This window comes from Paenibacillus larvae subsp. larvae, assembly GCF_002003265.1.
GTDB classification, from domain to species: domain Bacteria; phylum Bacillota; class Bacilli; order Paenibacillales; family NBRC-103111; genus Paenibacillus_H; species Paenibacillus_H larvae.
Genome location: NZ_CP019687.1, coordinates 4,224,778 through 4,282,067, shown reverse-complemented (window position 1 = coordinate 4,282,067; position 57,290 = coordinate 4,224,778). Strand labels below are relative to the sequence as shown.

General features: G+C 43.2%; 55 protein-coding genes, 1 tRNA gene, 7 pseudogenes and 1 riboswitch (2 of these 64 only partly in view). Of the genes and pseudogenes, 15 read left to right on the top strand and 48 right to left on the bottom strand.

Translation table 11 applies throughout. The features are described from left to right. Both BXP28_RS22275 and BXP28_RS22270 read left to right on the top strand, forming a co-directional pair. Positions 1-696, top strand: the 3' portion of a protein-coding gene (locus tag BXP28_RS22275) for a YqhG family protein (RefSeq protein ID WP_023483210.1). It extends 324 nt beyond the left edge of the window; only the last 696 of its 1,020 coding nucleotides appear in the window; its start codon lies beyond the left edge, outside the window; it ends in the stop codon at positions 694-696. A gap of 121 nt (positions 697-817) precedes the next feature. Further along, complete coding sequence (locus BXP28_RS22270) at positions 818-1,831, top strand: hypothetical protein (protein ID WP_042119250.1); 1,014 nt, start codon at positions 818-820, stop codon at positions 1,829-1,831. Between the two features lie 50 nt (positions 1,832-1,881). Here the strand turns inward: BXP28_RS22270 and BXP28_RS22265 are convergent, their stop codons facing one another. The 5 genes from BXP28_RS22265 to BXP28_RS22245 form a co-directional block, all read right to left on the bottom strand. Next, the gene (locus tag BXP28_RS22265) at positions 1,882-2,133 is read right to left on the bottom strand and encodes a YqzE family protein (protein ID WP_036657973.1); all 252 of its coding nucleotides are present in this window, start codon (positions 2,131-2,133) and stop codon (positions 1,882-1,884) included. A 160-nt stretch (positions 2,134-2,293) separates the two neighbouring features. Then, positions 2,294-2,944, bottom strand: a complete 651-nt coding sequence (locus BXP28_RS22260; RefSeq protein ID WP_023483212.1) for a Bax inhibitor-1/YccA family protein — start codon at positions 2,942-2,944, stop codon at positions 2,294-2,296. 187 nt (positions 2,945-3,131) lie between these two features. Continuing rightward, positions 3,132-3,656, bottom strand: a complete 525-nt coding sequence (locus BXP28_RS22255) for a DUF1572 family protein (protein WP_023483213.1) — start codon at positions 3,654-3,656, stop codon at positions 3,132-3,134. A gap of 290 nt (positions 3,657-3,946) precedes the next feature. After that, a tRNA-Leu gene (locus BXP28_RS22250) sits at positions 3,947-4,030 on the bottom strand. A 68-nt stretch (positions 4,031-4,098) separates the two neighbouring features. Further along, positions 4,099-4,788 carry a helix-turn-helix transcriptional regulator gene (locus tag BXP28_RS22245; protein ID WP_023483214.1) on the bottom strand — a complete coding sequence of 230 codons (690 nt, stop codon included), beginning with the start codon at positions 4,786-4,788 and terminating at the stop codon, positions 4,099-4,101. A gap of 513 nt (positions 4,789-5,301) precedes the next feature. On the opposite strand from BXP28_RS22245, the gene BXP28_RS23115 reads away from it, so the two are divergent. Together BXP28_RS23115 and BXP28_RS22240 are read left to right on the top strand one after the other, a co-directional pair. Then, positions 5,302-5,463 carry a hypothetical protein gene (locus tag BXP28_RS23115; protein ID WP_261340860.1) on the top strand — a complete coding sequence of 54 codons (162 nt, stop codon included), beginning with the start codon at positions 5,302-5,304 and terminating at the stop codon, positions 5,461-5,463. Next, positions 5,460-6,779, top strand: a complete 1,320-nt coding sequence (locus tag BXP28_RS22240; RefSeq protein WP_023483215.1) for an aromatic amino acid transport family protein — start codon at positions 5,460-5,462, stop codon at positions 6,777-6,779. The genes BXP28_RS23115 and BXP28_RS22240 overlap by 4 nt, the downstream gene beginning before the upstream one ends. Positions 6,780-6,864: 85 nt before the next feature. On the opposite strand, the gene BXP28_RS24765 is transcribed toward BXP28_RS22240, so the two are convergent. Then, the gene (locus BXP28_RS24765; RefSeq protein ID WP_226989761.1) at positions 6,865-7,182 is read right to left on the bottom strand and encodes a PTS sugar transporter subunit IIC; all 318 of its coding nucleotides are present in this window, start codon (positions 7,180-7,182) and stop codon (positions 6,865-6,867) included. 24 nt (positions 7,183-7,206) lie between these two features. Between BXP28_RS24765 and sdaAB the strand changes: the two genes are divergently transcribed. Both sdaAB and sdaAA read left to right on the top strand, forming a co-directional pair. After that, positions 7,207-7,911, top strand: coding sequence for an L-serine ammonia-lyase, iron-sulfur-dependent subunit beta (gene sdaAB / locus BXP28_RS22235; RefSeq protein WP_023483216.1), 705 nt, complete (start codon positions 7,207-7,209; stop codon positions 7,909-7,911). Continuing rightward, positions 7,896-8,771, top strand: coding sequence for an L-serine ammonia-lyase, iron-sulfur-dependent, subunit alpha (gene sdaAA / locus BXP28_RS22230; protein WP_023483217.1), 876 nt, complete (start codon positions 7,896-7,898; stop codon positions 8,769-8,771). The genes sdaAB and sdaAA overlap by 16 nt, the downstream gene beginning before the upstream one ends. Positions 8,772-8,840: 69 nt before the next feature. Here sdaAA and BXP28_RS22225 read toward each other — a convergent pair whose 3' ends face one another. From BXP28_RS22225 to BXP28_RS22130, 22 genes and pseudogenes are all read right to left on the bottom strand, one after another. Next, positions 8,841-9,653 carry an ATP-binding cassette domain-containing protein gene (locus BXP28_RS22225; RefSeq protein WP_023483218.1) on the bottom strand — a complete coding sequence of 271 codons (813 nt, stop codon included), beginning with the start codon at positions 9,651-9,653 and terminating at the stop codon, positions 8,841-8,843. A gap of 17 nt (positions 9,654-9,670) precedes the next feature. Then, positions 9,671-10,348: an energy-coupling factor ABC transporter transmembrane protein gene (locus tag BXP28_RS22220; protein WP_023483219.1), complete on the bottom strand. Its 678-nt coding sequence runs from the start codon at positions 10,346-10,348 to the stop codon at positions 9,671-9,673. Then, positions 10,335-10,628 (bottom strand): energy-coupling factor ABC transporter substrate-binding protein, encoded by a 294-nt coding sequence (locus BXP28_RS22215; protein WP_024095000.1) that lies wholly within the window; start codon positions 10,626-10,628, stop codon positions 10,335-10,337. The genes BXP28_RS22220 and BXP28_RS22215 overlap by 14 nt, the downstream gene beginning before the upstream one ends. Then, a complete protein-coding gene (locus BXP28_RS22210) occupies positions 10,625-11,275 on the bottom strand; it encodes an energy-coupling factor ABC transporter permease (protein ID WP_096761338.1) in 651 nt (216 codons plus the stop codon). Before BXP28_RS22210 ends, BXP28_RS22215 begins: the two co-directional genes overlap by 4 nt. 108 nt (positions 11,276-11,383) lie before the next feature. Then, positions 11,384-12,082 carry a cobalt-factor II C(20)-methyltransferase gene (locus tag BXP28_RS22205; RefSeq protein WP_077585215.1) on the bottom strand — a complete coding sequence of 233 codons (699 nt, stop codon included), beginning with the start codon at positions 12,080-12,082 and terminating at the stop codon, positions 11,384-11,386. After that, the gene (locus BXP28_RS22200; protein ID WP_023483222.1) at positions 12,075-12,863 is read right to left on the bottom strand and encodes a sirohydrochlorin cobaltochelatase; all 789 of its coding nucleotides are present in this window, start codon (positions 12,861-12,863) and stop codon (positions 12,075-12,077) included. Before BXP28_RS22200 ends, BXP28_RS22205 begins: the two co-directional genes overlap by 8 nt. Then, complete coding sequence (locus BXP28_RS25705; RefSeq protein WP_040932069.1) at positions 12,860-13,177, bottom strand: uroporphyrinogen-III synthase; 318 nt, start codon at positions 13,175-13,177, stop codon at positions 12,860-12,862. The genes BXP28_RS22200 and BXP28_RS25705 overlap by 4 nt, the downstream gene beginning before the upstream one ends. 36 nt (positions 13,178-13,213) lie before the next feature. Then, positions 13,214-13,396, bottom strand: a pseudogene (locus tag BXP28_RS25700) (uroporphyrinogen-III C-methyltransferase); the annotation flags it as partial. 95 nt (positions 13,397-13,491) lie between these two features. Then, entirely contained in the window at positions 13,492-14,226 is a 735-nt protein-coding gene (gene cobK / locus BXP28_RS22190; RefSeq protein WP_023483223.1) for a precorrin-6A reductase, read from the bottom strand. Further along, on the bottom strand, positions 14,223-14,948 hold the full coding sequence (cobJ, locus tag BXP28_RS22185) for a precorrin-3B C(17)-methyltransferase (RefSeq protein WP_023483224.1): 726 nt from the start codon (positions 14,946-14,948) through the stop codon (positions 14,223-14,225). Before cobJ ends, cobK begins: the two co-directional genes overlap by 4 nt. Further along, on the bottom strand, positions 14,945-16,021 hold the full coding sequence (locus tag BXP28_RS22180; protein ID WP_023483225.1) for a cobalt-precorrin 5A hydrolase: 1,077 nt from the start codon (positions 16,019-16,021) through the stop codon (positions 14,945-14,947). Before BXP28_RS22180 ends, cobJ begins: the two co-directional genes overlap by 4 nt. Then, positions 16,008-16,757 carry a cobalt-precorrin-4 methyltransferase gene (locus BXP28_RS22175; RefSeq protein ID WP_023483226.1) on the bottom strand — a complete coding sequence of 250 codons (750 nt, stop codon included), beginning with the start codon at positions 16,755-16,757 and terminating at the stop codon, positions 16,008-16,010. Before BXP28_RS22175 ends, BXP28_RS22180 begins: the two co-directional genes overlap by 14 nt. Further along, positions 16,754-17,329 (bottom strand): decarboxylating cobalt-precorrin-6B (C(15))-methyltransferase, encoded by a 576-nt coding sequence (locus tag BXP28_RS22170; RefSeq protein ID WP_024095004.1) that lies wholly within the window; start codon positions 17,327-17,329, stop codon positions 16,754-16,756. Before BXP28_RS22170 ends, BXP28_RS22175 begins: the two co-directional genes overlap by 4 nt. Next, positions 17,319-17,924: a cobalt-precorrin-7 (C(5))-methyltransferase gene (locus tag BXP28_RS22165; protein ID WP_024095005.1), complete on the bottom strand. Its 606-nt coding sequence runs from the start codon at positions 17,922-17,924 to the stop codon at positions 17,319-17,321. Before BXP28_RS22165 ends, BXP28_RS22170 begins: the two co-directional genes overlap by 11 nt. Next, the gene (gene cbiD / locus BXP28_RS22160) at positions 17,921-19,042 is read right to left on the bottom strand and encodes a cobalt-precorrin-5B (C(1))-methyltransferase CbiD (protein ID WP_023483229.1); all 1,122 of its coding nucleotides are present in this window, start codon (positions 19,040-19,042) and stop codon (positions 17,921-17,923) included. The genes BXP28_RS22165 and cbiD overlap by 4 nt, the downstream gene beginning before the upstream one ends. Positions 19,043-19,056: 14 nt before the next feature. Beyond that, positions 19,057-19,689: a cobalt-precorrin-8 methylmutase gene (locus BXP28_RS22155; protein WP_036657961.1), complete on the bottom strand. Its 633-nt coding sequence runs from the start codon at positions 19,687-19,689 to the stop codon at positions 19,057-19,059. Positions 19,690-19,757: 68 nt separating this feature from the next. Next, the gene (locus tag BXP28_RS24755) at positions 19,758-19,883 is read right to left on the bottom strand and encodes a hypothetical protein (RefSeq protein WP_024095008.1); all 126 of its coding nucleotides are present in this window, start codon (positions 19,881-19,883) and stop codon (positions 19,758-19,760) included. Next, a riboswitch (cobalamin riboswitch) is annotated at positions 19,842-20,006 on the bottom strand. Its footprint overlaps the gene before it by 42 nt. Positions 20,007-20,550: 544 nt before the next feature. Further along, positions 20,551-21,411 carry a S41 family peptidase gene (locus BXP28_RS22150; protein ID WP_023483231.1) on the bottom strand — a complete coding sequence of 287 codons (861 nt, stop codon included), beginning with the start codon at positions 21,409-21,411 and terminating at the stop codon, positions 20,551-20,553. 17 nt (positions 21,412-21,428) lie between these two features. Then, positions 21,429-22,121 (bottom strand): hypothetical protein, encoded by a 693-nt coding sequence (locus BXP28_RS22145; protein ID WP_023483232.1) that lies wholly within the window; start codon positions 22,119-22,121, stop codon positions 21,429-21,431. A 4-nt stretch (positions 22,122-22,125) separates the two neighbouring features. Then, a complete protein-coding gene (locus BXP28_RS22140) occupies positions 22,126-22,761 on the bottom strand; it encodes a hypothetical protein (protein WP_023483233.1) in 636 nt (211 codons plus the stop codon). Positions 22,762-22,775: 14 nt separating this feature from the next. Continuing rightward, a complete protein-coding gene (locus BXP28_RS22135; protein ID WP_023483234.1) occupies positions 22,776-23,693 on the bottom strand; it encodes an ABC transporter ATP-binding protein in 918 nt (305 codons plus the stop codon). After that, entirely contained in the window at positions 23,684-24,781 is a 1,098-nt protein-coding gene (locus BXP28_RS22130; RefSeq protein ID WP_023483235.1) for a radical SAM protein, read from the bottom strand. The genes BXP28_RS22135 and BXP28_RS22130 overlap by 10 nt, the downstream gene beginning before the upstream one ends. A 183-nt stretch (positions 24,782-24,964) precedes the next feature. On the opposite strand from BXP28_RS22130, the gene BXP28_RS22125 reads away from it, so the two are divergent. Next, positions 24,965-26,188 carry an IS256 family transposase gene (locus BXP28_RS22125; RefSeq protein ID WP_023483236.1) on the top strand — a complete coding sequence of 408 codons (1,224 nt, stop codon included), beginning with the start codon at positions 24,965-24,967 and terminating at the stop codon, positions 26,186-26,188. Positions 26,189-26,234: 46 nt separating this feature from the next. Here the strand turns inward: BXP28_RS22125 and BXP28_RS22120 are convergent. Together BXP28_RS22120 and hmpA are read right to left on the bottom strand one after the other, a co-directional pair. Beyond that, positions 26,235-26,669 (bottom strand): annotated as a pseudogene (locus BXP28_RS22120) (arginine deiminase family protein); the annotation flags it as partial. A 335-nt stretch (positions 26,670-27,004) separates the two neighbouring features. Next, a complete protein-coding gene (hmpA, locus tag BXP28_RS22115; RefSeq protein WP_036657958.1) occupies positions 27,005-28,228 on the bottom strand; it encodes an NO-inducible flavohemoprotein in 1,224 nt (407 codons plus the stop codon). 260 nt (positions 28,229-28,488) lie between these two features. Between hmpA and BXP28_RS22110 the strand changes: the two genes are divergently transcribed. Continuing rightward, a complete protein-coding gene (locus BXP28_RS22110) occupies positions 28,489-30,093 on the top strand; it encodes a glycoside hydrolase family 10-like protein (protein WP_237087272.1) in 1,605 nt (534 codons plus the stop codon). 589 nt (positions 30,094-30,682) lie between these two features. On the opposite strand, the gene BXP28_RS22100 is transcribed toward BXP28_RS22110, so the two are convergent. The 10 genes and pseudogenes from BXP28_RS22100 to glgB all read right to left on the bottom strand — a co-directional run bounded on the left by BXP28_RS22100 (position 30,683) and on the right by glgB (position 38,599). Beyond that, entirely contained in the window at positions 30,683-31,258 is a 576-nt protein-coding gene (locus BXP28_RS22100) for a hypothetical protein (RefSeq protein ID WP_024093828.1), read from the bottom strand. A 223-nt stretch (positions 31,259-31,481) separates the two neighbouring features. After that, positions 31,482-31,865: a hypothetical protein gene (locus BXP28_RS22095; protein ID WP_023482821.1), complete on the bottom strand. Its 384-nt coding sequence runs from the start codon at positions 31,863-31,865 to the stop codon at positions 31,482-31,484. Then, on the bottom strand, positions 31,862-32,017 hold the full coding sequence (locus BXP28_RS23105) for a hypothetical protein (RefSeq protein ID WP_155116324.1): 156 nt from the start codon (positions 32,015-32,017) through the stop codon (positions 31,862-31,864). Before BXP28_RS23105 ends, BXP28_RS22095 begins: the two co-directional genes overlap by 4 nt. A 204-nt stretch (positions 32,018-32,221) precedes the next feature. Then, positions 32,222-32,452, bottom strand: a complete 231-nt coding sequence (locus tag BXP28_RS22090) for a hypothetical protein (RefSeq protein ID WP_024093827.1) — start codon at positions 32,450-32,452, stop codon at positions 32,222-32,224. 168 nt (positions 32,453-32,620) lie between these two features. After that, on the bottom strand, positions 32,621-32,755 hold the full coding sequence (locus tag BXP28_RS24750; protein ID WP_257125654.1) for a hypothetical protein: 135 nt from the start codon (positions 32,753-32,755) through the stop codon (positions 32,621-32,623). A 172-nt stretch (positions 32,756-32,927) separates the two neighbouring features. Then, a pseudogene (glgA, locus tag BXP28_RS22085) lies at positions 32,928-34,374 on the bottom strand (glycogen synthase GlgA). A gap of 30 nt (positions 34,375-34,404) precedes the next feature. Beyond that, a complete protein-coding gene (gene glgD / locus BXP28_RS22080) occupies positions 34,405-35,295 on the bottom strand; it encodes a glucose-1-phosphate adenylyltransferase subunit GlgD (protein ID WP_257125653.1) in 891 nt (296 codons plus the stop codon). Between the two features lie 53 nt (positions 35,296-35,348). Further along, a pseudogene (locus tag BXP28_RS24745) lies at positions 35,349-35,501 on the bottom strand (glucose-1-phosphate adenylyltransferase subunit GlgD); the annotation flags it as partial. Between the two features lie 18 nt (positions 35,502-35,519). After that, positions 35,520-36,668 (bottom strand): glucose-1-phosphate adenylyltransferase, encoded by a 1,149-nt coding sequence (locus BXP28_RS22075; protein WP_077585214.1) that lies wholly within the window; start codon positions 36,666-36,668, stop codon positions 35,520-35,522. After that, positions 36,665-38,599: pseudogene (gene glgB / locus BXP28_RS22070) on the bottom strand (1,4-alpha-glucan branching protein GlgB). The gene BXP28_RS22075 and the pseudogene glgB overlap by 4 nt, the downstream one beginning before the upstream one ends. A 203-nt stretch (positions 38,600-38,802) precedes the next feature. Here glgB and BXP28_RS22065 point away from each other — a divergent pair. Both BXP28_RS22065 and BXP28_RS22060 read left to right on the top strand, forming a co-directional pair. Then, on the top strand, positions 38,803-39,669 hold the full coding sequence (locus BXP28_RS22065; RefSeq protein ID WP_023482814.1) for a class I SAM-dependent methyltransferase: 867 nt from the start codon (positions 38,803-38,805) through the stop codon (positions 39,667-39,669). 3 nt (positions 39,670-39,672) lie between these two features. Further along, entirely contained in the window at positions 39,673-40,404 is a 732-nt protein-coding gene (locus BXP28_RS22060) for an RluA family pseudouridine synthase (RefSeq protein ID WP_023482813.1), read from the top strand. 10 nt (positions 40,405-40,414) lie between these two features. Here BXP28_RS22060 and BXP28_RS22055 read toward each other — a convergent pair whose 3' ends face one another. Both BXP28_RS22055 and BXP28_RS22050 read right to left on the bottom strand, forming a co-directional pair. Further along, the gene (locus BXP28_RS22055) at positions 40,415-40,819 is read right to left on the bottom strand and encodes a MarR family transcriptional regulator (protein WP_036657950.1); all 405 of its coding nucleotides are present in this window, start codon (positions 40,817-40,819) and stop codon (positions 40,415-40,417) included. A 650-nt stretch (positions 40,820-41,469) separates the two neighbouring features. Further along, entirely contained in the window at positions 41,470-41,874 is a 405-nt protein-coding gene (locus tag BXP28_RS22050; protein WP_036657948.1) for a hypothetical protein, read from the bottom strand. A gap of 1,511 nt (positions 41,875-43,385) precedes the next feature. Between BXP28_RS22050 and BXP28_RS22045 the strand changes: the two genes are divergently transcribed. The 4 genes and pseudogenes from BXP28_RS22045 to BXP28_RS22030 form a co-directional block, all read left to right on the top strand. Continuing rightward, entirely contained in the window at positions 43,386-43,916 is a 531-nt protein-coding gene (locus BXP28_RS22045; RefSeq protein WP_036657947.1) for a helix-turn-helix domain-containing protein, read from the top strand. Next, entirely contained in the window at positions 43,910-44,242 is a 333-nt protein-coding gene (locus BXP28_RS22040) for a hypothetical protein (RefSeq protein WP_023482811.1), read from the top strand. Before BXP28_RS22045 ends, BXP28_RS22040 begins: the two co-directional genes overlap by 7 nt. Positions 44,243-44,356: 114 nt before the next feature. Next, entirely contained in the window at positions 44,357-44,854 is a 498-nt protein-coding gene (locus tag BXP28_RS22035) for a hypothetical protein (protein ID WP_023482810.1), read from the top strand. 173 nt (positions 44,855-45,027) lie between these two features. Continuing rightward, positions 45,028-45,272 (top strand): annotated as a pseudogene (locus BXP28_RS22030) (transposase); the annotation flags it as partial. A 922-nt stretch (positions 45,273-46,194) separates the two neighbouring features. Here the strand turns inward: BXP28_RS22030 and BXP28_RS22025 are convergent. The 5 genes from BXP28_RS22025 to BXP28_RS22005 all read right to left on the bottom strand — a co-directional run bounded on the left by BXP28_RS22025 (position 46,195) and on the right by BXP28_RS22005 (position 51,989). Further along, a complete protein-coding gene (locus BXP28_RS22025; RefSeq protein ID WP_023482809.1) occupies positions 46,195-48,702 on the bottom strand; it encodes a pectate lyase-like adhesive domain-containing protein in 2,508 nt (835 codons plus the stop codon). Between the two features lie 19 nt (positions 48,703-48,721). Next, positions 48,722-49,231 carry a DUF3324 domain-containing protein gene (locus BXP28_RS22020; RefSeq protein ID WP_167552513.1) on the bottom strand — a complete coding sequence of 170 codons (510 nt, stop codon included), beginning with the start codon at positions 49,229-49,231 and terminating at the stop codon, positions 48,722-48,724. A gap of 88 nt (positions 49,232-49,319) precedes the next feature. After that, the gene (locus BXP28_RS22015; protein WP_023483236.1) at positions 49,320-50,543 is read right to left on the bottom strand and encodes an IS256 family transposase; all 1,224 of its coding nucleotides are present in this window, start codon (positions 50,541-50,543) and stop codon (positions 49,320-49,322) included. An 88-nt stretch (positions 50,544-50,631) separates the two neighbouring features. Further along, the gene (locus BXP28_RS22010) at positions 50,632-51,162 is read right to left on the bottom strand and encodes a DUF916 domain-containing protein (RefSeq protein WP_167552512.1); all 531 of its coding nucleotides are present in this window, start codon (positions 51,160-51,162) and stop codon (positions 50,632-50,634) included. Between the two features lie 98 nt (positions 51,163-51,260). After that, entirely contained in the window at positions 51,261-51,989 is a 729-nt protein-coding gene (locus BXP28_RS22005) for a WxL domain-containing protein (protein ID WP_023482807.1), read from the bottom strand. Positions 51,990-52,297: 308 nt separating this feature from the next. On the opposite strand from BXP28_RS22005, the pseudogene BXP28_RS22000 reads away from it, so the two are divergent. Beyond that, a pseudogene (locus tag BXP28_RS22000) lies at positions 52,298-53,317 on the top strand (transposase); the annotation flags it as partial. A 393-nt stretch (positions 53,318-53,710) separates the two neighbouring features. Here BXP28_RS22000 and BXP28_RS21995 read toward each other — a convergent pair. After that, positions 53,711-57,290, bottom strand: the 3' portion of a protein-coding gene (locus BXP28_RS21995; RefSeq protein ID WP_077585210.1) for an RHS repeat-associated core domain-containing protein. Its footprint extends 500 nt past the window's final position; 3,580 of the gene's 4,080 nt are visible here — the last part of the coding sequence; its start codon lies beyond the right edge, outside the window; it ends in the stop codon at positions 53,711-53,713.

The following is a 57,290-nucleotide window of genomic DNA, read 5'->3' as shown; positions in this document are numbered from 1 at the left end:
AAGCAGCCGCAAGGGGGTGCACCTGGTTCTTACGCCAGTGACAGTATTCTGGGAAGGTATTTCGGTTTTGTTCCTGCCGCTCCGATTGCCAGAGTTCCTACAGACGAAGTGACATTTGGAAGCAGACGGCTGGCTCAGTTGTTCGCATCTGCCAAAAATCATGGCCGTTATGTCCGATTGTTTGAAGAACCCGGGAGCCGTCCTGTGTTTGGTCCTCCTCTGCTTACTTACGGAACCTGGTTCGCCATGAATTTTAAAGTCGAACTGGTTTGCGATATGAAGCGGAGTGAAATTCATTCCCTTGGAATTCATCTGACAACAGGAGAAATCAGGGAGCAATTCTATGACTATACGTTATCCAAAAAGCTGACTCCCCGCCTGCCGGAAAATATCCATCTTACGGGTGAAGTCATTACCCTGTCGAAAGCAACCCACTCTCTGGAAGAATATTTGCAGCAAAAATTGATGAGGTATGATCATTCCTGGGCCAAAGAAGCCAATATCCGGCTTCAGGAAGAATTAGACCGGATCCATTATTATTACAACGGTCTGCTTTTAGCGGCCGAAATGGACAAAAGAAGTGAAATCAGCGCACAATTTGCGGGCCGCAGACAGGAAATTGACTGGCAATACCGGCCCCGGATTAAAGTCTCCGTCATAAACTGCGGATTGTTTCATTTACGGGTATTTTCCTGACTGCAATTGACGGCTCTCGCTAAAAGAATTCAAATAGTCCGTTACAGGTTCTAACAAACTTTTTTATGCATATGGATTAGAATGTGCACATAAACTGAAAAGATTAGGTAAGGTGATTATATTGAAACGAACCCAGACATGGTATTGGATGGCTCTGATCGTCGGAATCGGGCTTTCCCTGGCTTTCCCTATCCAGTCTATAGCAGACAGTCAGGGAAAGCCGTTCACGCCAATTGAGGCCATTTCCTTATCCAAAGCAATGGCTGCTTCGAATGAGGACAACCCTCAAGCTTCGTCCCGCACCGCTGCCGAACCGGCCGATAAAAAAGTTGTTCAAACAGGAAATACCCAGTCTGTACTGGACACATCCATAGAAGGCTGGAGAAACCAGCTTGCCAAGGAAAAAGGCTTTGAGAAATGGGCAGGGGCCAAGTGGACAAGCTATCCCGTGGGACCGGGTAATCACGGGTTTATTGTCCTTCTGCATAACAGGGGACAACAAGTCGGCTATATGATCGTCTACGCTAACCCTGACGGAACTTACCGTCTTGGGGAATACGGTGCAGGCAAGCATCCTTTATTCAGTTTTACTACGCTTCACCGCTCCTTACAGGAGCAGGGACTTATTCCTTCTTCTTTTACCCTGGAAACCTTTTTACAAGATCAATCAATCAACAAGGAAGCATTGTATCCGGATGCGCTTCATGCCTCCTGGAAAGTTACAGTTAAAGGCCTTGACTATTTCTTTGATGCAAAAACCGGGGATTTGCTCCCCGTTCACGATACTGAACTGTGGGTGAAGGAAGCTAAACCCTCACCCCGCACAATAACCACAAAATCCGCTTTATTGGAACACCGGCTGTATACAAACTTCAGCCCTTTGGATGAATTAGCCTGGGTTGAGAAAAAGCCCCTTCCCGTTACAACCTTTGAGACTTTGGCGGAAGCGCTCCAAACCTACCCAAGAGTAGCCTATGTAGGGCATCTTTATGATAAAAAGGCAGATTTCCCCTTCGCCGTAGCCGGTTATATGAAATGGGAAGGGGCCGAACCCTATATTGCCGTCAGTTTTGACGAACCCCGTTATATCCCATTTTCCACAGCAATGCAATCGGGCGATTTTTATCCAAACTAAATCAAAACACAAGGACCGGACGGATTATCCGTCCGGTCCTTGTGTAGGACTTACTCTTTATTTGAAGGAAGGGAATGCTTGGTTGAATGACGGCGGGAAACACGGCGGGACCGCTTATCTTTCCTGTTACGGTTCCATAGGGAAATCGACAGTGGAAGTAAACCGAACCATCTCGTTGTCCATGGTTCTTTTTGCGCTTTCTGCTGTTTCCGTTTTTCCTTACGAAGTTCTCTCGGAGTATCGATATAGGTTATTACCCGTTCGGTTATATATTTGACGAGATCATCCCCTTTAACAGCCATGGGGCCTTCTCCTCCTTATCCGCCTGATGTCTTTAGTTTAACCAGGAATGAGCCTGGTTAAACCATGTTTGGATTCACTAAAAAAAGACCTCCAATTGGCACCTAAACGGCGCAATTGAAGGTCTTTTTATGTCTTATTTCATTGTGAAATTTCCCGGTATTAGTCTCTTCCACCGAAGATAGCAGCGACCAGACGAAGCAGATACAGGAACAGGTTAATGAAATCCAGATAGATGTTAAGGGCAGCCATAGGAACATCTTCTACTGCTACTCCCTCACGGTACTGGCTAACATCATACAGAACCCAGCCGCTGAAAATCAGGACACCTGCACCAGCCCAAAGGATGTTGAACCCGCCTGCGGCAATTGGCAGAAACAGATTAATCAGACTGATAATGATTAATCCGATTGTTGCAGCAAACAGAAAGCCTCCCAGGAAGAAGAAATCTCTTTTCGAGCGGTGTGCATACAAAGCCAGAGAACCGAAAATGACGGCAGTGGTGATAAATGTACCCGCTACAACGTTAGCTCCGATTTTTGCCCCATACATCATAATAACCGGATACAGGGTCACACCTGAGACAGCTGTAAAGGTATACAGGAAGCCATAGCCAAGTCCGGTCTTTTTCCTAAGGAATAAAGCGGCAATCAACATGCCAAGTTCAATAAAAATAAAAATGGGTACCATCTTCGGGGGAATAAAGTATGCCCCGACCAGCATTCCCAAAAACGAAACCAGAAGGGACAAGGAGAAAGTTCTCAAAATATGAGAAAATGATCCTTTGTCCGAGTACGTCATTGTTTGTTCCATGAAACGGTACAACTCCTTTTTATATATATTTTCCTTCTAGAATGTACTGCTTTTGGATAGATTATCAACTTATACGGATTCAAGATGGTACAGGTTTCAAATATCTTTTAAATTTTGTTCTTTACATTTTAATATACCCTATTCGGTTTTCAGACAACCTGACACGGCCCGCTTTCCGAATAATCCGTCAAGTACGGTCCTTATTTCGGGGAATGCTGAGACTTTTCCAGTCTTGGCCCTTCAGCAGCTTCGCTATGTATACGATTTGGCCCACATGATAAGAATAATGGGAGAGCTGCCGGTTTATCGCCTGTACTACGGTATGTGGTTCGTTCCGGATACGGATTATTTTCAGAAGATCCTTTCCCTGAAGCACCTGCAGCGCTTTGTATGTGATAGCCCAACCTCTTTCCCATTGTTCTAATACTTGCCCTTTGCTCCAAGCCTTTGGTAAAAATTCAGCGTCCCGGTCACGGCTTTCTTTCTCCCCGTCAGAGGTCAGAAGATCTTTCCATCTCGACTCCATATTCCCGGCCATATGGGAAACAATCGTAGCGATGCTATTGGACTCCTCATGTGCAGACCATTGAAAGTCCTCGTCCTTTTCAAGCTGAATCATCGATTGATCTCCAAGGCGCTTTGTTTTCTGTAAGGCATGTGTCCATTCCTGAAGCAAATAGCCGCTTAAGTTTACTTCCGCATAATCAGACATTGACATTCCTCCTAACAGTATCTTATGAAGGCGAAGGAAAAAAAGATATGAATAAATCTTTATTTATATCTTTCCATTATGAAATTGATTCTAATTTTATAAACAGATTGCCATCCGGACGGGTAGAAGATATAAATAAATCTGAACCGTATTTATTTATATCTTTTCCATTAAGCGCTCACCAGTTGTTTTATGAAATTGAATCGATAGGTTAAAAATAACATAAAAAAGCCACCTCTGCATCAAAAACTGAGAAATGGCTTTTAATTTAGTTGAAGATTGATGATGGATGCGGTCAAGAGGACTCGAACCTCCACGGTATTGCTACCACTAGAACCTGAATCTAGCGCGTCTGCCAATTCCACCATGACCGCTTGTGATATCTTCATGTTTATTCGTTTTTAACGAACTTCTTTAGTATATACTCGGACTCTCTTATTTGTCAAGACAGTTTTTTCTTCTCTTTCTTTTCGCTTTTGGCCGTATGATTGCGCAGATGCAAATAAACCGTATGTTTCGTTATTTTTAAAGCATTGGCTACTATTGTAACAGCATCTCTCATGTTAAATACACCTTTTTCGTATAACAGACCAATAATGTGTTTGTTTCTGTTTGCATAAGAAATGTCAGGAGAGGCATCCACCGCTTCAATTGTCTGTTCAATCGTTTCAAGGATCATTTCCTCTACGGAATTGGCAAAATGCTCCTGCTGCCCCCGTGTTTCAATATCCAGGAAAGGCATAAAGGCCTTTAAAAACCCGTAGAACGACTCGTCCATGTTCATGTTGATGCATAACAACCCGATAATCTTATCGTCTTCGCCCCGAATAGCAATCGTGCTTGATTTCATCAAACGGTTGTTTTTGCTTTTCGTAAAATAACTGACGGCTTGTTTAGAATTGGATTGCTCAATTTCTTTAAGCATCTCCAAAGCCAAATTCGTAATCGGCGCTCCGATCTCCCGCCCTGTATGATGTCCGTTTGCAATCTTGATAACAGAATGCTGGTAATCTTCCAGACTATGCAAAACAATTTCATTGTCATCACCTAAATAATCAGCCAGCCCTTCGACAATAGAGTCATAAGACTGTAAAATAGAACGGTCAACTTCGGTAAATTTTATATTCATCATAACAGGCTCCTTTCTTCTCTGAAACTTGATGCTGCTATCATTTTATTTATTCGAATCAATTTCATAATACAACTGGTGAGCGCTTAATAGAGAAGATATAGATGAATACGGTCCAGATTTATCTATATCTTGTACCCGTTCGGATGGATATTTAAGTTGTGAAATTGATTCATTCAAAAAAATTTGATTAACTCAACTTAAGTAGATATTTAATTAACTATTATTAACATCTTATCGTGAACTGAGGGGATAATCAATTACAAATCCTAGTATTCATAAAATCAGGGCATGAAAATATTCACCATTTCTTTATATTCAAAAATTAATTTGAACGCTTACAAGTTTCATATTGCATGTCCATATGCAGCTTGCTATAATCAAATTGAGTTAATTAACTCAATTATTTTTTATTCTATTAATATTATTATAATAGATCAAAAAATAATTCACTACTCATTTTTCGGACAAGGTTTTACTAGGGCTTCTATTTATACAAGGAGGGCATTTAAAAAAATGGACATCTTGGTCGGTACGTTATTGGTCTTGTATCTGTTCTCTCTTTTCAGCTCCAAAGCGCCGAACGGCATGAAAGCGATGGGTGCTTTAGCCAGTGCGGCTGTTGCCAGTTTCCTGGTGGAAGCATTCCATAGATACGAAGGAGGATTTATTATATGAATGGGAATACTGCTAAAAAATTAGGATTTCAAGCTGAAAATACTGCAGTAAAAAATGAGAATTATTTAGACCCCAAAAAGTGGCATAAACAAGATACCACCTGGGCATTGAGCCTTTTTGGAACAGCAATTGGAGCAGGAGTACTCTTTTTACCTATTAATGCAGGTACAGGTGGTTTATTATCATTACTGTTAATTACCATACTTGCATTTCCTATCATGTATTACTCGCATAGGGCGCTAGCTAAAATGATATATGCTTCCAATTCTGCTGAGGAGGGAATTACAGGTACAATAAGAGAGTATTTTGGAAATAAGGCAAGTATAATTTTTAACATAATATATTTCTGCTCAATTTATACTATCGTGCTGATGTATTCGGTTGCACTTACAAATACTGCAAGTAGTTTTATGGTGCATCAATTGCATATGCAGGAGCCTCCAAGAGCCATTTTATCGCTTGTATTAGTACTCGGTCTTATAGTTATACTAAATTTAGGTCAAGATATCACTGTAAAGGTAATGAGCATGCTAGTATATCCTTTCATAGCTTCTCTGCTTTTTATCGCAATATCTTTGATTCCACAGTGGAATACGTCAATGATTAGTTTTTCAAGTATTTCTACTTTTTCAACAGGAACAGGATATTTTGGAATGTTGTGGATGACACTGCCAGTCATAGTATTCTCGTTTAATCATTCTCCCATGATTTCGTCATTTGTTATGAAACAGAGAGCAACCTATGGAATAGAAGCAACTGACGCCAAATGTGCTCAAATACAAAAAGTTTGTTATATCATGACATTCACCGTTGTTATGTTCTTTGTTTGGAGCAGTGTCTTAAGTTTGACGCCAAATGATCTTATAATGGCAAAAGAACAGAACTTGTCAATCCTATCCTATCTTGCTAATAAGCTTAATTCGCCTCTAATCGCTATTGCAGCTCCTATCATTGCTTTTGTGGCCATAACAAAGTCCTTCCTTGGCCATTATGTAGGAGCATATGAGGTAATGCGTGACATGATTATCAAGTCCTGTAAAGCACGCGGAAAAGATGTAAAAGAAAAAACAGTTAAGACAATAATCCTTGCTTTTGTCGTATTAACATGTTGGTATGTTGCTTATGCAAATCCAAGTATTCTAGGACTCATTGATACCCTCAGCGGTCCGCTAGTTGCTGCTATCTTATGTCTATTACCAATGTTTGCAATCTATAAAGTACCAGTATTGGCTAAATACAGAGGGAAAATAAGCAATATATTTGTCATTATAATAGGCGTGCTTACCGTCCTTGCAAGTATTAAGTCATTATTATAATTCACTAATTCCATTCTAAGTTGAGGCTCTTCGCTCTATTAGACGGGTAGCAAACCAAAACATAGCTTAATAGCGGAAAGCGCCATTAGCTAAGAGGTGACGAACCGACGATGGTGATAACACCACCAAGTATGATTCCCGTAACGATCGGATTGCCATCGGCCGAGGCAGTAATAATACCGCCGACCTTCAGCAGAGTGGCATTCACGACCGGTGTTGCTATGTTTGCCACTAAACATGTGCACTCGCTGGCATTGTTGCTGCCTTCATCGGATCGTTGGTCTTTAAAAACTTTAAAATCCGGACTGTTGCAGAAATCCGCGGATTGCTGCCGCCGCGAGAAATGAAGCGGCTTGAAATATGAAGACAGTCTTGAAATACAGGATTTCCGGCAGCCTATCATCTTTGTAGAGGAGTAGTGGTCATAATGCAGTTTAAATCTGTCTTTGACATCATCGGACCTGTCATGATCGGTCCATCCAGTTCCCACACGGCAGGGGCCAACCGCATCGGCCGTGTAGCGCGGAAGCTATTCGGACGCTTGCCTGAAACCGTTCAGGTTACCCTATATGGCTCATTTGCGAAAACATACAAGGGGCACGGAACAGATCTTGCGATTATTAGCGGTATTCTTGACTTTGATACGGCGGACGAACGAATTCCCGAAGCCCTTAACATTGCCCGGGACATGGGACTTGACGTGACATTTATACAATCGGATGAAGACATGGAGCATCCCAATACCGCACGTATTGTCCTGCGGGACAAGCAGGGGGGCTTGGAAATCGTTGGGGTCTCGATTGGCGGAGGCAGCATGGAAATCCGGGAAGTCCGCCAGCTTGACGACACACCGTCCGGTAAAACTCCGGCCATGCTTGTCCTCCATGAAGATAAATACGGAGCTGTAGCCAATGTCACATCCCTGCTGGCCAAACATCATATTAATATCGGATATATGGAGGTCTCCCGTTCGACAAAAGGGCAAAGCTTAATGGCTATTGAGGTTGATCAATCAGTTGACGATTCGCTAATCCATCATATGTATGGCCTCCCCCATATCACAGAAATATGGCAAGTAAAAACCTATCAGCGTACAAGCAAAGAAGGGGAAAGAATATGTTCCATAATGTAGCCGATCTGATTAAACTAACGGAAGAAAGACAAGTAAAAATCTCCCGCATCATGCTGGAAAGGGAAATGTCATTACGGGAGAAAACGAGCGATGAGATTCTGCAATTGATGGATACCAATTTGACCGTTATGGAAAAAGCTATCGAAAAGGGACTGAAGGGAGTTGTTTCCCTCTCCGGCCTGACGGGAGGAGATGCCGTTTTGTTACAGCGATACATTGCAAGCGGTAACTCATTGGCAGGCCCCCTTATTCTTGATGGTATGAGCAAAGCCATCGCAACCAATGAGGTCAATGCTGCGATGGGAATTATTTGTGCCAATCCTACGGCAGGTGCAGCGGGTGTTGTACCGGGGGCTTTATTTGCTGTAAAAGAAAAATTAAAGCCTACAAGAATGCAAATGCTGGAGTTTCTATTAACGGCCGGGGCATTCGGTTTTGTCATTGCCAACAATGCCTTTGTCTCGGGTGCGGCCGGAGGATGCCAGGCGGAGGTTGGCTCCGCGACAGGAATGGCTGCCGCCGCGATCGTAGAGATGGCGGGCGGTACTCCGCAGCAGTCTGCAGAAGCGATGTCAATCGCACTTAAAAACATGCTGGGTTTAGTGTGCGATCCTGTAGCCGGCCTTGTGGAAGTCCCGTGCGTTAAACGTAACGGAATCGGAACCTCCACAGCGATCGTGGCTGCTGACATGGCCCTGGCCGGCATTAAGAGCCGTATCCCAAGTGAGGAAGTGATCAAGGCGATGTATGAAGTTGGCCTATCCATGCCAAAATCCTTGCGCGAAACGGCAGACGGAGGGCTGGCCGCGACGCCAACCGGACGCAAGCTGGAAGCAATGGTATTGGGCAATATAGAATAGAAAACGCGGGTTAAAGCCAGCCCCCGGCATTCACCAGATGATACCGGGGGCTTTCTCCATCCTGTTGTCTTACTTTTCTTCTATATACTTGGCACTATACCGGAACAGTTCGTCTTCCGTCTTGCATAATGGAAGTCCTATCCGCTCATGCAGCTTTACGAGCCAAGGTTGGGTTAGTCCGGCCTCTTTCACAAGTGCAACGTCGGAAAACACCTCTGTTTCCGGTCCTTCAAGCAGGACGCGCCCTTGCTTCAATATATACACGTAATTACAAATTTCATAAATTAAATCAATGTCATGGCTGGAAATCAATATTTTTTTGCCTGCCGCGGCCAAATCCCGGATGAGCTCCATCATCATTTGCCTTCCTTCCGGATCGAGCCCTGCCGTAGGTTCATCAAGAAGTAGCCATTCCGTATCGACTACCAGTGCCCCGGCAATGGCCACCCGCTTTTTCTGCCCGTAACTCAAATACTGAACAGGCTTATCACGGAATTCTGCCGCACCTACCGTCTCCAAAACTTTATCTAGGCGTACAGCAATTTTATCTTCCTTCATGCCCAGATTACGGAGAGCGAAAGCCACATCGTCCGCCACATTCGAATAAAAAATTTGCTGATCGGGGTCCTGAAAAACAATTCCCACCTGTTTGCGTAAAGAAAAAAGATCCTTCTTGTTGTAGCGGAGCGGCTGCCCATGAAACATCACTTTTCCGTCCGACGGTTTTAGAAGGCCGAGCAATTGCTTGAAAAGTGTAGATTTCCCTGAGCCGTTGGCACCGACGAGACCGATGATATTTCCTTTCGAAAGATCAATCGATACATCATCCAATGCCAGTTTGCCGTCTTCATATTCAAAACTTATTTGATTGGTGGATAACATCAGACTAACCTCTTTCGTTATACGTGAAAGTCACCTTGGTAAAGCTTTACGTCAAGGGCAACAGACATTTCACTATAGCGTTTCATTACCCGCTGAAACAACACATTCACAAGCATCGCAAAAGAGTTATAACTGTTTTTAAACCCGTTATAGCCGAAGCGGAGCTGCTGCGCATGGCGGATGGCTCCCGCTTCTTCCATAAAAATAAAGATAAAGCGGTAAATCAGAACCATCAATTCCACAAGAAGAGCGGGAATATAGATTTTTTTCATAACTTTAACCAACTGGTGCACAGGAACGGTTAATATAAATAAGGTAGTACAGGCAAGGCAAGCTGTGCTTCTGAAAAAAACATGTATTGCAGCTTGAACGGTTGCATCTGAAATACCCAGATACCAGGAACCGGCCTGCACTTCAAACAACAGTCCATCCCCGGACGGCGACAGGGAAACCAGAATCGAGATTAGGCTCAACAGTAAAAAAGAAAACGGAAGCATAAGCCATTTTAAATACTGGCGGAAATTCATTTTTACGACATAAATGGTTAGCGGAACAAGCAGCATAAAGATGCCGGCCTGCAAAATCACCGGACCGCTTAAGGAAAGAATCATAAGCAGAACATACCCGGATGATTTTATATAGGGAGAAACGCCGATCCAGCGATTTTGATAGGCATATTTATCAATGGTTAACATGTTCCTGTTTCCGTTTGCCCCGGTGTACTCCAATAACATAAGCGATAATCCCGGTGCCGATACAGCCTTGCAGAGTGAAAAGCAAACTTTCTATTTCACCGCTTTTTGGTTCATAAATGGGGGTGAACCATGGTTCATAGTCCGGATTGATTTCGGAGATAGCTGCTTCCGCTTCCCCGTCCGAACCTTCATAAGCGGCATTTTTATTCAGGAAAAAGGGACTTACCATTAAAATAACGACCAGAAGCAGAAGAACCAAATTAATATTGATTTTTTTCATTGTAATTGCGCCACCTTTTCAGGAAGATTTTTACGGATAAGATTGTACATAATTGTCGTTAGCAAACCTTCTGCAATAGCGATAGGAACTTGCGTAGTACAGAAAATGGCCATGAATTTGAAGATAGATGCCATCATGCCGGATGCCGGGTCCGGAAAAACAATCCCAAGCTGCACAGAAGTAACAAGATATGTGGCGAGATCTGCTATGAATGCACACAAGAAAATGGAAAAGCCTTGACGGCAGCCGAATTTCCGGGCCAATTTATATACCAGAAAACCGACAATGGGTCCGGCTACAGCCATAGAAACCGCATTGGCTCCAAGTGTGGTTATTCCTCCATGAGCAAGAAGCAAAGCCTGAAAAAGCAGTACAATCGCGCCAAAAACGCTCACTACAAGAGGCCCGAACAATACGGTTGCAAGTCCTACGCCGGTGGGATGAGAGCAAGAGCCCGTAACAGAAGGGATTTTTAAAGCCGACAATACAAAAATAAATGCGCCGCATAAGGCAAGAAGCAATTTATTGTGTTGATCTGCGACAACCAGTTTGCGGATTCGGAATAATCCGGCAATAAGAAACGGAATAAATACGATAATCCAAATAATGGACCATTTTGGCGGCAAGAAGCCTTCCATAATATGCATCGCATGTGCCGTTTGCGGATTTGTCATTGTAAAATAAATCATTCCAATGAGGACAAGCGGGATAAATTTAAAATATTTTGCTGATAACAGGTTTCGCATTACGTTACCCTACCTTTCTTTTTTTACAATAATCGTAGAGAAATAAGAGAGCTTTTCATCATCATGAAGATGTTCCAACCCGTATGTAATCTTCTCGGAAACCATCGATGCATTACTGACAAGCACTGCCTTCTCCAGTAATTGGTGTTTATCCAATAGCCGCAGCACCAGCGGCATATTACTGGCTGCTTTCATTAAAATAATGGTATGAAAATGTGTCAGTGCCTGATTAACCGCAGCCTCCCCGGATGTTACCGGAATGACTGCGAGCGATTCCTCATCCATGACAATTGGCCAGCCGATACGCGAAGCAATATAGGAGAAAGAGGAAATCCCCGCAATCGTCTCTGTTTCTACCTCTGTCTGCAAGAGTTCAAGCAAATAGCTGTAAGTACTATAAATCATAGGATCTCCAAGTGTAATAAATCCGGCATTCTTTTCCGATAAGACATCCTCTTTAATTTCCGCTGCGATTCTTTCCCATGCCTGCTCCTTTTCCTCCTTGTTATAGCTCATTGGAAAATGGCGCTGCTTTACCGTAAGCTTTTCCGGCAAATAAAGAGAGACGATCTTTAGAGCAAGACTGGTTCCGCCCTTTTTTGGTTCAGGTGTATAGAGAACATCAAGCTTTTCCAGGGTATGGACGGCTTTCATTGTTAATAGCTCACTGTTTCCGGGCCCTGTTCCAATGCCATAAAACTTAGCCATGTTTTGCTGCCTCCTTCTCTATAGCCGTTTTAATATGACAAATAAACTGTTCCTGAATCAGTGGATTCTCACCGAGTCCCTGCAAATAGGAGGCTGTTTCGAACCCTTGCTGTATGAATTGCGATTTCCAGGAATTCTCTTCGTCCGATGCCATATCATGGATAGCATGATCTCCCGCCACAAGCATAAACGGCATCAAATGGACTTTCCGGACATTAGCTGCTTGTAGTTGTTCAATAACACGTTCAAGGGGAGGATAACCTTCCACTGTACCCAAATAAATGGGCTCGTTTGCAAGCATATGGTCAAGACAGGCGTATGCACTGAATGCATGATGCCCGGAGCCATGTCCCATAAGCACCAGCGCTTCATCTTCGGCAAGGTCCGGTGATTGTGCTTTAACGGCTTGTATGGCTTTACCGTAATCCTCATAGCTGTCCAGTAAAGGTTTACTTATAAGCAATCGGGCAAATTGATCCCGGTATGGCAGGGCCTGAGATACGATTTTTTCAAACTCCTCGCCGTTAATCAGATGCAGGGATTGAATAATGACCTCTGTGTAACCGGCATCTTTCAATTTTTTTAAAACCTGTTCAGGCGTATCGATTTGAATGCCATCACGTACCGCAAGTTTTTTTATAATTTTGTTGGACGTAAAAGCCCTGAACACGTCGTAATCGGGAAACATTTCCCTGATCCTGTTTTCACAAGCATCTATTGTTTTTGCGCGTGTCTCCGGATAACTTGTTCCAAAACTGATAACCACTATCGCTTTTTTCATGTTGGTACAACCTCCCCGGCTTCTTCCAATAGTAAATCAATAAGTGCTTCCGGCAACGCCGCCTCGCGGTATACCTCAAACCCCTTCTCGCGTATCGTCCGGCTGGTCATAGGACCAATGGAGAGTAATTTCAGCGAACGGAGCAGTGCTTTTTCTTCCCTGCTTAAAACAGAGAGCAGATTATCCACAGTGGAGGAGCTGGAAAAACAGACGAAATCGTAGCTGTTCCGTGATCCAGCAATGGCTGAATGAAAAAAGGTACAGTTTCCGCAGAAGTAAACAATATTTTCTTTGTATTCCGGTAATGATGTCATGATAGCATTAATATCAGCCAGACCATTTCATTGTTCAATCTGGACCTCAGAATAGAGGGTAACCTCCCCACCCAGTGCTGTTAATTTCGAGGCCAGATCACTTTTCCCTGCACGTGCACGGGGAAGGAGAATTTGTTTTCGGAACAGCGGAGCTCTCTCAAAAAAGTTCAATTTGTTCCGAAGCTTTACAACATCTCCTACGACGATTAATCCTGGTGCCCTATTTTCTCTTCCGCAACCTTGCCGCAACCGGATTCACCCGGCCCGGCTCCGATAAGAACAACTTTGCCGCTCACAGGTTTCCTCCCTTTATTTCATACATATTTTTCAAGTTCATCTATTCTTGTAAGGACTTCCGGGTAATTTAGCGATGGGCGCCGAATCACTACACAAGGAATTCCGAGTTCTTTGCAAGCCTCCACTTTCTCGGCAAAACCGCCCTTTGCCCCGCTTTCCTTCGTAATCATCACTTCCGCACCTGTTTGTTTAAAAAGTTCTTTATTCAATGATTGGGAAAACGGACCTTTCATCGCTATAATCTGGTCGGCCAGTAAACCCAACTGTTCACAGGCGGCCACTACTTCCGAAACAGGCAAAACTCTTGCTATCACATACTTACCGGGGAGTTTTTCCAAATATTGCGGCAGGTTTTTGCTTCCGGTTGCAAGAAAAATCCGGTTACCCAACGCTGATGCGGTTTGACATGCTTCATCAATATCACGAACAAGATGAAGATGGTCTGCCTGGCCGGATGGCCTTTCATAGCGAATATAGGGAATTTCCATTTTGTTTGCTGCGTTCATTGCATTCCCGGACACTTCCACAGCAAAAGGATGGGTCGCATCAATGACCAAAGATACCGCCTTCTCACGCATAACCCGGCACATGCCTTCTTCATCCAGTCTCTGACCGATGACTTGGTCGGCATGCTGTTTCGCCAGTTTTTCGCCATAATCCGTAGCAACGGAAACCATATAATTCCGTTTGCGGGCATTCAGCCAATCACAAATATCCAGACTATCGGAGGTTCCACCGATAATTAGGATCATAGCGTATAGCCCCTTGGTGTAATCATTCTGTCACCGGAGATATAGGTTTCCTTATTGCCGACGATAACCATCGTAGTCATATTCACATCTTCATAGTTGATTTCGTCCATGGTCGTCAGGATTTTCCTTTCTTCTTTGCGCCCGACATCTTTCACAATACCGATAGGGGTTTCCGGCGATTTGTAGGTCATCATGATTTCCAAGGCATGTTTCAGATGATCAGCCCGGCCTTTGCTTCTCGGATTATAGAAGCAGACTACAAAGTCAGCTTCTGCTGCCAGTTTCACCCGCTTTTCGATTACTTCCCAAGGTGTCAGCAAATCACTTAAACTGATATGGCAAAAATCGTGCATAAGGGGTGCTCCCAGTCTTACAGCCGCACCGATACTCGCAGTTACTCCGGCCACTATTTCCACTCCTATCGGTTCCTTCTCTTTGTCAAGAATCTCAAGAATAAGGCCGGCCATTCCGTAAATTCCGGCATCCCCACTGGAGATAACCGCCACGGTTTTCCCTGTTTTCGCAATATTTACGGCTTCCTGACAGCGGTCTATTTCTTTCCTCATCCCCGTTTTGACTACTTCTTTATCCCGGATAAGTTCTTCAATCAGTCTGATATACGTAATGTATCCGACGATCACATCCGCGTTCTGAATGGCTTCAAGTGCCTCTCCGGTCATCATTTTTCTTTCGCCCGGTCCAATTCCTACAACATAAATCATGCTTTCACCCCATTATTCATTCTTGTTCTTTCTCCCATTGCCATTGTGATCCCGTATGCTGTGAACCTTGGTGTTAAAACCCGTCCCTCACTGGCCAAATCGGCCGAGGATAATGCCACATTTCCAACATGCACTGTCTGCCTGACAAACTCCGATGTCGGATATTTCCCCGCAACTTTGCGCAATTGTTCTGCCGGATAAGTGATGAATGGGCAGTTCAATTCTTCCGCTAATTGTTTTATGGCGAGCTCATTCTTTTTTATGTCGATGCTGGCAATTGTGGAAAATGCATGCGGATCGGTATTATACCGGATACAAAATTCAGTAAATGCCCGCATCATATTTTCAGGTTCTACAGATTTACGGCAGCCGATTCCAAGAACACGAGTTTGCGGAACCATTTTCACCGTATATAGGTTCAATTCCGGCAGGCGATATTGATGTGTGACCCAAATCAGTGCTTCCAAATTTTCCGGAAGTTCATCCGGATTCATGTCCCAAGACGCCTCAACAGGGATAAATCCCCGCCGGTCTATCTCCACGGGTATTTCCTCATACAACCCCACTCTTTTTCCTGCTGCCAAAAGACCATTCATTCTCTTGCAATTTTCTCGAAAGTCCGGTATCCACGCAGGTACAGACGGCACAATCATATCCAGTGCTGCCACTCTCTGAACATCCGTTGCCGTTGTTATAACGGCAGCAGCTCCCGTAATATCAGCAAGTTTTCGCGTTAATTCGTTTGCTCCTCCCAAATGCCCGGACAATAGGCTGACCGCATGAAGCCCTTTTTCATCCATAACAACCACCGCCGGATCATAAAGCTTGTCCGAGATGACTGGAGCCAAAGTCCTGACGGCAATTCCTGCTGCCATGATACATACAAGAGCATCGTATTGTTGAAAAAGGAGGCGCATCCCTGTTGAGAAATCCGGTTTAAGAGCACGAAATCCTTCTGATTGCAGTTTTTCTGGAACAAAGCAACCTGCCGGATATTTCTTGCTTATGGACGCCGCAAGTGCTTTTCCATTTGCCGTGACAGCAATGATGGCGGTTTTCTTACCTGTATTCATGTGAGAAATCCTTGTCATAAAGTTTGGAATAATAAAATTCTTTGCCCAGAAAATTCCCTACCATAATCAGCGCCGTTTTCGTTATGCCATGTTCTTTTACTTTGCCGGCAATATCCCGAAGGGTTCCCGTAACTTTCTTTTCATCTGCCCAGGTCGCCTTATAGATAACAGCCGCCGGTGTATCTTCCGGATATCCGCCTGCAACGAGTTCCGAAACCACTCTTTCCACGGATTGAACAGACAGGAAGATAACCATCGAAGTGCGGTGTCCGGCATAGGAACGCAAGGATTCCCTTTCCGGAACCGGTGTCCGGCCTTCCATTCGTGTGATGATCACACTTTGGCTAACTTCCGGTACGGTATACTCGACACCCAGTTGTGATGCAGCACCCAGAAATGAACTTACTCCAGGTGTACAGGTGAACGGAATATCCCGTTTTTTCATCTCCTCTATTTGTTCCCGGATCGACCCGTAAATCGAAAAGTCTCCGGTCTGGAGGCGAACTACTTGTTTCCCGGCCTTCACGCCTTTTTCCATGCAATCTATAATTTCCATTAAATCCATAGCAGCACTATTATAGATTTCGCAGCTTTCCTTGCAATAATCAAGTAGTTGCGGGTTCACCAGAGAACCTGCATAAATGACGACATCTGCTTCTTTCAGGAGGTTGTATCCTCTTAAGGTAATGAGTTCCTTATCTCCGGGTCCCGCGCCGATAAAATGCACTTTCGTCATGCTGTCCCGCTCCTTTCTTTTTGGCAAGCTATGATAAAGGTCGGATTTTGGGGCTTAAAGTAATGCCCTTTTCCAAGTTCATGCCACTTTGAAACTTGCAGCTGGATCACCTCTACTTCATGCCAGGGCCCTTTTTCCAGACAGGCTGCTGCTTCGAGGACATTTTCTGCCAAAATGAAATTGAGCACAAGCTGGCCGCCCGGCTTTAACAAGGTATGGCTCCAATCTATGATCTCCGCCAATTTCCCTCCACTCCCGCCGATAAAAATAGCGTCAAAAACGGTATTTTCAAGCGGTATGGGGGCCTCTGCCGAAATAATATCCACATTTTCAAGCAGCAGCTGGTGCCTGTTTTGTTCTATTAATGCCAAAGCCTCCCCGCTTCGTTCAATCGCAGTTACAGACACATGGGGAAACATTCTCGCAACCTGAAGGGCCACACTCCCCGTACCGGCTCCAACGTCCAAAAAACGGCGGCTGTTTCCATCTATCGATAATTTGTCAATGGATACTGCACGGACTTCCGCTTTGGTCATTGGCGTTTTACCACGAATAAAAACTTCATCCCTCATCTAAGATCACCACCACATTCATTTCATAATGATCCGCCACTTGTTCCGGTTTTAACAGGTGCAACCGTTCATCGGGATAGCTGAGATTTTCTCCGATAATGAGCTTCTTGTTCAATTTCCGTTGGAGGATTTCCTTAGCTATTTCCGCCGGTCCAATCTTGCTGTCTGTTACCATCGCCACTTTCGGGTGTGCGAGCAGAAATTCGAAGTCAGGCTGTTTTCCGTGGCTGCTGGTCATGTACAGGTCGTTCATGGCAATACCACAACGGGTACAAAGATACTGAATGGAGCTAATGCCGGGTACAATCTGAAGCTGTTCTTTCGGAAATTTCTTTAACGCCCAATTTCCGATCCCATACATTAACGGATCTCCGGAAGCCAGCAGCACGATGTCCTGTCCAGTCTTCCCAAGCAAAAATGTTTCCAGTTCCGAGAGATTTGAGGGAAGAAGTTTGCGTTCGGCCGGTATTTCATGCGGGATTTCATTCAGCTGCCGCTTCGAGCCGATAATTACATCGGCATTCTGTATGAGTATGATTCCGGCACTTGTCATCAGTTCCGGTTTACCCGGACCAATTCCGACAATATGAATCATCGCCATGCCTCCCTGATTGCTGAAATATCACAAGTTGAAGCCAGCATTCCGCGTTCTGTTGAAAAAGTGATGACATCAATATCAACAAAGGGTTTGCTGAATTTCAAAAAGTCTTCCGCCCGTTTCTTCACTTTATCCGTAATGGTCTGAAAAACTTCGCTGTATCCTTCTGCCACCATGATTTCTCCTGCGGCTTCTGTTGTCGTGCATGCTGCAATTCTCTCGAGTAAAGGGACGGGCGCACCGGCAAGAGCCAGGTTTGCTACCAAAATTTCTGCCCGTGCATCGGCATCTTTGCTGTATGTGGTGAAAATACCGGCGGAGACCTTAATTAATTTGCCAAAATGGCCCACCAGAAGCACGTGCTTAAAAGCAAGGTGCTGCGCCTCTTTTAACATGTAACCGACAAAGTTGCTCATGGAAACCACGTATTTACCGTCAATGCCAAGATGCTCTTCCACGAAACGTTCTCCATAATTCCCCGGTACCAGAATCACTTTCCGGAAGGCTTGTGCTTTTTTCATTTCCAGTTCCATGGAAAGCGACCGTTTCCACCCCTCATCGGACATTGGGGTTACGATTCCTGTCGTTCCTAAAATGGAAATTCCGCCGATAATCCCCAGGCGGCTATTCATTGTCCGCTCCGCACGTTCTTCACCTTCCGGTGCGAAAATGATGATATCCGCGCCCAGCTTTGCACCAATCTCTTCCCGGACGGCTGCGATAATCATTTTGCGTGGTATCGGATTGATAGCCGCTTCCCCAACCGGGACCGCAATGCCTTTTTGAGTCACACGCCCGATTCCTTGCCCGCCGTCGAGTCTGATTTCCCCGCCGGCGTTTAAGGTTACTTTCGCAAAAATCCACATTCCATGCGTCGCATCCACATCATCACCGCCATCTTTTTGAACGGCGGCCGTCGCGGTATGCTGATCAAATTCCTGTTTTTTCACGGGAATTTGCAGAGATGTTCCGTTTGCCGTAATCACAGAAACTCCCGCTATTTTCTCCTGTTTGATCACCATGGCGGCAGCCGCTTTGGCTGCTGCGGCTGCACAAGCGCCCGTCGTATAACCCTTGCGTAATTTTTTTCCCTCATGATACACATAGTCTCCCATAGGGCCACCTTCTCTTACATCGCATATAGCACTGCGTTAATGATGGCTGCAGCCAAATTGCTTCCGCCTTTTCGTCCACGGGCAACTACCGCCGGTATATCACTTTCATAGAGGGCTTCTTTCGATTCTGCTGCCCCGACAAATCCAACAGGCACTCCGACTACAGCCTCCGCATCCAATTTACCGGCATCTGCCATTTCCAAAATTTTGTAGACTGCTGTAGGCGCATTGCCAATTACAAATAATTTCCGTTCCTCTTCCCTTGCGGCAAGTTGAATCCCGGCCATAGACCGGGTGATGCCTTGCTGTTTGGCGATTTCTGCTGTTTCAGGTTCATTGACGTAGCAGCGGTACCGGCAGCCGTATTGATCTAAAATCCTTTTATTCATCCCGCTCAAGGCCATATTGGTATCTGTAAAAATCATTCCGCCATGCCTGATTGTTTCGCGTATTTTCGCCAATGCATCATGAGTAAAAACAAGGTTATCCAAATAATCAAAATCTGCCGTCGTATGAATCGCCCGTTTCATTACCAGTTCCTCTTCCCTATTCCGGAAGGCATATTCAGGTCTTGTTTGTGTAATGATTTCCTGTATGATCTCAAAACTTTTTTCTTCAATAAGCTTTGGGTCTTTTATGTAACTCATCTTTTCCTCTCCTTTCCCGAGTAAAAGGAACAAAAAAACACGAAACTTTAAGGTTTCGTGTCCATACGTCAGAAATGGCCGTTTCCAAGTGCTTTTTGAACACACTTGTGCCCTGGTTTCATTGCAATAGACAACTGTTCCCTTAGAAGTTGCTGCATAGGCTGAATAGAGGAGGTCTCCTGACTTTGCATCATTCTAGTTTCCCGCCTTCCCGGAAATGTTCCAGTGACATCAAGGGGATTTCGTCCGCTTCACAGTAGCTAGGGCCTGTAGAGGAATCGCACCTCTTTCCCTGATCTCTACCCAGTTTTCTATTCAATTTTTATCAGGTTGAATATCTGGTTCTTAAGATGATCATACCTTGACTAATGCTGAGGCGCCTGTGATAGAACTCACTAATCACTAATATTTTCCTTTTTGTGTTTCCGCTTTCTTTGCGATATCCAAATATGGAAAAAATGGATACATGAATTAGCACTATTCATCTCACCGAAAAAAAGTTGGGGAAAATCTAAAAGTCATTAGATTCCTGAAAGGGTGGAAGGTTTGAACTTGCAGTTGCAAGGCGGATTATTACGGAATAGTTTAATGATTTCATTATCATTATATTTATATTTCCTTCATTTCATATTATTATAATTAGTGAAAATCCCCAAAGGAGGATTGATTATGTTTGATTCCGTTTGGTTTCCCATCATCATTGCTTTAATTGTTGTCTACGGTTTCTACGCCGGTACCCGGAAAAAGAAATAGTTTTGGATGGGTTCCCGGCTATTTTACCGGCAGCATGTTTTTTTGATGCCCGGCACGGCGTTACCGTTCAAAAGCCTGTTCTGAACTGCTATGAAGTAACAAGCGGGTTTACCGTTCTCCGGCATATTCCTGCCCCTGACCACCTGCAGCGAAAGAGTCGATAAAATGGATATGTCTGTAATAATCATCGTCTGATAGGAAGGATATACCGGACGGGTTGTCCTTTTCCAAATATTCCTCAAGCTTATGGCTGTTTCCCCCCTCAACTGTCCAATAAAAGGACGAAACAGTGAATAGTATTCTTTTCTTTCTATGATTGAATGTCCGTTGCCCGATATCCTTGCCCGCTGTCCGGTTTCCTATAACTGCCGCTTCATTTAAATGGGCTCTCAGCGTCAATGCCAATATTTCACCGCAGCTGGCTGTGTATCCGTTAACCAAAATAAAGATGCGCTGAAAACCGAATCTGGCCTCGTCGGACGTATAAATTATGGTTTTACCCGGATAGCGCAACTCTGCAATATCACATGAAGGAAGGAGTAATCTGGAAATTTTCATGCATTCTTCTATACTACCTCCTGTATTGTTCCGCAAATCAAGAATTAATCCTTTTCGGTCTCTGTAACGCTTTAGTACCTCTTCCATTTTACGGGAAACGCCATGATCAAAAAACCCAATGGCAATATACATATAATCGCCGAATTTGATATCATGCTCAATACTTGAAGTGTTCCTTCTTTTTCGGGGATAGTTTTTGCCAAATCGAAAGCAAGTGTATGGAGTCCCTTTGGTCTCCTCAATAAAAACGGCAAACCGAGATGCAGAAATAAAGGCACGGCGCAGCAGCTCCGTTTTTTTTTGCCTATAGCATTCGTTCCGGTCTAATTGCAGTTCGTTTTCCTCATACAGTTCCAAATACTGTTTGGCTGCTCTTTTGCTGATATATAACGGTAAAGAGAAGAATAGCATTCTTCTACTCAGCCCCTTTACTCTTCTATAGTATTGTTAGTGTTGTTATATGCCATCATTAATTTTTGCGTATTCATAAGGAGCTTTTCTTTGTTGGAGTTCCTAATAAAAATAAAAGCAATCAAAAAAATAAAAACTGCAGTTGCCAAGGTAATCCATACACTATTCTGGTTTACTTCTAATCTCGAGCCCCAGATGAGAAAAACAAAGGGACATGCTAAATGAATTAAAGCGAATACAGAAGCGGTCATCTGTTTTCCAAAGCTATAATCAGCGTAATGGCAAGTTGCGGCTCCGAGAAAAGCAAAACAAAGCGCAAGATTAGCGATAAACTGCATTTCGTCATACACACTAAGGGAAAAATCCCCAATTCCTTTAACTAAGTTCAATAAGCCTGTCCCCGCAGTAAGTAAAATGATTGAATAAACATAGCCTGAAGCAACAATAAAAATGAGATTCCACAGCCAGATTTTTTGTATGGAAATGGATGTCGCCAGGATGGATTCGCTGCCAATAATATCTTCCATTGAAAAATGAATAACACTGCTGAATAAAGTAAATGTTGCCGGAAAAAAGACCAATATCGTCTCTTGGCTCAGCCCAGACCGGTATAAGGCATACAAATAAATGATAGGGAGAATGAAAAGGACCGCCAATCGTGGTTTCCGATGCTTCATTGCTTGAAGCGATTTCCAGAAAAGAGCATTCATAAGATTATAAACACCTCATTATCATATTTTCGGTTCGCAGCCGTTTGATCAGAACCCTGGAAACTCCATACGCGGCAACTATAGAGATAACCATAACCGTTCCGCTACCCTTGATATCCCATGAGCTGATTGCGGTTAATCCATTTAAAAGCAGCCCCTGGCCAATAATAATGCCTAGTCTGGACTTTTTCCCGTATAGCCAAGTCACTGTCCCGACAAGTAAACTTAACGAGTATTGTAATAAAAAGCACAGGAGGAGGAGCAGAGCTTCATTCCATATGAGAATATTGGGTTTGTAACCGTTAACGTACAAGATAATAAGATAGACCGGAAACATGGCCACTCCCAGAATCACCGATTTAATAACAATAAATAGTCCTTTTTCCTTAAGAATTTGAGCTGCGTCAAGCGGTGTTGCCAGTAAAGTCTCTATAGATGTCGTTAAATCGTAAAAATAAATATCATTTTGCGTAACAACGGAAAAAAGAAAGGGAATATATAAAAAATAAGTGAATGTTGTAAAGTCCTCCATTCTCCAAACCAGTAACAATGTCGTAAGCAAGAACTGCAACGACGTTACTATACACAGATGTTTCTGCCGTTTTAATTCCCTCCAATATACAACCCCCGACTTATTCATATCGTCTCCGGGTCTTAGGTTTTATTGATGATTTCCTGATATAATTCTTCTAAATCATCGCTTGCTTTTTTAAATTCCTCATACCGGATACGGTTGCTGCTCAACCAATCCAGAATATCTATTCCCGAATGGCTGACTGTCACAACAGCCTCCCGCTCATTTTTGAAAATCCAACTGATGCCGCTTTCCGGGTTTACTCTTCCCAACTGATCGGCAATATCCTTGCCTTTTAACAAATAGTTGTGATGTGCATGGGCCTCCCGTATTTCGTCATATGTTCCGGACCGGATAATCCTCCCTTCTTTAATGAAGGCGATATGTGTGCATACTTTCTGCAGCTCGCTCAAATCGTGAGAGTTAATAAGCACTGTCGAACCATTGTTTTTGCAATTCAATAAAAAATTTCGAAGAGTAATTTGACCTTCCAAGTCCAATCCTCTGGACGGTTCGTCCAAAATGATGATGTTCGGATCATTAATCAATGCTCTGGCCAAAACAAGTCTTTGCCTCATTCCACGGGAGAAGAAGGTAATCTTGCTATCCTTTCTTTCGTATAAGTCGAAATCCTGCAGCAACTTTTCGATCCTGTTTCGGCGCTCCTCCTTCTTGGAGTGCGGATGGTAAATTCTATCGAAAAATTCTATGTTTTCCCATGCGTTCAAATCTTTGAAGAGACCAATATGATCAAAGAGAAAGCCGATTTTTTTCTTCTCTTGATTAAAACGTCTGTCGGTAACGTTAATTCCATTTACGTAAATTTCCCCGCTCGTCGCTTCATACAGATTCATAATTAATCGGACAAGCGTTGTCTTCCCGGCCCCGTTCGGACCAACCAGGGCAAAAATCTGCCCCTTGTCAATTTCCAGGCTGACATTGCTCAGAATACTCCGATGGCCCAGATTTTTGCTGACGCTGCATATCTTTATAACCATTCCGATTCCTCCAAGCTGTAAGCGCAATTCTCTTCCGTATCCAGAAATCTGCAGGCGCTGCAGGAATACTTGAATTCACATTCCCGACACTTTAACCCATGATCCCTCGAATCCACATTCTGCCTCCAAAAATCCCGTACCAGTAATTTAACCGCTTGAGAAACGGAATCTCTCTTTAAATTGAGTAACGGAGCTTGGCTTCCCAAGCACGGATATACGTCTCCGACATATGAAACGGCTATCTTGCCGTTTAAACATGGATCAAATAGTTTTCTGGCATAGAAGCTGTTCATATTGGTTTTGACCAGCCGTTCTTTCACGATCGAAGGCTTCTTATGCGTCGTCCTCATGATTTTCCACTGATTTCCCGTTATTTGCTTCACGTCACTGAATAAGTGATCGTCCACCAGTAAAGTGACGCGATCTTTAATGTTGCAGTAATTTTGAATAATCTTGTTAAGATTCCGTTTACTTGTCACGGTGATATGAAACCCAAGCACGGAAGGGACCTGCTTCAAAGGAACGAGGCCATTGGTATGAAGGTTTGTTGCCATTCCGAGTTCAATTGAGAAATCGATCAGTTCATGAATATACGGATAACGAGTCGGCTCCCCTCCTGTAAATAACACCGCGCTTGTTCCAAAATGAGACAATTCGGTCAGAATGCGTTTCCACTGTTCTACGGTCAACTCTGCTTCATCCCTCTCCTCAAACCGTTTGCATACCGGACAAAATGAATTTTTGCAAAAAGTGCAATCCAGATTGCAATCATTAGTCACATGCAGTACAGCCATATTAATTCGGGGGGCATCCTGCCATAATTTTTTCTGGCTGAAACTATTAATCGGCCTTAACTTATCTATGAATACGGTTTGATCCGAAAAAAAACCGAAATTCGTGGACTCCAGTTCGCTAAAGAACGGATCTTCAGCATTCACCGGATGATTCGCCTCGGCGTCCTTTAGCTTTTGGGTATTAACCTCATCCAGCCAAATCATATTTTCATCAAGTAAATGGCATACAACTGATTTTTTCCTGCCCACTACTAAAAAACATTCCGGAAATAGACGGAAATAGCAATTACTCAAGAATAACCCCTACCTTTTCATAAATAGATTTATAATAATCAATGGTAATCTCCTCAAACAATGAGTTGAGTCCGTATAATTGTGTAAAAAGCTAGGTTCCAAAAAATGAAAGGAGCCATATTCATAGCCCTCAGTTAGAATAATGTTGGGACACAAAATTCTAAATATACGAGGTGTTATGAAATGGCTCAATACCAGATTAACGTAGATTCGCAGCTTTTGCATCAACTATTTTTGGGAAATTCTCAGGATGCGGGTGTAGCCAAGCTGCTCGAGTCTGTACTGAACCAAGTCTTACAAGCACAGGTGAGTGAACAAGTGGAAGCAGATCGTTATGAACGAACAGAGAATCGAAAAGCGTACCGGAATGGATCGTATCCACATGGGCTGCATACGCGGGTGGGAACCATTACACTAAGTGTTCCGCGCATCCGTGGTGGGAAGTTCACGACAGAGCTCTTTAGTCGTTACCAGAGAAGTGAACAAGCGTTAATCTTAGCGATGATGGAAATGGTCGTAAACGGCGTCTCTACGCGTAAAGTCTCGCAAGTAACCGAAGAACTCTGCGGAACCGAGTTTTCTAAATCCACTGTTTCAGACCTTTGTAAGCGGCTGGATCCCATCGTAACTGCTTGGAATAATCGAAGCCTGGCAGACAGCCTCTTTCCGTTTGTTCTCGTAGATGCGATGTATCTCAAGGTCCGTGAAGACGGTCGTGTACGCTCACGAGGCATCATGATTGCCATTGGTGTAAACACCGAGGGCTATCGTGAAGTCCTTGGCCTGATGCTGGGTGACACAGAATCTGAAGCAAGCTGGAGTGAGTTTTTCAGCTCTCTAAAAGGACGTGGATTACGAGGTGTGGATCTCATTACCTCCGACGATCATGGCGGCCTTGTACGCGCGGTACGGCAGCAGCTGCAAGGGGTAACATGGCAGCGATGCCAGACTCACTTCACGCGAAATGTATTAGAAGCCTCACCCAAAGCCTTGAAGGATGAGATCCATGGCCGTCTACGGTCGATTCTAGATGCTCCTGATACTGGAACGGCAAGGTTTTTATTAAAACAGACCTTAGCGGCTTATGAAGATAAGGCGGGTAAGGCGATGGGCGTGCTGGAAAGCGGATTTGACGATGCTACCGCCGTCTTAATGCTGCCAGAGCGTTACCGAAAACGGCTGCGCACGACAAATAGCGTTGAGCGTCTCAACGAAGAGGTTAGACGCCGGGAACGTGTCATTCGCATCTTCCCAAACCGTGAATCCGTGATTCGTCTTATTGGTGCTCTATTGATGGAACAGGATGAAAAATGGGCAGCCGGCAAGAAATATCTCGACATGACCGAGTACATGGAATGGCGGAAGGATCGGCCAAAGTCCGATGCCAAAGTGACTCGCATTATGTAGCACAGTCTAGCTGAGGGAATTTACACACAAATTTGGACTTGATCTAATGATCCTCCATAAGTTCATACAAATGTATTTTCTTACTGGTCTCTGCTTCTTTTTTCAGCACCCCTCCCATTATTTTTTGGATTAACTCTTCATTGGAAAAAGAGAGCAGGTATTCTTTTAAAGTCTGATACGCCCCATTTACGCTGGCATGGCTTTCTGCCAGCATCTGATCCACAAACTCTTCACGAATTTGTTCATCAACCAATGCCTCGGCCGCCAGTTTTTCCAAATAGAGAACCTCTACTCCCCGGTTGCGCAATGTCTGGGCAAAGTAGTCATGCTCCTTTTGAATAATGGGCAAATACGGGATGTCGTCGAACAGCAGCTGCGGCAAAAACTCAGGTGTCAAATTTTCTACTTCTTTACCGGGACGCTTTAATAAAACCGTTTCTAACTCTCCAATCTCGGAAGTGACATGAACGGGATGTTTCACTTGTGTACCTCCTTCGGGACCTGGCTTATTGTGTCACAGGTATATCATAATAAATCCCTGAAACCTCTGTAGTGGAAACGCTGACATTTCAAAAGTGAAATATTCCACGATTTATTGCCGTATTTATAGATTTTCTCGCATATTTATAATGTTCTCTCAAATAATAGTGGAAAAAGTGCAGTGTTTTTTCGTATATTTCCTGAATAATGGCCTTTCAGCTTACCCCGCTTCAAAATAAAAACCGTTGATTTTTTTAAGCAAAAAACCGGGTGTTTTCTGCATCGTATAATGCAGGAAACACCCGGTTTCTATGATTTATGTTCTCTTAGTCCGAATTAAGCCAGCACACCTGCTGAAGGGCCAAAATATTCATAATGAATCTGAGCCGGCGGCACGTTCATTCCGGTTAATGCCCGGTATACAGATGCCATGAACGGGGCAGGCCCGCACAGATAAATATCCGGCCGGACAGCATGGGACAGTAACTCACTCAGCCAGCCCGCTTCAATTAATCCTTCACGGTCAAAAGCACCGCATTTGCGGTCTTCTTCTCTCGGCCTTTCATAACATACATAAGATTGGAGATGGGGGAGACGTTCCTTCATTTGCCGTACATGCTCCGCCATAGCATGCGTGCCTCCGTGAATGGCAGCATGAATGAATGTAACCTCCCGCTCGGGCATTTCTTCCGCAATAGTATTCAGCATGCTGATGGTTGGGGTCAATCCGACTCCCCCACTGATCAGTACTACCGGGGTACGTTTGCTCCGGTCCAATACAAAATCACCTGCAGGAGCACTTATGTCAAGCACATCACCTTCCTCCACGTTCTCATGAAGATAGCCTGATACAATCCCCTCCGCTTCTCCGTCCCGCCCTGCTTCCTTTTTAACCGAAATGCGGTAATAATCCAGTCCCGGCCTGTCGGATAAGCTGTATTGGCGGTTTAGCGTATACTTCTCGCCCGGAATATTTAAGCGGATTGTGATATACTGGCCCGGCTCAAAACCGGCAAGTTCTTTCCCGTCTTCCGGCCTTAAATAGAAGGAGGTGATGACGTCGCTTTCGGGCACTTTTTTTGCCACAATAAAAGGTCTGAACCCTTTCCATCCTCCTTTCCGGTTTTCTGCTTCCTTGTACATTCCTGCTTCAATGCCGATAAAAGCGTCGGCTATGACTCCGTAAGCTTCCTTCCAGGCATGCAAAATCTCATCCGTAGCCGCATTCCCCAGCACTTCCTTAATCGCCAGCAGCAGGTTTTCGCCTACGACCGGATAATGTTCCGGCTTAACTCCAAGACTGCGGTGTTTATGTGCAACCTGGACCACTGCCGGGATAATAGCCTCCAGCTTGTCAATGTGGACCGCCGCTGCCAATACCATGTTGGCCAGAGCCGTCTGCTGCTTGCCCTGCTTCTGGTTGGCATGGTTAAAGATATTCAGAAGTTCCGGATGAGTCTCGAACAGTCTGGTATAAAAAAGTTTGGTTATGTCTGTCCCGTGAACTTCCAGCGCAGGTACTGTAGATTTAATAATATCAATAGTAGCTTGTTTTAACATGCAAATTCCTTCTTTCATAAGAAATGGATAAAGCTTCTACCCCGATCATAGTCAATGATACAAGTCTCATTTGTGATTACAATCACTGTAATCCATAAGGATTTGTGAACGGCTGCTTGCTTTTAATCATAGAAAGCCTCATTGTTTCATAGAGTTAAAGTGGGAAATCTTTCATTGCGTACCAGGGAGTTTTACAAGTAGAATAGACTTGCAGTGAGTCTACTGTTTCCCGATACTTTAAATAGGAGGAGCTAGAAATTGTGACAAGAAAAAAACTAACAGGAAGTGCAGCCGCCATGCTGGTTCTAATTATTGCAACCATTCTTCTGGTACCCGGCATGTTCCATGCTACCGCACAGGAGCAGCCCCTGCAGGCACCTGCCGTACAACAGGCGAAAGCCGTCCAGGAAACGCAGTATGCCAAACGCCAGCTTAGAGCCGCCTGGATCTCTACGGCATGGAATATTGATTGGCCTTCCCGTAAAGGATTGCCTTCCGAACAGCAGAAACAAGAATTTATTCAAATTCTGGATGACGTGAAACAGATGGGGATGAATGCGGTTGTTGTACAGGTTAGACCGATGGCCGATGCATTTTATCCTTCAGAATATGCACCCTGGTCGGAATATTTGACTGGTACACAAGGGAAATCACCCGGATATGATCCTCTGGCCTTTATGGTAGAAGAGGCACACAAGCGTAATCTGGAATTCCATGCCTGGTTTAACCCTTACCGGATCAGTACCCAGTCCAGTCTGGACAAGCTATCTGCGAATCATCCTGCACGCCAGCATCCCGATTGGGTTGTTACATACGGGGGCAGGCTTTACTTTAACCCCGGTCTGCCTGAAGTGAAACAATACATAACGAATAGCGTGCTGGAAGTTGTCCGCAATTATGATATTGATTCTGTTCATTTGGACGATTACTTCTATCCTTACCCGGTCAGCGGGGAAGAATTCCCCGATGATGCCGCATTCCGTACATACGGAAACGGGTTCGGCAGCAAAGCGGATTGGCGCAGGGACAATGTGAATCAATTGGTAAAAGATTTGTCCCATGAGATTAAATCGGCGAAAACATATGTCAAATTCGGCATCAGCCCCTTTGGGGTATGGCGCAACAAGTCATCCGACCCGAACGGTTCAGATACAAGAGCGCTAAGCAGTTACGAGGCCCAGTTTGCCGATACACGCAAATGGGTGCAGGAAGAATGGCTCGACTATATTGCTCCGCAGGTATACTGGAGCTTTGATTTCTCCGCTGCCCAATACAACAAAGTGACCGACTGGTGGATCGAGCAAACACAAGGGAAAAATGTTCATCTGTATACGGGCCATGCCGCCTATAAGATTGCCAATGATACGGCATCGTGGAACAATCCGGATGAAATACCAAACCAGATCAAGTACAATACGGAACGGTTTAATCAAGTGAAAGGAAGCGTGTTCTTCAGCTACAAAGATCTGAAAAGCAACCGGCTTGGCATCCGGGACCGTCTCATTCAGGATTCTTACCGTTACCCTGCACTTGTACCTGCCATGCCTTGGATTGACCGGCAGTCACCCGCTTCCCCTGCTTTAATATCAGCCGTGAACGCGGAGTCTGCTGTAAACCTTACCTGGAAGGACAGTGAAAACTCAGGCGCCTCTTACTATGCCGTCTACCGCTTTGCCGGTAATCAGCCGGGAAGTATAGAAAATGCGGTTAATCTGATCGGCACAGTAAGAAAAACCAGACAAGGCACCTACAGTTTTAAAGACACTGAAAACCTCCCGGGCGGGACTTATACGTATGTCATTACGGCATTGAGCCGCACCCACAATGAAAGTGCACCGAGCAATGCGGTATCTGTGCTGAAGTAAATGTGCCGTCATATGTGACGCCCTATCAGCTCCCTGACTGTTCTCCAGTTCAGGGAGTTTGTTGTAGCAACATAAGAGAAAACGATTATTGCCGGAGGATGATAAAGGGGGCTGCAAAAAGAAGAATAAGGGGGTGATTTGCAAAACGAATACAGTGTCACCTGCTGGGGTTGCCGTTGTCCTGTTCTCTTAAGAGTAACGATGGGGAAGGTTGTGGATATACATCCGAAGGAAAAAGCAAGGAGGGCTTTTCACTGAAATTTTCATTAAGCTATCAAGATGGGGGATCTTTTTTTTTCCGTTTATTTGAAACGTAAAGCATAATTCTTAGGACAATCAAGATAAAACAACCTATTAAGTTTACTGTTATTTTCAATGTATAATTATTCGAGAAATAACTTAAGAAAAGAGAAACAATAACGATTAAAAAGGCAGCAATATCCCATAATTTCTTTAGCATAACTACCACCTCCGTTATCCATTAAAATAAGAACTGCGATACGGTAACCATTCATTTATTTCTAGGGTTGCTAAATGATTCTTTTGGCAGGCCATGGTATCACAGTTCCACAGTTCGCAAACTATACTCTCATGTGCAATTGCCTAATATATTGTTTATATTGAAGAAATCCAACAAAGCATAATATAAATCAGATTTCAAACTTCCTCCAATAGACCGAATCGCTTTTTGTACGGCAGTCGTTGTCGAATAGCCATAGGACTTGTAAAGTTGATAACTCTGAGAAAAGGCTTTAACAAATTTCACTGTACCACCAAGGGCATCAATAGCTTTTTTTACCTTAAGGATTTTTGTGAAGGGGAAGCCCACTGTAAGTATCGCGAGTCCAATGGCACTTATACAACCTGGAATATTGAAAGATGGAAGAAGTTTGGGAAGAAATTGAAGGTTCCCTTCTTTAACAATGACTCTCATCCCTGTATGTTGGGTTAACCATTCAATCGTTTTTTCTTCTCCCTGAGCCACGACAGCATCGGGAATGTGTTCAATTGCGGACAAAACGGTCTGAAGTTCATGAAATCCTTCGTTTACGAAGATGTCTTCTTGGGGTTGTGCATCTGCAACAGAATCATGGATACCCATGGAAATACATAGCAGGGTAAACGACATGAATAAAATAAGTGCTTTCTTCATTTTCACAACCAATGGGTACGCCTCCTTTGTAATGGTTATTGGAGAAGAATAATTAAATTCCTCTACATCATAGCACCCGTATCCATATTTTGTAAATGATGGATTTTTTAAATTGGAAGGAACCAAGTTAATTGTTTGTTCTTTCTTGTATTTCGCTTGTTTAACGGTGGGGAACACTATGGATAGAAATGGAGGGGGAAACAGGGAGGGCTTTTCAATGAAATGCCTCAGGCTATCAAGATGGGGGATCTTTTTTTTCCCGTTTATTTGAAACGTAAAGCATAATACGTAAAATAGCTAGAATAAAACATCCGGTATAGAGAACTATTATTTTCAATGGTTCATTATTTGAGAAATAACCTAACAACATACCTACGATAGTGAATGAAAAGCCAATAACATACCATAATTTCTTTAACATAACTTCCATCTCCGTATTCATTAAAATAAGAACTGCGATACGGTAACCATTAAGGGGCGCCAAAATTGGTCGAATTAGCAGGTCTTTGAGGATTTCCCTCTCAAGCGCCTGTTCAGCATATAGCTTTTTCAACTTCTCCAGCTCTTTCTCAAGCTGGGAGGAATCTTCTGCTGTCGGGACGAACTTCGCTTGCTTCACGCTTGTCCCATCCAACTGATCCAGATGCCCCATCGAAGAACCATCTTCGGATCGAGCTCATGCTGTCTCGCGATAGCCGTCATATTGCCGATTTCTTTTCCCTTGGCAACGATCATCTTTTTGAAATTCAGGTCGTATTGCTTTCTGGTCATTTAAGTTCATTAGAGGGCATAGGTTCAAACAAAATTAAGCAACCTTAGTCCAGTGAGTACCGTACTAAGGTTGCTTAGGACATATCAGTTTTAATGCTGTTCACTTGGGGAGTAAGATCAGAGTACCGACGCCAGCTTGCCGCCTAGGTCTTTTTTCAATGTCTACAAAATGAGGTCTTGACCAGTTAGAGAGAGGATATTAAATCATTTTTTTTCATTCTTTAATTTTTCCATAACTTTATCAATGGTTTTCATATTAGTTATCCAAAAGACACTAACCAGTAGGTAATATATTCCCATTATCGAAAGATTGCTTAGCATATTTTCCCATGTAGATTTTGATAAGGCAAAGTATCCCCAAACTATAGACACGATAAAATATGTTAAAGGAGTAACTATATGCACCATTAAGTATAAAAATTTGTGAACGTTCATGATTTAATTACCTCCCCCTTGGCTTAACCATGTTTGTAAGTGCAGACACCACCATAATAAATGAGAACTCCTGTCAGTGTTACAGCATTAGCGCCAATCACAAATTTTAACAATAATTTAGCGGCCTCTTTATATGCCTTTTTTTGAATATATACCCACAGTCCACTTTCAAGGGCTGCTGTTACTGCTTACTTGTACTTTTTGTAATGCATCTGATGATGCTGCATTGACGTTATTGGGTGGAAAACAACCTGCTAACATTCCTCCAACTAATAGTGTTGGAACTACTTCTTTAACAATCATCCAAACAACCTCCCACAAGAAAATTTTCTAATACATCATACCAACGTTTACATATTTTTACAATCGTTTTTTTTGCTTTATTTATGCTTTTGAGATCTATAGCAATAACCATCGCCTTGAATAAAAGGGGGAGGGTTAAAATGGGGTCTTGACCAAAGGGAACCGGGGATTTTTAATCAAGGACTTCATCTTTAACAAGCTGTTCATATAAACGGATGTAGGAACACGCGGATTTTCTCCAGCTGAAATCCAATTTTTTTACGTTATTCATCAAGTTATTCCAGGGTTCTCCTCCTGCCTGACATATTTCGATGGCATGCCGGACGGTATGTAGCATATCATGCGCGTTATAATTTGCAAAAGTAAACCCGGTGCCTTCCCCTATATGATTTTTATAAGGTTGAACGGTATCTTTAAGGCCTCCTGTTTCACGGACGATCGGGATTGTATGATAACGAAAGGCAATCATCTGGCCGATTCCGCACGGTTCAAAAAGTGAGGGCATAAGAAACAAATCGGAGGCCGCATAAATCCGGTGGGCTAATGGCTCATCGAAAAACAGATTGGCAGATAAACGATCTGGATAGCGCTCTGCCGTATCCCGGAATAAATGCTCATACTTGGGGTCACCGGTTCCAAGCACAACCCATTGGGCGTCAAGGGACATCAGTTCCTCCAGTACCCCTGCAATTAAATCGAGCCCTTTTTGCTCTACCAGCCGTGTTACCAAACCAATCATCGGCTTATGATCATCTGCCGGCAGTCCAAGCTGTTCTTGCAGGAACATTTTGTTTTGCCTCTTCTTTTCCGGTGAATCCTGGTAAGTTACCTGAAGAAAAGGATCTTTTGCGGGATTGAATTCTTCATAATCGATGCCGTTCAATATTCCGCTCAGACGGTCTCTCCTATACCGGATCAGACTATCCATACATTCGCCAATGTATCCGGTCTGAATCTCCTCCGCATAGGTGGGGCTGACGGTGGTGATCCAATCCGCGAATAACAGCCCGCCCTTCAGAAAGCTCCCGCCTCCATGCATTTCCAGGGCCGTGCCGGTAAAATACTCATCACCGAGATTGCACACATCCATCATCGTCTCTTTGCTGAAAGTACCCTGATATTTCAAATTATGAATGGTCATCACCGTTTTGACCGGGTTGTAAAAGGGGAGATGGGCATAATGCGCCTTGAGCAGTACCGGAATCATCCCTGCCTGCCAATCATGGCAGTGAATAACGTCCGGCCTAAAATCCAGATGATGCAGCCCGTTCAAGACTCCCCTGCTGAAATAAAGCAAAACGTTCCGCATCATCACCATAACCGTACAATCCCGGGCGGCCGAAATAATATTCATTATCGACGAAGTAATAGGTCACCTCATCATGTTTCAGCTTCTCAATTCCACAGTATTGGTTTCTCCAGCCCAAACGCACGTCAAACACAGCAACCGTCTCCATGTTTTGCCTGAAACGTTCGGGAATATCTCCATACTTGGGCAAAACTACTCTGATATCTGCCCCGAGACGCTTCAGCTCTTTCGGCAAAGAACCGATGACATCCCCGAGCCCGCCTGTTTTGACAAAAGGCACTGCCTCAGCAGCGGCAAATAAGATTTTCATCTTATACTCTCCCATCCTTCAAATGCCGGTCTATATAACCTTCGTCTTGGCTGCCACAAAAGGGGCACGCTGGTCTCCGCAAAGCGACCGGTCCGGACTGATCAGCACATCCTTATCCAAAATACTGTTTTCAATCTTTGCATTTTGGCGGATTACGCAATTTTGCATGATAATACTGTTTTTGATCACGGCCCCTTTCTCTACCCGGACCCCCCTGAACAAAATACTGTTCTTGACCGTTCCTTTGATGACACAACCGTTGGCAACCAGAGAATTTTTCACGGTGCATCCGTTTATGTGCTTGGCCGGAGGCTCATCCTTGATTTTCGTATAAATCGGCTTATTTTGGAAAAAGAGATCCCGGAGATTATTCGGGCAAAGCAGTTCCATGCTGTGTCTGTAATAACTATTGATAGAAGTGACGATCCCCGCATGTCCGTCAAACCTGTATCCGTATACCCCAAGTTTATCGGTGTTCTTCAAAATCCCGTCTCTTATTATGTAATCGTAGCCCCTTGCCAGCGTTGACTCCACCATGTCCAGAAAGAGTTCCTTATTCATGATGTACATCTCTAAGGAAATATTATCGGTCCGCAGCCGCCCTGACTGGTCCTCCATCACCGTAATGCGGTCGTCTCCCCGTACCGCCAGGCGATGAAATTTGGCACTCGGATCAGGTTCCATCTCTTTATAAATAATCGTGATGTCCGCTTTTTTCTCCTCATGGAAACGGACTGCCTCATCAAACTGAATATTGCAGACCACATGGCTCCTTGCCAAGAGCACCAGCTGTTCTTTTCCACGATAAAAAAAATCCCGGTTAGTATAAAGCTGGAACAAATCTCCCCTGGCCGTGCCATTACTTCCATCACCCAAGGACGGGAGCAGAAACAAGCCTCCCTTTTCCGGTCTAGATCCCATTCTTTTCCTGACCCTAAGTGATCCATCAGAGACCTGTATTTATGATGGGTAAACACGGCTACGTTCCCAATTCCTGAATTCACCATGTTCGAAAGCATGAAATCAATCAGACGGTATCTTCCTCCAAAGGGTACACAGGCAGTGTTCCGGTATATTGTTAATTCTTCCAGATCATCCGGCTCATGGACTAAATTAATGACACCCATTAACTGTTTCATTCGCTCTCACCCCTTCATATGTGAAACGGCGCGTATAGTTTCATTGCTGCCTATCAACACGATTTCCTCACCGTCTCCGATCTCGGCCCCATCCTCAATGACTGTATGCTCTCCAATAATTGCTTTGCGGATAGTCACATTCCGCCCGACCGAAACATGGGGCATCAGGACAGAATCCTGAACATAGGCGTTCTCTTCTACCCTCACACCGTAGAACAAAACAGAGTGATCCACTTTGCCGAAAACCGAGCACCCCTCGTTCACAAGGGAATCACGCACTTCCGCCGAGGAAGCGATATATTGAGCCGGTTGATAAGGATTAACCGAATAAATCCGTGAGCGCTTATCATCCAGATCCAGGCCGTTATCCTCATCCAGAAGATCCATATTAGCCTCCCATAAGCTTTGAATCGTCCCCACATCCTTCCAGTAGCCTTCAAAGGAGTAAGCCATCATCCTGACCTTATCCTCCAGCATAGCCGGAATAATATCTTTGCCGAAGTCATTACTGGAAAGCGGATTCTGCTTATCCCGCTCCAGATAAAGTTTCAAAGATTTCCAAGTGAACATATAGACCCCCATTGAAGCCAGATTGCTTTTGGGTTCTTTCGGCTTTTCATCGAACTCGACGATCCTGCCTGTTTCATCTGTATTCATGATGCCAAAGCGGCTGGCCTCCCTCCAGTCCACCTCAATCACAGCAATGGTCGCATCCGCCCCGCTTTTTTTATGATTAAGAAGCAGTTTGTCGTAGTCCATCTTATAAATATGGTCGCCGGATATTATAAGTACATACTCCGGGTCGTACTGTTCAATAAAGTTTATATTCTGGTAAATAGCGTTGGCTGTCCCGCTGTACCAATCCCCGCCCTTTTGCCTGATATAAGGGGACAAAATCGTTACTCCCCCGTCTTTTCTGTCCAGATCCCATGGAGAACCGATGCCGATATACGTATTAAGTTCATGAGGCTGATATTGCGTCAGCACACCAACCGTATGAATGCCTGAATTCGTACAGTTGCTCAGCGTGAAATCAATGATGCGGTACTTACCGCCAAAATGAACAGCGGGTTTGGCCAGATTTTTGGTAAGGATACCGAGTCTCCTGCCTTCTCCGCCAGCCAAAAGCATGGCTATGCATTCCTTTTTTTTCATATCTCTTCCCCCCTCTGCCCGGCGGTCCGTTTTCTCTCCGTTCGTTTGAGATAGACAGCCGAAAGCGGCGGTACAAGCAAGGATAAACTGTATGGAAAGCCGTTCCAGGGGATCGGATCAGTTTTCATCTGGTGATGATTGGCCTTTCCCGAACCTCCATAAGATGGCGCGTCGCTGTTCCATACTTCCCGGTACCTCCCCGGCTGCGAAATTCCAATCCGGTAGTTTTGATAAATTTCCGGTGTAAAATTACAAACCACGATGATTTCATCCTGTTTACGGCTCCCCTTGCGGATAAAAGAAACGACACTCTTTGTCCGGTCGTCTGCATGGATCCATTGAAATCCGCCGGACTTATGATCCTGCTCCCAAAAGGCCGGTTCGCCCGAATAGAACGCATTGAGTTCTTTAACATAACGGTGCATGCTCCGGTGTGACTCGTAGTCAAGTAAAAACCAGTCCAGCCCGGACACATCCTTCCATTCGTCATATTGCCCGAATTCACCGCCCATAAAAAGCAGCTTTTTACCCGGATGGGCCATCATATATCCGTAGAACAGGCGCAAATTGGCAAACTTCTGCCAATAATCCCCCGGCATTTTATGAAGGAGGGATCTTTTTCCATGGACCACCTCGTCGTGTGACAAAGGCAGTATGTAGTTTTCGTTAAAAGCGTACATGAGTGAAAATGTGATCAGATTATGGTGGTATCTGCGGTGAATCGGGTCCAGCTTCATATAGGACAGCATGTCGTTCATCCAGCCCATGTTCCACTAATAATTAAATCCAAGGCCGCTTTCATATACCGGCTTTGTCACGTCCGGCCAGTCCGTTGAATCTTCCGCCATCATCAACGCTTCCGGGAAATAATGAAAAACCGCCTGATTGAGCTTTCTTAAAAAAGCAATAGCCTCCAGATTTTCCTCCCCGCCGAGGCTGTTGGTCGTCCGCATGCTTTCAGGTTTCCCAAAATTCAGATAGAGCATATGAGCCACCGCATCTACCCTCAGACCATCGATATGAAACATATCCATCCAGAACAAGGCATTCGAAATCAGGAAGCTGACCACTTCAGGCTTGCCGAAATCAAAAGCCAAAGTACCCCATTCCGGCTTCTCCGCCATAAGAGGATTCTCGCATTCATACAAAGGTTCCCCGTCAAACTGTCTTAAACCATGGTCATCCTTGCAAAAATGTCCCGGAACCCAGTCCATAATGACTCCGACACCATACTGGTGGCACTTGTCAACAAAGTACATAAAATCATGAGGAGTCCCGAAACGGCTTGTTACTGCATAGTAACCCGTAACCTGGTATCCCCATGAACGGTCAAACGGATGTTCGGCAAGCGGCATCAGTTCCAAATGGGTATACCCCATTCGGGCTGCATACGGTACCAGTTTATCTGCCAGTTCCCGGTACGAGTATGCGCTATCCTCTCCCGTTCCGTTTCTTTTCCAGGTTCCCAAATGTACTTCATAAACCAATAAAGGCTGCTGGTAGGGAGCCTCCTTCTTTTTTCGCTTGATATAGTCACTATCGCCCCATTCATACCCGTACAAATTATAGACGCGGGAAGCTGTGTCCGGCCTTTTCTCTGCGTAAAAGGCATAAGGGTCTGCTTTCAAAAGCACCCTTCCGTCCGCAGTATGTATTTCAAATTTGTACCGTTCTCCCTCAGACACGCCGGGTATAAATAAAGACCAGACTTCCGGATCACCCGCTTGCTTCATCCGATGATCTTTGGTTGTCCATCCGTTAAAGTCACCGGCTACCCTTACCTCAGCAGCATGTGGTGCCCAGACGGTAAAACGTACTCCCTCTTGTCCGTGCTCTGTCACTAAATGAGCACCCATAGTCAAATAACTGAAAAATAATGTTCCTTCCCGATATAAGTACAGGTCTTTAGGGCTAGGGAGCAGCTTTGTCATCAGATTGTTCCTCCCCCTCTTTATAATCAGGGCTCTCGTTATTCCTATTTTCCTGATCCTTTTGAAAAGAAAAACTCCCTTTCTTCTATATATAAGGTCCTATCTGCATTTTATTTCTTTTTAATTTGCGTTGGATTCCCGGAAGCGGTTATTGTACAATAAAACTTTAGGTAGAACAGACAGATAAGGAAGGTAATTTACTCATGTTCGTAGCTGATAAATGGAGCGATTATGAATTAATAGACACAGGCGGGGGTGAAAAGCTGGAGCGGTGGGGTTCCTATATCCTCCGGAGACCGGACCCTCAGATCATCTGGCCTCTCGAACAGGATAGGGGCATGTGGCGCAAGGCGGATGGTCACTATCACCGCAGTTCAAGCGGCGGTGGTTCCTGGGACTTCCGCAAAGATCTTCCTGAACGCTGGACGGTTTCTTACGACAACAAACTCCGTTTTCATATCAAGCCAACCGGGTTCAAGCACACCGGTCTGTTTCCTGAACAAGCGGCCAACTGGGACTGGATGATCCATAAAATCCAACAGGCGGAACGCCCGGTTAAGGTGCTGAATCTGTTTGCCTATACAGGCGGAGCTTCTGTGGCCTGCGCTTACGCCGGTGCAAGCGTGGTACATGTAGACGCATCCAAAGGTGTTGTGCAGTGGGCAAAGGAGAACCAGCAGTTGTCCGGTCTGGGCGACCGCCACGTGCGCTTCATAACGGATGATGTGTTTAAGTTTGTCCAGAGGGAACAGCGGCGCGGCAATCAGTATGATGCGATTATCATGGACCCGCCTTCTTACGGCCGCGGACCGAACGGGGAGACATGGAAGCTGGAAAACGATTTATACCCGTTTATTGAGTCCTGTACGGCCATTTTATCGAACACCCCTCTCTTCCTGCTGGTCAACTCTTACACGACGGGGATTTCTTCTACGGTGATTGAAAATGTACTGACGCTGGTGATGAAAAAAAGATACGGCGGTCGCCTTACGAGCGGGGAAATCGGACTGCCGATCACAAAATCGGGTCTGGTACTGCCATGCGGCATTCTGAGCCGCTGGGAGGCATAGGAGATGGCCGGACCAAAGCACGCACCGGACGGGGGCGGGAGCATCCCTGTTCTCTTCGAAGACAATCATCTGCTGGTCGTAGAGAAGCCGGTCAACATGCCCACCCAGGAGGACAGCTCCCGTGACCCGGATCTGCTCAGCGTCCTTAAAGCGGATCTGAAACACCGGTACGGCAAGCCGGGCAACGTCTATCTGGGCCTCATCCACCGGCTTGACCGGCCTGTCGGCGGAGTCATGGTCTTCGCCAAGACATCCAAGGCCGCATCCCGGATTTCGGATGCGGTCCGCACGCGGGCTTTTGACAAGACGTACCTCGCCGTCGTTCACGGAAAGCCCGCCGATCCGCAGGGGACGCTGCGCCACCACCTGCGGAAGGATACTAGGACGAACACCGCCCTGGTGGTTCGTCCAGGTGCAGAGGGCGCCAAGGAAGCAATCCTGGACTACCGTGTCCTCGGCCACGCCGAGGGGCTCAGTCTGGTCCAGGTGAAGCTTCACACAGGGCGCCCTCACCAGATTCGCGTGCAGTTAGCCGCGATAGGGTGCCCGCTGTACGGCGACCAGCGGTACGGCGCCGGGCGGAACAAGCCCGGCCAGCAGCTCGCGCTGTGGTCGGCGCTGCTCGCGTTCAGCCATCCGACGCTGAAGGAGCCGCTGCGCTTCACGGCAGCGCCTCCGGACACGTACCCGTGGTACCTGTGGAAGGAGCTAATCGCCAAGCTGAAGCTTGATTAGACGGCCTATGTTAACCGGCTACTTTGCCGAGCAAATAAACGAACAGTTGCTGATTATGAGCGGATATGCGGTTTAGGTACGATTTCAGGAGCTCATCCCGGATTTCGATGCCCCGGCTGCATTCCGCTTTTCCTTTATCCGTTACATGAACCCAGACAATACGCCGGTCTTTTTCGTCACGCACACGTTTAATGAGCCCTCCCCGCTCCATCCGGTCGAGCAAAGTGGTAACGGCAGCCGGAGTCGTCTCCAAATATTCAATAAAGTCCGATGGTTTCATACAGCCCTGCTGGTTCAGCAGTTCCAGTACATGCAGCTGGCCTTCTGTGATGGTAGGAGACAACTGATCTTCCATTTTCATCTTTAATTCTTTTGATAATTTGGACCAAAATTTTGCAAATTCATTCGAATACATTGCCATCACTCCTGTTACTTGAATCATTTAGGAAAATTATCCTTATGCATCAGTATAGCATGTCCCAAATGGCGAAAGATAGGTTAACGCCATTAATATTTAAGTACAAGAAACGGGAGCATTCGCGTTAGGTCCGCGTGGTTCCCGTTTTTTTGGCAGAGAAAAAGGAAGAGATTTTTCGACATGGATAATTTTTACCAAGTAAGGGCAATTACATGTCTATATGGAGCATCATAGACCAAATAGTTTGAAACATATGTAAACAAGGCCGGCTTCTATTCCGCTGGAGCGGGCATTTCCCCATTGTTTTCCATCCACATTCCCGCGTACGAAAACGGCAATGGCCATTCCTAGTAAAACAAAAATAGCCAATACTTGGCCAGTCAATGCATTATAAATCCGCGCGTTATTGTTTTATCTGGTGCTCTAACTGCTTAACTGCCTACGTTTCGGTTTGAGGTGGATCCTATGCCGGATCTCCCCTCCTCCATCGATATACGAAGGTCTGCTTACGAAACCACGCTGTCAAGCAAAATACCAGGATATATACCCGAAAGCGATTGCAGTCCATTCCCGGCACCCCGTTCGATCAAATATGCCATAAAGCCTTTACCTAAAATGAAAACGTTTTTCTAAACTCGATCTGTCTTTTACCAACCCCTATTTCCAAACCACTGTTTAATGATAGCAAATACTACTGCTGATAATTGCAATGTATTATAGACAGGAAAAAATAAACCTGCTAATAAACAACGGAACAAACTTTCCTTTATATCACGCCAGTATAAAATAAAGAATACCAACCCAAGAACATAAATTTTTAAGAAGATAACCCCCATTAAGGCAAACAGTTCACTACTTAAATATGTGTCAAGGATTGTATGTAAACTGCTTGTTTTAAACCAATAAGCATTTAATATAAGAAACCATGAAATCATCATTACTGCAGTTGATAACAAAGTAATCCAAGGTAACAATACAAAATAAACTACCTCTATTTTCCCCCAGAATGAAAGATATTTAGATTTTAAGATCTTAGGTATGTCAACATGCATTGCATATCACCTTGTGCCCATCCGTGCGTTGCTTAATAGTTTCTGTACCCAATCACACCCTGTTGGTATACCATTTCATCCTGTAGTAAACCGTACGCCATCCTTTCAGTAATAGCCTCAAACTAAAATCAAACTCTTCTAATATCCAGAATCAGGAAGAAACGATTGATGATCAGTAAATGCTCAGATTTAATGCTATTGAGTATTTCTAACGTATTATCAGTTGAGCCGTCATTGATTGCTACCAAAGTTGTATTAGGCATGTTTAGTGATAACAGATAGTTTTGGCGATAAACTTTTTCTTTATTAAGGCATGGGATCAACAAGAAAAAATGTATGTCAATGTCGTCCGAATAATGCTTTTCCGCTCATGTAGTGCCGCCGGAAATAACAATAATAAGGTGACCCCTAGGAAGTAAAGCCCATTACATATGCATGATACTATGAAGAAAAAAACAAGGATATTACTAATCAAGCTGCTCACTTCTTTCCTCAAATATTTTTGTGTCTACGGTTTCTTTAAGCTTTGCATAAAGTTTTTTCTTTTCTTATAATCCGTAACGCTCCACAAAAATAAAGAGAGCAGCCACAGCTCCCATGATAATATAAGATATTGGAATGATGAAATTAAATTTCCCTGCCCAGAAGCTTGAACATAAAACTCATTGTGAAAACTCCTTTGTTTTAATAGCTTTGGCATCTACCCTTAATTTAACAGTCCTGTGTATCCTTAACGAGACATTTAAAAGTACTCCTGCAAAAACAGAGATAAATAAATAATTGGCAATAGCCAAATATCGTTATAATAGCCCCCTGCATAGGATACCTCCTTTTTTAGTTTTAATCTGCATTATATAAGTTATGCTCATCAAACAGCTATATCTGCTAAAAGCCCCTCCATTCTTGCATGAAATTAATTCATTCGGTAAGAAACTTGAATTAATAGCAGCTTTTTAGATGTAGAAGAAAATTTTTCGAAAGATTTTTAGTTATCGTCATTATATTGCTGGTAGCACAAAATTACACGTTCATTTAAAGCTAAGATTCATTCATTTTTTGATAATATATTTTGAAAAATGATGTTTATATTCACATACAAATATTAACTTTTTCATAATTTAATAGAAACATTAATAATTTGTAAATTGAACCATTTGGCTCACTTTACAGTACAAATTCAAGCGCTTATAGGATTTACGCAATTGCCGGAATCTATCAAAAAATTCTTTAAAAAACATTTTTTTTGATAAATTTTTTTAACCTTGAATCTGTAAAATAAATTGTAACTCTCAAACTCAAAATTCAGCTAATTATTTAGGGAATGAGAATTATGACAAAATGCAGTAAGCACCTCTAAACGGATCAGACCTTATGGTTTTTCAATAAAAACGGTGAGGAGCTTATGAATTACAATGCAATTGTTTCAAAAATTTGAGGATATGAAAGAAGACGTAATTATATAATCCGGGTGCTCTTTTGGAGTATTTAAGGCTATATAGGATGTGGTAAATATGCTAATTTTTATGGATAAACTAGCGCTGCGAAAAATAAAGCTTTTGGAATTACTGAGCCTTGAAAATAGAGAATTTAATATTATTGAGATAAGCAGCTATCTTGGATGCACTGACAGAACTGTATTAAAAACGATTCAATGTTTAAAAGTTGATTTTGAATCTTGGAAGGATAATATTGAAATAATTAATAGAGACAATAAGTTCATATATTTAAAAAAGTCAATATATTTTTCTTTAGAACTAATACAACTTAATTATTTAAAAAATTCATTAACTTTCAATGCATGTAACGATATTTTCCATCAACGATATGTAGACACTAATACTTTTGCAAGTAAAAATTATGTTAGTTATCCCACGATGAATCGGAGAATTAAACAACTAAAACCACTGCTGAATAAATTCAAACTCCTTTATCTCTCTAAACCCAGAGCAACTTTTGTCGGCTCTGAAAAACAGTTTCGATATTTTTTTATTTATTTTATTGGAATTCTTATTGGGGAATGGAATGGCCCTTTCCAATGGTGAAGAAGGAGGATTATAAATATTTATTAAAAGATATAGAGAAAATAATCAACCAAAAGCTATCAATCTCAGAACAAGAAATGTTCCTTTGCTGGCTCGCAATTTCAATAAGCCGAATCAAACTGGGTGCGCTAATTGATGAGATGGAACTTTATAGACAAATATCAGAAAATAATTGGTTATATCCTATCTTTAAAGATATGCTTATACCCGTTCTTAAAGATGTGGGAAATTTAAATGAAAGGGAGCTGGAAAATGAAGTTCTTTTTCTTTTTTCAGTTCTAAATGCGTTTGCTTATTATTCAAAAGCAGATGAAAGACTAAGCTAGCTCCTTATTTTCACTCAACATCACAAAGCAAGTTATGTGGAAGCAACTAATGTTTGGATTAAGACTTTTTGTTCATTTTTCAACATCAATTTTAATGTAGAAGAGTATAGTATAATGTTCGGTAATTTATTTCACCTTCATTTTCATGCCGTTTTATTTGATGGTCCGAGCATTTTATTTGACAATAAAAATAACATACAGTTAATAAACCATTTTCAGCTTTATTCGAAGAAAATTAAAGATTTCTATAATATATTATTACAAAACAAGAAATTGGCTCCAATATTCCAAAAAAGAGATCTTCTCTTCCCTAGATATTTATGTTTAATTCAAAAATACATTAATTATTCTTCTTTTGGTAAAAAAATCAGAGTGTATGTAAGTTCCATTTATGGGACTGTCTTCGAAGAAGATTTGGGAAATATGATAAAAAAGCGAAATGCAGGGATGATTGAAATTATAAATGATATCGAAAAAGAAATTGATTTAATTATTTCAGATCGCATCTATCCGGTCCTGAAAAATAAGAACATTCCTATTTTTATATGGCATGATATCCCTAATAATACGGATTGGGAAAATTTATCCAGCTTTTTAGCTACCTTCCCATAGTGTTTTTTCCACATATAATATTTTCTTTTCCTCAAAATAATAAATACCGTCTTTTTCTTGAGTCCATATAATTGTGTATAATAGCTTCTTCGAATAAATGAGGAAAGCCACGTTCACCCCCTTCAAGTAGAATATAGTTGTTAAGACAACAAACTAATGAGGTGGATTTGAAAATGGCTCAATATCAGATTAACGTAGATTCATATATGTTGCATCAATTATTATTGGAGATAGTAAAGATGCTGGTGTAGCCAAGCTGCTGGAATCCGTATTGAACCAAGTATTGCAAGCACAGGCGAGAGAACAATTGGATGCAGAACGCTATGAACGAGCAGAGGAACGCAAGGAATACCGGAATGGATCATACCCACATAAGCTCACAACACGTGTAGGTACGCTAACTCTTCATATCCCGCGTTAGATCTTCTGCTCCGTCTTTACTTTCCTTAATTTGGATTTACGTGTCGGCTGTGAAATCAGCGGATTTAAAGTAATGACTCATAACCCGTTTTCTGCAGCACGGCAACAAGCCCTCGATGATAATGTCCTGTTGATTCTAAAACTACAGCAGGCTTTAAACCTGTCAGTTCTTTTACTTCTTGTAATTTCGACAGCCAACTTATTGATTTCTTCATAAGTATGTTGAAAGGGAAAGACTTACCGTAGGGCTTGTTTCTTTAGAGAAAGATGAACCCTTCACTTTCTCCTTTGGATATATCAATACCGATACAGGTCTCATACATCCTCCTAAATGTGATTTTTGCCGGATCCCCTAACCATTCACGTCCATAGCTTCGCATGTTATACAAGATCATAGTCTCAACCAGCTTAATCATGGTTTGTACTATAACCAGATAAACAGGTTGTATAACGGGCTCATTACCCAGATATTTTATCGTTCTCCCCGGCTACAGCTATGTTAAACAAAAAACGAGGTTAACCAGATTAAGCTGGCTAACCTCATAATACGAATATATTTTAGTTTAGTATACTTCCTATCCACGAGAATATTGCGTGATTCTGGCTCTGGTCCAACAATGGTGATAAGCCCTCTCCTATCTTTAATACGAAACCAAATGCAATCAGCTGCTCGTTTTGGTTTAAGTACCAAGTACTCTTACTGATAAGGAAAAAAACGATTTCCCCCTCGGGTGAAATACTTTTAATAAAATTTACACATATAAATCTTGACAGACCCGGAATAAACGAAGTTCCAAATACAAAAGCAAATTTGGAACTTAAAAGTTATCATGCGGGTATCATTCCTAATTGGCACTTGGAAAAATATGGGATTTCCCCTTTTATGACATTTGGTTGGCGATAGATTATAGTTTTGATAATTATGGTGCGTCATTTAATGTCCAATATATGGTCGTTGCATATTCTTCATAGGCATAAGCGTCTGTTGGAACAAGTTTCAATAGTAAACCTTTGTCAGGACTCCACTCAATAGGAATAATTGTATCTGAACCAGTTGTATATTCATAAACTTTGGACGGACTACTATTTAACGCTTGTGCAACCCCGTTACTATCAACATATACTAAAGCATTGGGTAAAGTATGACTTGAATCCTTAGTTGATGTTAATGGCTGACTAATGGAAGCTGTTAACTTCCATTTACTACCCGTACCTCTAGTATCTGAAACTGATATATTCCATTCATCTCTAGGAATGATTGTTTCCTTTGTTGTTAAAGTGCTTGTTTGAAAAGTTAATACATTTTGAATTTTATTGAATTTTAAAGTCCCTATAACTTGGATTATAATTGTTCGTTTAATATTCCCTAAGTTTAATACAGCATGATAACTTCCTATTTGATTATTCAAGTCAGTTGATTCTACTGTGACCCGGGAAGTTATATCTTTTCCCGTTTCTACCTCCCAGCCTTCTGCTTTTGACTTAGTCAAAATAAGTGTGTTAATCTCACCCTTATTGAGCCCGCTGAACTCATCCATATCCATAGAAAAATGATTTGCTCGTAAGGCATATTGAGAATTTGCTTCTGTATTACTATCTTTTATAAATACAGGAACTGTCATTATAGTTGAATTTCCAGCTTTATCTTTCAGTTCAACTTTAGCTGTAGTGGGTCCAAATACGGAAGTGTCGGGGAATGTTTTCAAAGTTGCAGTGATTCCAGCCCCCGGTGTCCCATCCGAATGATCTTTGATATTTTCTACGAGTTTTGTTACATCTGTAGGAAAAGGCTCATTAAGAGAGATAATTTGGGTAATTGGATCACCTGTAGGAGGTGTTACATCACTAACTATTATTTCTTCTGTGGACTTTGTTTTAAATACATAGTTAGCAGTTGCCTTCACTTTAATATAAGGTTTAATAAATCCATTTGGAACCGGGATCGAATAATTTCCGGATATATCAGTAATTCCTTCTAACACCTTTGCAACTCCACCCTCAGTATAATCAATAAATACTTTTGAATTTGGCGTTGAAGTACCCGTCACATGATCCATAGCATCTGTTAACGGATTTATAGTTACATCTAAATGTCCTAATGCAATAACTTTCCCATATTCAACCGCAAATTCACTAGCTAATATACCGGCATTGGTTGAAATAATATTAGTAGTCCTCCCATTTGTTCCAATGGTTGCTGCTACATTGGACCCATCCGACATATTCCAATGATAGAGAGGCAAATCGTTACGATCCCCTGTACCTGCTGTTCTCCAGTAGTTTACAAGTTCTGAATTTAGAATAATTTGACCTGTACCAGAACTCCAGCTAAACATCCTATCACTTGCTTTTGTATAAAGCAGGACGCTGAGTGGATTATCAAAAACAGCTTTTGCTCCATTGCTTGCAAATTGGATTAGATTCCCCCTTGTATTGTTGTTTTGCATTATTAAACTGGCGCCTGTTGCAACTGTTAAGTCACCAGAGAGCCAAAGCAGCTCATTATTCCCACCATTTTTTTCAAACATTACATCTGCGCCTTCAGCTATACTGATTGAACCTCCTGCATTATTTCGGAACAGCCGGTCAGATGTTATCACACTCAATTTTGCGTTTTTTTCTATAGTCATTGAAACTGGAATGGAACCATTTCTATAAAACATTCCATTACCTAGAGCCAATATTTCAACATCTGCATCTTCCAGTACCGTAAATGAATTTTGTGAGCCGCTTCCCTGCCCCATCCAAAACATAGCGTTATTATTGTTATGGCTAACCCGTAAATTCCCGCCAATAATAATGTCTTGAGCTTCTGCAACTTCTTGAGCAGGTGCGGAACCACTAACCACCTGCTTAATGGTAATATTGTTATTCCCTAAGAATTTCGCTTTTCCATATATATTATGGCACAATTGTGGTCCCGTATAAGTAACATTTTCATAAGTAAGTGTAACACCCCTACTTTCCACATGAACTGGACCATAATAACTTTTACCAATAATTGTTATATCTTTTACGTGTATCTCTTTGGGCCCTTCGTTAGATCTAAGGTTAATCACCTGTTTTGAATCTGTACCACTGCTCATTGATTCAGTTAAGGTGTGAACAATCCCGGTATTTGGATTTTTACCCGATAATGTTATTGTTTTTTTGAATTTTGGAATTACTATGCCGCCGCTCAAATTAAAATCTGCCCCCATATATACAGTCGTGATTCCATTATCGCTCTCAATAGCTGACTTTAATTCATCATATGTTGTAACCACGATACTATCTTCTGGTAATTCAAATGCGGGAACATTACCGATCTTTAATTTTTTATTAGCAACATTTCCTTCAGCGATGGCATTTGGCAAAAAACTAACTTGTGATAGTAAAATAGAGAATACAAGCAAAAAGTTAAATATTTTTTTCGAGAATAGGTTCATTTTTTCTCTCCTATATTCTTTAATTTACATTATTATTATCGTCTCCCGTCCTCTTTCTTTTTTTTGAAATATAAACCCAATATGCAAAACTAGCAGCTAAAAAAAATAAAATCCCACCATAAAAATACCACCTGATAGAACCCATATTTGTTTGAACTGCCATATTGTTTAAAACTTCCGCATCCTCTCCAATGGTGAAGGTTTGATCCCACTCCCATTTTTCATACCCTGCAACTGCTTTCATTTTTAGACGATACGTTCCAGGTTTAAGTGGTTCATTCTCCCAATTAATAGGAAAATCAAAATTAGAGTTTGGGGCCATGGTCATGCCTTCTTTTTTTGCACTATGTAAGACTTGACCGGAATCTTCTTTGAAGATTTCTGCATCCACATTCAAATTTTCCACAATAGCAGCTTTACTATTTTGCAGATTGGCCACAACGGTTGTCCGGTAATTAACAAGTTTAGGTTGTATATATTTTAACTCAAGTTCCGGCTTAACCAATTTTTCTGTTTCCGTCAGTTTCACACCCACTACATAGGCATATTCGTTCCTTATCCTGACACTACCGGGATCAAGTCCAAATTTGTGTGTAAATTCCCTCAGCTAGACTGTGCTACATAATGCGAGTCACTTTGGCATCGGACTTTGGCCGATCCTTCCGCCATTCCATGTACTCGGTCATGTCGAGATATTTCTTGCCGGCTGCCCATTTTTCATCCTGTTCCATCAATAGAGCACCAATAAGACGAATCACGGATTCACGGTTTGGGAAGATGCGAATGACACGTTCCCGGCGTCTAACCTCTTCGTTGAGACGCTCAACGCTATTTGTCGTGCGCAGCCGTTTTCGGTAACGCTCTGGCAGCATTAAGACGGCGGTAGCATCGTCAAATCCGCTTTCCAGCACGCCCATCGCCTTACCCGCCTTATCTTCATAAGCCGCTAAGGTCTGTTTTAATAAAAACCTTGCCGTTCCAGTATCAGGAGCATCTAGAATCGACCGTAGACGGCCATGGATCTCATCCTTCAAGGCTTTGGGTGAGGCTTCTAATACATTTCGCGTGAAGTGAGTCTGGCATCGCTGCCATGTTACCCCTTGCAGCTGCTGCCGTACCGCGCGTACAAGGCCGCCATGATCGTCGGAGGTAATGAGATCCACACCTCGTAATCCACGTCCTTTTAGAGAGCTGAAAAACTCACTCCAGCTTGCTTCAGATTCTGTGTCACCCAGCATCAGGCCAAGGACTTCACGATAGCCCTCGGTGTTTACACCAATGGCAATCATGATGCCTCGTGAGCGTACACGACCGTCTTCACGGACCTTGAGATACATCGCATCTACGAGAACAAACGGAAAGAGGCTGTCTGCCAGGCTTCGATTATTCCAAGCAGTTACGATGGGATCCAGCCGCTTACAAAGGTCTGAAACAGTGGATTTAGAAAACTCGGTTCCGCAGAGTTCTTCGGTTACTTGCGAGACTTTACGCGTAGAGACGCCGTTTACGACCATTTCCATCATCGCTAAGATTAACGCTTGTTCACTTCTCTGGTAACGACTAAAGAGCTCTGTCGTGAACTTCCCGCCACGGATGCGCGGAACACTTAGTGTAATGGTTCCCACCCGCGTATGCAGCCCATGTGGATACGATCCATTCCGGTACGCTTTTCGATTCTCTGTTCGTTCATAACGATCTGCTTCCACTTGTTCACTCACCTGTGCTTGTAAGACTTGGTTCAGTACAGACTCGAGCAGCTTGGCTACACCCGCATCCTGAGAATTTCCCAAAAATAGTTGATGCAAAAGCTGCGAATCTACGTTAATCTGGTATTGAGCCATTTCATAACACCTCGTATATTTAGAATTTTGTGTCCCAACATTATTCTAACTGAGGGCTATGAATATGGCTCCTTTCATTTTTTGGAACCTAGCTTTTTACACAATTATACGGACTCAACTCACTACCGGAAGAATCACTTTCATTCTTATCACTTAATTTCTTTTTAAAATGCACAGCACCTAAAATAACCCCATCATATTCTTCCTCTGGCATTGTGATAGTGATGGTCACGATTTTGGATTGGCCTGGCTGAAGAACAACCTCTCTGTTAGAAATATTCGTAATTTCCGGCAAAGGTATCCTTAAACTTTCATCCGCCTTGCTGATATCTGAAATCGTATAATCAATTAGCCCATTTTGATTTGTCGTTGCAAACGTAACATCCATTTCAATGGTTATTTTTTTAGAACTACTATTGAAAACTTGCAGTTGGATATCTTGTTTTTGTTCTGGCTTCATTTTTAAATCAAAATAAGTTTTCTTTTTATCTATTTGATTTTCCGGTATAAGTGCTTGAATAGAAAAATCAACATCGCCCTCATTTGCACTTACTGAATAAGGGATAAAAATGAGACTAATGATTACCGTGATCAGCATCAGCACATAGTTTCTTTTCATGGTAATTCCTCTCTCTGTGAAATTGTGAACGATAGCTCTAAATAAATATATCGCGAAACCATAAACTTCTGTCTCGCGATACATTTATTAAATTGGTATTATTTTCCCGGAGCGTCACTCAGAGTCCAAGTTATAGTTGCCTCATGGTTACCTACAATAGCAGAACCTGCAGGAACACTCAATGTTACATTCTTATTCTCTGAGTCTGATTGGGCAGCAAACCAACGGGTAAGCCATGTACCTAAACCAGTATTTTCTTTAGCAGCTACTATTTTAGCCTGTGTACCATCTGTGGTTAAGGTTACTTGTTGTTCAGGTGTTGGTTTCTCTGAAGAAGTAGAATTGGATAGAACCTCTGCATTTTTCAAGGTTAGAACAGCACCCTTTAACACATCCTTGCCTTCACCGTCTTTAAATGAACTTGCAGCAGCCGTCACTGTCCAGCCATCACCTGTACCCCGACGGTCAGAAACTTGAATAAAAGGTTTTTTAGACGTAGAATAATAAATTTCGTTTCCAGCTGAAATTTCGTGAGATCCAAAAGAAACGGATGAAACATAATCTAACGACAAGGGACCCGAATTTCCCGTAGGAGGATCTGTCGGATTTTCCGGATCAGCCGGATCAATTGGTTTTGATGGGTCTGTTGGATCGACAGGAGGTACCGGGCTTGTGCCTGGTGTAAATGTGATGGTTGCTTTTGACTTGCCATCTTGAGGAAGTGCAGCAAAAGTTGATTGAGAAGTACCAATTAACGATAAAACGCTTAATGTTCCTACAAGTGTCAGTTTTGTTGCAAAATTTTTTCTCATTGTTAACTTTTTCATAGACTAAACTCCTTTATTTTTCTCTCACCGTTATTATATTACGAAAACACATAATTACACGTTCATTTTTAACTTAAATATCCTCTTTTTATGATAATATTTGCTGGAATTATGATATTTTTATAGATAAATATTAAAAAAGTACCATTTTTTAATATTTCTATTAACAATTTTGATTTTACTTATTTTGTTCACAATATAGTACACCCAAGTTTTTGCAGGGCAAGGCCGCAATCTATCAAAAAATTCTTTAAAAAATATTTTTTTGATTATTTTAAATCATATAGGTAAATAACTAGTGCGGGAGTGTGGACGAGCTTGTACCTAAAGATCATTTGGTCCGTAAAATCGAATACGCCATCGATTTTAGTTTCATCTATGACTTGGTTCGGGATGTTTACTGTGAAGATAATGGCCGCCCTAGCATTGATCCGGTTGTTCTTTTTAAAATTGCGCTTATTCAATGCCTTTTTGGTAATTCGCTCCATGCGTCGACCATTAAAGAGATTGAAACCAACGTCGCGTACCGTTGGTTTATTGGAATGACTTCACTCTGCCCATTCCTCATTTCTCCACGCTGGGTAAAAATTATGTGCGCCGTTTTCGGGATACTAGCTGTTTGAGGGAATCTTTCATCGCATCCTCGAAGAAGCTGCCCGGCATGGTTTCATTGAACCTGACGTACTCTTCATCGATGCGACACATGTTAAAGCAAGTGCGAACAAAAACAAATATGTAAAACAGATCGTTCAGGAGCAAAGTCGAAAGTACCAGGATCAGCTTGATGAACAGATCAATCAAGATCGGGCTCTACATGGATTCGAAAAAAAGCCCAATGTCACGCAGAAGGAGGTGAAGGTGAGCACGACTGACCCGGAGTGTGGTTTGTTCGTGAAGGGAGAGAAAGAACGTGTTTTCGCCTACAGCTTCCATACCGCGTCTGCAAAATGCTGCAAGAACAAGAGATTCGTCCCGTCCTGCCGTATACCCGTCCCAAGACGAAAGAAGAATTCTTTAAAAAGCATGATTACGTTTACGATGAGCACTACGACTGCTACCTGTGTCCGGCAAATGCCATACTGTCTTACGAAACAACGAACCGTGCTGGTTATAAAATGTATCGCTCGAATCCGGCAATCTGCCAAGCCTGTCCTTTCCGGACACAATGTACAGAGAGTAAAGAGGCAGTGAAGCGTATTAGTCGTCATGTTTGGGCTGAATGTGTGGAAGAGGCTGACCACCTTCGCCATACAGAAGAAAACAAACGGATTTACGCAGAGCGAGAAGAAACCATAGAGCGAGTTTTCGCTGATTTAAAGGAGAAGCATGATGATGTCCAGTTCACATTCTTCAGAGAATCCCTTCTTTGAAAACCAAATCTCCTCCCATAAAAAAGTCAAATATTCCAGAAAACTTTATATAGATTCTCTATATTTCCCAGCCATTAATTTTACTAATTCATGGATTTGCTCAATATGCCAAATAGAGTCAGATAGATTTAAATGCAAATAAATTTTTTTTCAACAATTTCATTTGTGTCATTAGAATTGCTGATGCTTTCAATTAATTTAGGAGTTTCACTTAACACTTTTTCAAAATTCTTTTATATTTTTTTTCCTCATCAAATACATCCTTTGAAATTACCTCTCTTTTACACTGATCATTAATTTTAATTAATAAATCAAGTATACTCTCTAAACTATTTTTCATTTTTCTGCTCCTTACCATTTAACTCTTCTTCCTTCTTTTAATACTTTTTCAGTCTTGGTAACATTCAAAGAACCATCAAGATTTAGAACTGCTTTTACCTTCCCTTTACTGTCTATGATTTCCAAATGGTCTTTGTGTAAATTATACAAATAGAGACCATCTCCCTTTTTCAAATAAGAATTATCTGTTTTCTTTGTTACCTTATATATTGATTGCCCCTGAAATTGGTTTTTAGTTTTTGTAACATTATTTTTTATACTTTTTCCAAATCCATCACTAAAAAACTCAGCCATATTCGCTATCGACTTAGCCCCACTACCAGCCTTACCCGCAAACAACTGCAAATCCATGGGGAGCCTGTACTTGCTGGTTCCGGCGGAAACCAGGGATTTCTCCAGCTGTTCCTCCAGCTCTATCGTGCCCTTGGTTAAGTACTTGCCGCCCTGCTTGGCTCCGGGTATGGGGAGGGCGCCTAACACTGAGCCGATTCCTGCTGCCCAGCGGTCACTTGCAGATAACGTTTCTCCCGTTATCACATACACGCCTGTGAAAGCCTCGAAGGCTCCTTTTATCGATCCCACAAACGGGATGAAGTCGAGCACAAAGTTGGCCGCGTGGGCGTATGGGGAGGTGTCTGAATCACGGCTTAGTCCAAACGGGTCTACATAAGATACCGGGTTTCCGTTCACGTATGCGTACCGGTTCAGACTTTGGCCTACGCTGATGCTTCCCGTCAGGACATCCCGGTTTATAAATCTCTTGATGTCCGGGTTATAGTACCGGGCCCTCATGTAGTATAGGCCGTTATCATCAGTCACGACTCCGTCACGTCCATTATACAGGAAAGGCTGCTTGGTATCTCCGGTCTTTCTTAACAATTCTCCGTAAGGGCCATATACGTATCGGTCTGTCACTTCCCCGGATAAAGCCGTCAGGGCTACCGTGCTTCCCCTCCGGTCATAATGGTACGTTTGGTAGGTTCCTTCGCTATCTTCTCTGCCTATTAATCCCAGGCCGTAGACATACCAGGCTTGACCTTTTCCGTTCCCGTCTGTCTCCATCAGGATTTGGGACAGCATGGCGTGGGGGTTGACCACGTATTTCGTTACCGAGTTCCCTTTTGTGACCGAAATCCGGTTATTTTCGCTGTTATACGCATAGGCGGTTTGCCCTGCCTGGATAAGCCGGTTGCGGGCATCGTACTTGAAGCTCTCCCGGGATTCTCCTAACGGTCCGGTAATTTGGTTTCCGTCCGCATCGTACTCTACCTTCATTCCGTTATACGTGTCTAACCGGTTATCTTTTCCATAGGCCATCTCCGCTTTTCCGGCAAGCAGTGTGGAGGGGGACAGTCCCGCACCTTTCTGTTCAGGCCCTTGTACTGTAATATCAGGCACTTTGTTGTCCTCTGTGCTTACATTCCCGTTTGCATCATACGTAAACGTATACTCACTGATGGAAGAGCCGTCTGCTGCCCGATCCGACAGGGTGAGCAATTGCCCTGCGGCATCGTAGGTCCGGGTCTCTTTGAAACCGTCCGGCCGTATCGTTTGTTCCAGATTGCCGTGTTTGTCGTACGTATACGTTGTTTTTCTGCCTGCCGGGTCTGTGACTTCCTTAAGGCGATGATTCGCATCGTACGTGTACTGCACTTTCTTTTTGTCCGGATAGATGAGAGCTTTCAGATTTCCGGCCTGGTCATATTCGTAGCCGATCTGATTCCCGTCCTGATCCGTATAAGTCTCGACACGGTTTAAAGCGTCATACGTCCTCTTTAATGTGTTCCCTTTTTCATCCGTGACCGAGGTGATATTGCCGGAAGCATCGTAAGTATAAGTGACATTGCCCGCTTCATCAGTAAACGAAATCAGATGCCCTGCCCCGTCATATTGATATTTGGTGGTTTGCCCGCGGGCATTGTGCTCTGAACTTAGCTGTCCGCAGCTGTTATATTCGTAAAGCTGTTTGCCTCCTGTTGAATTCGTTTCGCTTAAGATCCGTCCGGCCTGGTCATAAGTCCATTTCGTTTCGTTCCCCGCAGGGTCCTTCAATGAAGTGAGCTGGTTAGCTTCATCAAAGGTTTGGGCGCTTATGCCATCCTTTGAATCTTTTACCTGTGTAAGCTGGTTTAGGCCGTCAAACGTATATTGGGTCTGATTCCCTAATGCATCTGTAATCATATCCAACTGCCCGTTTGCTTTATAACGGCTTTTCACCGTCTTATTCAAGGCATTGGTTGTTGATTTCGGTCTGCCGGACGCATCATACAAAACGGAAAAGATTCTGCGCCCTTCAGCGTCGTAGATAGCTGTGAGCCGTCCTATGGCATCGTAGGAATAGGAAACCGTACTGCCTGCTCCATCGGTTTGCTTGGTCACATTTCCTACACCGTCGTATGCTGTTTTTTGGCTGTTTCCTGACAGATCCGTAACCTGAATTAATCTGTCTTCCCCGTCATAAGCAAACGTCGTTGTTTGTTTTAAAGCGTTGGTTACACGGGTCAGACTATCGTTTTCATTATATTGGAAAACGGTCTGGTTCCCTTTAGGGTCCGTAACCAGAACCGGATTTCCTCTGCCGTCATACTGGTAGCTTGTGGTATGGCCCAGCGGGTCTGCCACCTTGACGATCTGGCCGGAATTTGTGTATTCATAGGATGTCGTTTTGCCATTAGGACCCGTGATGCCGGTTATACGCCCCGCACGGTCATATTGGTACGTAATTTTATTTCCTTCAGCGTTCGTCAGGGAGCGGAGTTCTCCGTCCTCATATTGATAAGTGATGGCTCTTCCCAGCGCATCCGTAACCTTTGCCAGGTAACCTTGCTCATCATAGGCATAGGTTGTTTTTTGGCCGTTCGGATTGGTAATCCCCGTTAACCGGTTGCGGTTATCATAGGTATAGGTGATTTTTTCACCTTGGTTTACGACTTCCAACAAGTTGTTCGAGCTATCGTAACTCATACTGATCTTTTTGCCGTTCTGGTCTGTTACGGAAATTACATGGCCCCGTTCATCGTAAGCGAATTGATTCGTTTTGTTTAATGCATCCGTTACTTTGATACGGTTTCCCTGATCATCATATTGATAGGAAGTCGTTTGCCCCTCCTCGTTCACCATTTTCATCAGCCGGTGTTTACTGTCGTGGGTTAATTTCTTCGTTTTCCCTTCCCGGTTCGTAACCGTAGTGATGAATTGACCTTCTTTTTCTTCATATTTGAAGCGTGTAGGAGCATGTCCTTGAACCCCGTCCTTCTGCTCTACTATCCGGCCTTTTTCGTCATACGTGTTTTCAAACCTGGTAACTCCGCCTTCTGAACCTGTAACCATTCTACCTGCTTCATCATACGTATACACTGTTTCATTAGAATCCGCATCATGGATATGAGTCAGCCGGAATTTGTCGTCATAGTCAAACTTCACCGTCCGCTGCATACTATCTTGGACTTGCTGAAGCAGCCCTGACTCATTGTATTGCAAATTCAGATACTTGTTGGTGACAGGATCCACGACCTGGTTCAGCCGGCCGTTTCCGTCATAAGTAAACCGGATTGTTTCTCCGGTTTTGCTCTTCATTTCCAGAAGTTTACCC

What these genes read in the sequence shown, in the direction of transcription:
- BXP28_RS22140 (WP_023483233.1), bottom strand. Translation starts at nt 22,761, where the DNA reads ATGAATAAGTCGGGGGTTGTATATTGGAGGGAATTAAAACGGCAGAAA.
- BXP28_RS22205 (WP_077585215.1), bottom strand. Translation starts at nt 12,082, where the DNA reads ATGGCTAAGTTTTATGGCATTGGAACAGGGCCCGGAAACAGTGAGCTA.
- BXP28_RS22040 (WP_023482811.1), top strand. Translation starts at nt 43,910, where the DNA reads ATGGTGAAGAAGGAGGATTATAAATATTTATTAAAAGATATAGAGAAA.
- BXP28_RS22210 (WP_096761338.1), bottom strand. Translation starts at nt 11,275, where the DNA reads ATGCATATTATGGAAGGCTTCTTGCCGCCAAAATGGTCCATTATTTGG.
- BXP28_RS22255 (WP_023483213.1), bottom strand. Translation starts at nt 3,656, where the DNA reads ATGTCTGATTATGCGGAAGTAAACTTAAGCGGCTATTTGCTTCAGGAA.
- BXP28_RS22245 (WP_023483214.1), bottom strand. Translation starts at nt 4,788, where the DNA reads ATGATGAATATAAAATTTACCGAAGTTGACCGTTCTATTTTACAGTCT.
- BXP28_RS22170 (WP_024095004.1), bottom strand. Translation starts at nt 17,329, where the DNA reads ATGAGGGATGAAGTTTTTATTCGTGGTAAAACGCCAATGACCAAAGCG.
- BXP28_RS24755 (WP_024095008.1), bottom strand. Translation starts at nt 19,883, where the DNA reads ATGATGCAAAGTCAGGAGACCTCCTCTATTCAGCCTATGCAGCAACTT.
- glgD (WP_257125653.1), bottom strand. Translation starts at nt 35,295, where the DNA reads ATGGGATCTAGACCGGAAAAGGGAGGCTTGTTTCTGCTCCCGTCCTTG.
- BXP28_RS22150 (WP_023483231.1), bottom strand. Translation starts at nt 21,411, where the DNA reads ATGCTATTCTTCTCTTTACCGTTATATATCAGCAAAAGAGCAGCCAAA.
- BXP28_RS22265 (WP_036657973.1), bottom strand. Translation starts at nt 2,133, where the DNA reads ATGGCTGTTAAAGGGGATGATCTCGTCAAATATATAACCGAACGGGTA.
- BXP28_RS22075 (WP_077585214.1), bottom strand. Translation starts at nt 36,668, where the DNA reads ATGAAAAAAAAGGAATGCATAGCCATGCTTTTGGCTGGCGGAGAAGGC.
- BXP28_RS22175 (WP_023483226.1), bottom strand. Translation starts at nt 16,757, where the DNA reads ATGACGAAAGTGCATTTTATCGGCGCGGGACCCGGAGATAAGGAACTC.
- BXP28_RS22015 (WP_023483236.1), bottom strand. Translation starts at nt 50,543, where the DNA reads ATGGCTCAATACCAGATTAACGTAGATTCGCAGCTTTTGCATCAACTA.
- BXP28_RS22180 (WP_023483225.1), bottom strand. Translation starts at nt 16,021, where the DNA reads ATGAATACAGGTAAGAAAACCGCCATCATTGCTGTCACGGCAAATGGA.
- BXP28_RS22145 (WP_023483232.1), bottom strand. Translation starts at nt 22,121, where the DNA reads ATGAATGCTCTTTTCTGGAAATCGCTTCAAGCAATGAAGCATCGGAAA.
- BXP28_RS22215 (WP_024095000.1), bottom strand. Translation starts at nt 10,628, where the DNA reads ATGAAAAAAATCAATATTAATTTGGTTCTTCTGCTTCTGGTCGTTATT.
- BXP28_RS22065 (WP_023482814.1), top strand. Translation starts at nt 38,803, where the DNA reads ATGTTCGTAGCTGATAAATGGAGCGATTATGAATTAATAGACACAGGC.
- BXP28_RS25705 (WP_040932069.1), bottom strand. Translation starts at nt 13,177, where the DNA reads ATGACATCATTACCGGAATACAAAGAAAATATTGTTTACTTCTGCGGA.
- BXP28_RS22225 (WP_023483218.1), bottom strand. Translation starts at nt 9,653, where the DNA reads ATGTTATCCACCAATCAAATAAGTTTTGAATATGAAGACGGCAAACTG.
- cobJ (WP_023483224.1), bottom strand. Translation starts at nt 14,948, where the DNA reads ATGATTTATGTTGTAGGAATTGGACCGGGCGAAAGAAAAATGATGACC.
- BXP28_RS22220 (WP_023483219.1), bottom strand. Translation starts at nt 10,348, where the DNA reads ATGTTAACCATTGATAAATATGCCTATCAAAATCGCTGGATCGGCGTT.
- BXP28_RS22035 (WP_023482810.1), top strand. Translation starts at nt 44,357, where the DNA reads ATGTTCGGTAATTTATTTCACCTTCATTTTCATGCCGTTTTATTTGAT.
- BXP28_RS22025 (WP_023482809.1), bottom strand. Translation starts at nt 48,702, where the DNA reads ATGAACCTATTCTCGAAAAAAATATTTAACTTTTTGCTTGTATTCTCT.
- BXP28_RS24765 (WP_226989761.1), bottom strand. Translation starts at nt 7,182, where the DNA reads ATGATAGGCTGCCGGAAATCCTGTATTTCAAGACTGTCTTCATATTTC.
- BXP28_RS22155 (WP_036657961.1), bottom strand. Translation starts at nt 19,689, where the DNA reads ATGAGTTACATAAAAGACCCAAAGCTTATTGAAGAAAAAAGTTTTGAG.
- BXP28_RS22045 (WP_036657947.1), top strand. Translation starts at nt 43,386, where the DNA reads ATGCTAATTTTTATGGATAAACTAGCGCTGCGAAAAATAAAGCTTTTG.
- BXP28_RS22005 (WP_023482807.1), bottom strand. Translation starts at nt 51,989, where the DNA reads ATGAAAAAGTTAACAATGAGAAAAAATTTTGCAACAAAACTGACACTT.
- sdaAA (WP_023483217.1), top strand. Translation starts at nt 7,896, where the DNA reads ATGTTCCATAATGTAGCCGATCTGATTAAACTAACGGAAGAAAGACAA.
- BXP28_RS22125 (WP_023483236.1), top strand. Translation starts at nt 24,965, where the DNA reads ATGGCTCAATACCAGATTAACGTAGATTCGCAGCTTTTGCATCAACTA.
- hmpA (WP_036657958.1), bottom strand. Translation starts at nt 28,228, where the DNA reads ATGTTAAAACAAGCTACTATTGATATTATTAAATCTACAGTACCTGCG.
- BXP28_RS22240 (WP_023483215.1), top strand. Translation starts at nt 5,460, where the DNA reads ATGAATGGGAATACTGCTAAAAAATTAGGATTTCAAGCTGAAAATACT.
- BXP28_RS22050 (WP_036657948.1), bottom strand. Translation starts at nt 41,874, where the DNA reads ATGCATGTTGACATACCTAAGATCTTAAAATCTAAATATCTTTCATTC.
- BXP28_RS22055 (WP_036657950.1), bottom strand. Translation starts at nt 40,819, where the DNA reads ATGTATTCGAATGAATTTGCAAAATTTTGGTCCAAATTATCAAAAGAA.
- BXP28_RS22165 (WP_024095005.1), bottom strand. Translation starts at nt 17,924, where the DNA reads ATGATTCATATTGTCGGAATTGGTCCGGGTAAACCGGAACTGATGACA.
- BXP28_RS22090 (WP_024093827.1), bottom strand. Translation starts at nt 32,452, where the DNA reads ATGAACGTTCACAAATTTTTATACTTAATGGTGCATATAGTTACTCCT.
- sdaAB (WP_023483216.1), top strand. Translation starts at nt 7,207, where the DNA reads ATGCAGTTTAAATCTGTCTTTGACATCATCGGACCTGTCATGATCGGT.
- cbiD (WP_023483229.1), bottom strand. Translation starts at nt 19,042, where the DNA reads ATGGGAGACTATGTGTATCATGAGGGAAAAAAATTACGCAAGGGTTAT.
- cobK (WP_023483223.1), bottom strand. Translation starts at nt 14,226, where the DNA reads ATGATCCTAATTATCGGTGGAACCTCCGATAGTCTGGATATTTGTGAT.
- BXP28_RS24750 (WP_257125654.1), bottom strand. Translation starts at nt 32,755, where the DNA reads ATGATTGTTAAAGAAGTAGTTCCAACACTATTAGTTGGAGGAATGTTA.
- BXP28_RS22260 (WP_023483212.1), bottom strand. Translation starts at nt 2,944, where the DNA reads ATGGAACAAACAATGACGTACTCGGACAAAGGATCATTTTCTCATATT.
- BXP28_RS23105 (WP_155116324.1), bottom strand. Translation starts at nt 32,017, where the DNA reads ATGACCAGAAAGCAATACGACCTGAATTTCAAAAAGATGATCGTTGCC.
- BXP28_RS22200 (WP_023483222.1), bottom strand. Translation starts at nt 12,863, where the DNA reads ATGAAAAAAGCGATAGTGGTTATCAGTTTTGGAACAAGTTATCCGGAG.
- BXP28_RS23115 (WP_261340860.1), top strand. Translation starts at nt 5,302, where the DNA reads ATGGACATCTTGGTCGGTACGTTATTGGTCTTGTATCTGTTCTCTCTT.
- BXP28_RS22010 (WP_167552512.1), bottom strand. Translation starts at nt 51,162, where the DNA reads ATGAAAAGAAACTATGTGCTGATGCTGATCACGGTAATCATTAGTCTC.
- BXP28_RS22135 (WP_023483234.1), bottom strand. Translation starts at nt 23,693, where the DNA reads ATGGTTATAAAGATATGCAGCGTCAGCAAAAATCTGGGCCATCGGAGT.
- BXP28_RS22060 (WP_023482813.1), top strand. Translation starts at nt 39,673, where the DNA reads ATGGCCGGACCAAAGCACGCACCGGACGGGGGCGGGAGCATCCCTGTT.